This window comes from Paenibacillus psychroresistens, from assembly GCF_009728935.1.
Classification (GTDB): Bacteria; Bacillota; Bacilli; order Paenibacillales; family NBRC-103111; genus Paenibacillus_AC; species Paenibacillus_AC psychroresistens.
Genome location: NZ_CP034235.1, coordinates 4936226 through 4993614, shown reverse-complemented (window position 1 = coordinate 4993614; position 57389 = coordinate 4936226). Strand labels below are relative to the sequence as shown.

At 42.5% G+C, this 57389-nt stretch carries 62 protein-coding genes (2 of these 62 running past the window's edge); 44 read left to right on the top strand and 18 right to left on the bottom strand.

Annotated features, from left to right (window positions below; genetic code table 11):
• Positions 1 to 150 carry the 5' portion of a DeoR/GlpR family DNA-binding transcription regulator gene (locus EHS13_RS22950; protein WP_155702626.1) on the bottom strand. Its footprint begins 612 nt before the window's first position, so 150 of the gene's 762 nt are visible here — the first part of the coding sequence; it begins with the start codon at positions 148 to 150; its stop codon lies beyond the left edge, outside the window.
• Positions 151 to 381: 231 nt separating this feature from the next.
• On the opposite strand from EHS13_RS22950, the gene EHS13_RS22945 reads away from it, so the two are divergent.
• The 8 genes from EHS13_RS22945 (at position 382) to EHS13_RS22910 (ending at position 9776) form a co-directional block, all read left to right on the top strand.
• Complete coding sequence (locus EHS13_RS22945; RefSeq protein ID WP_155702625.1) at positions 382 to 714, top strand: SIS domain-containing protein; 333 nt, start codon at positions 382 to 384, stop codon at positions 712 to 714.
• 167 nt (positions 715 to 881) lie between these two features.
• Positions 882 to 2240: an ABC transporter substrate-binding protein gene (locus EHS13_RS22940; protein ID WP_155702624.1), complete on the top strand. Its 1359-nt coding sequence runs from the start codon at positions 882 to 884 to the stop codon at positions 2238 to 2240.
• Between the two features lie 111 nt (positions 2241 to 2351).
• Positions 2352 to 3314, top strand: a complete 963-nt coding sequence (locus EHS13_RS22935) for a carbohydrate ABC transporter permease (protein ID WP_155702623.1) — start codon at positions 2352 to 2354, stop codon at positions 3312 to 3314.
• Positions 3311 to 4141, top strand: a complete 831-nt coding sequence (locus tag EHS13_RS22930; RefSeq protein ID WP_155702622.1) for a carbohydrate ABC transporter permease — start codon at positions 3311 to 3313, stop codon at positions 4139 to 4141. Before EHS13_RS22935 ends, EHS13_RS22930 begins: the two co-directional genes overlap by 4 nt.
• Before the next feature lie 62 nt (positions 4142 to 4203).
• A complete protein-coding gene (locus EHS13_RS22925; protein ID WP_155702621.1) occupies positions 4204 to 6123 on the top strand; it encodes a hypothetical protein in 1920 nt (639 codons plus the stop codon).
• A gap of 33 nt (positions 6124 to 6156) precedes the next feature.
• The gene (locus EHS13_RS22920; RefSeq protein WP_227013484.1) at positions 6157 to 6858 is read left to right on the top strand and encodes an N-acetylmannosamine-6-phosphate 2-epimerase; all 702 of its coding nucleotides are present in this window, start codon (positions 6157 to 6159) and stop codon (positions 6856 to 6858) included.
• The gene (locus tag EHS13_RS22915) at positions 6858 to 7796 is read left to right on the top strand and encodes an ROK family protein (protein ID WP_155702620.1); all 939 of its coding nucleotides are present in this window, start codon (positions 6858 to 6860) and stop codon (positions 7794 to 7796) included. The genes EHS13_RS22920 and EHS13_RS22915 overlap by 1 nt, the downstream gene beginning before the upstream one ends.
• Positions 7797 to 7844: 48 nt before the next feature.
• The gene (locus tag EHS13_RS22910; protein WP_155702619.1) at positions 7845 to 9776 is read left to right on the top strand and encodes a family 20 glycosylhydrolase; all 1932 of its coding nucleotides are present in this window, start codon (positions 7845 to 7847) and stop codon (positions 9774 to 9776) included.
• A 78-nt stretch (positions 9777 to 9854) separates the two neighbouring features.
• Here EHS13_RS22910 and EHS13_RS22905 read toward each other — a convergent pair whose 3' ends face one another.
• Together EHS13_RS22905 and EHS13_RS22900 are read right to left on the bottom strand one after the other, a co-directional pair.
• Positions 9855 to 11009 carry a trans-sulfuration enzyme family protein gene (locus EHS13_RS22905; protein ID WP_227014058.1) on the bottom strand — a complete coding sequence of 385 codons (1155 nt, stop codon included), beginning with the start codon at positions 11007 to 11009 and terminating at the stop codon, positions 9855 to 9857.
• An 80-nt stretch (positions 11010 to 11089) separates the two neighbouring features.
• Positions 11090 to 11641, bottom strand: a complete 552-nt coding sequence (locus EHS13_RS22900) for a helix-turn-helix domain-containing protein (RefSeq protein WP_155702617.1) — start codon at positions 11639 to 11641, stop codon at positions 11090 to 11092.
• Positions 11642 to 11776: 135 nt separating this feature from the next.
• Between EHS13_RS22900 and EHS13_RS22895 the strand changes: the two genes are divergently transcribed.
• From EHS13_RS22895 to EHS13_RS22830, 14 genes are all read left to right on the top strand, one after another.
• A complete protein-coding gene (locus tag EHS13_RS22895) occupies positions 11777 to 12967 on the top strand; it encodes a glycine C-acetyltransferase (RefSeq protein ID WP_155702616.1) in 1191 nt (396 codons plus the stop codon).
• Between the two features lie 32 nt (positions 12968 to 12999).
• Positions 13000 to 13947, top strand: a complete 948-nt coding sequence (locus EHS13_RS22890) for an L-threonine 3-dehydrogenase (protein WP_155702615.1) — start codon at positions 13000 to 13002, stop codon at positions 13945 to 13947.
• 128 nt (positions 13948 to 14075) lie between these two features.
• Positions 14076 to 14558 (top strand): RrF2 family transcriptional regulator, encoded by a 483-nt coding sequence (locus tag EHS13_RS22885; protein ID WP_155702614.1) that lies wholly within the window; start codon positions 14076 to 14078, stop codon positions 14556 to 14558.
• Positions 14559 to 14671: 113 nt separating this feature from the next.
• Complete coding sequence (locus EHS13_RS22880; protein WP_155702613.1) at positions 14672 to 15397, top strand: DsbA family oxidoreductase; 726 nt, start codon at positions 14672 to 14674, stop codon at positions 15395 to 15397.
• The gene (locus tag EHS13_RS22875; protein WP_155702612.1) at positions 15394 to 16404 is read left to right on the top strand and encodes an LLM class flavin-dependent oxidoreductase; all 1011 of its coding nucleotides are present in this window, start codon (positions 15394 to 15396) and stop codon (positions 16402 to 16404) included. Before EHS13_RS22880 ends, EHS13_RS22875 begins: the two co-directional genes overlap by 4 nt.
• Positions 16405 to 16729: 325 nt before the next feature.
• On the top strand, positions 16730 to 17263 hold the full coding sequence (locus tag EHS13_RS22870) for an RNA polymerase sigma factor (protein WP_155702611.1): 534 nt from the start codon (positions 16730 to 16732) through the stop codon (positions 17261 to 17263).
• Positions 17260 to 18183, top strand: a complete 924-nt coding sequence (locus EHS13_RS22865) for a hypothetical protein (RefSeq protein WP_155702610.1) — start codon at positions 17260 to 17262, stop codon at positions 18181 to 18183. The genes EHS13_RS22870 and EHS13_RS22865 overlap by 4 nt, the downstream gene beginning before the upstream one ends.
• A 166-nt stretch (positions 18184 to 18349) precedes the next feature.
• A complete protein-coding gene (locus tag EHS13_RS22860; protein ID WP_155702609.1) occupies positions 18350 to 18694 on the top strand; it encodes a DUF4234 domain-containing protein in 345 nt (114 codons plus the stop codon).
• Positions 18695 to 18716: 22 nt separating this feature from the next.
• Positions 18717 to 19070, top strand: coding sequence for a DUF2752 domain-containing protein (locus EHS13_RS22855; protein WP_227013483.1), 354 nt, complete (start codon positions 18717 to 18719; stop codon positions 19068 to 19070).
• A gap of 235 nt (positions 19071 to 19305) precedes the next feature.
• Positions 19306 to 21156 (top strand): assimilatory sulfite reductase (NADPH) flavoprotein subunit, encoded by a 1851-nt coding sequence (locus tag EHS13_RS22850; RefSeq protein ID WP_155702607.1) that lies wholly within the window; start codon positions 19306 to 19308, stop codon positions 21154 to 21156.
• A 42-nt stretch (positions 21157 to 21198) separates the two neighbouring features.
• Complete coding sequence (gene cysI, locus EHS13_RS22845) at positions 21199 to 22923, top strand: assimilatory sulfite reductase (NADPH) hemoprotein subunit (RefSeq protein ID WP_155702606.1); 1725 nt, start codon at positions 21199 to 21201, stop codon at positions 22921 to 22923.
• A gap of 229 nt (positions 22924 to 23152) precedes the next feature.
• Positions 23153 to 24340 carry an acetyl-CoA C-acetyltransferase gene (locus tag EHS13_RS22840; RefSeq protein WP_155702605.1) on the top strand — a complete coding sequence of 396 codons (1188 nt, stop codon included), beginning with the start codon at positions 23153 to 23155 and terminating at the stop codon, positions 24338 to 24340.
• 28 nt (positions 24341 to 24368) lie between these two features.
• Positions 24369 to 25070 (top strand): CoA transferase subunit A, encoded by a 702-nt coding sequence (locus tag EHS13_RS22835; protein WP_155702604.1) that lies wholly within the window; start codon positions 24369 to 24371, stop codon positions 25068 to 25070.
• A gap of 36 nt (positions 25071 to 25106) precedes the next feature.
• The gene (locus EHS13_RS22830) at positions 25107 to 25778 is read left to right on the top strand and encodes a CoA transferase subunit B (protein WP_155702603.1); all 672 of its coding nucleotides are present in this window, start codon (positions 25107 to 25109) and stop codon (positions 25776 to 25778) included.
• A gap of 25 nt (positions 25779 to 25803) precedes the next feature.
• Here EHS13_RS22830 and EHS13_RS22825 read toward each other — a convergent pair whose 3' ends face one another.
• Positions 25804 to 26697, bottom strand: coding sequence for a LysR family transcriptional regulator (locus EHS13_RS22825; RefSeq protein ID WP_155702602.1), 894 nt, complete (start codon positions 26695 to 26697; stop codon positions 25804 to 25806).
• A 107-nt stretch (positions 26698 to 26804) separates the two neighbouring features.
• Here EHS13_RS22825 and EHS13_RS22820 point away from each other — a divergent pair, with 107 nt between their 5' ends.
• Positions 26805 to 27581 carry a 3-hydroxybutyrate dehydrogenase gene (locus EHS13_RS22820; RefSeq protein WP_155702601.1) on the top strand — a complete coding sequence of 259 codons (777 nt, stop codon included), beginning with the start codon at positions 26805 to 26807 and terminating at the stop codon, positions 27579 to 27581.
• Between the two features lie 129 nt (positions 27582 to 27710).
• Here the strand turns inward: EHS13_RS22820 and EHS13_RS22815 are convergent, their stop codons facing one another.
• Both EHS13_RS22815 and EHS13_RS22810 read right to left on the bottom strand, forming a co-directional pair.
• Positions 27711 to 28400 carry an LrgB family protein gene (locus EHS13_RS22815; RefSeq protein ID WP_155702600.1) on the bottom strand — a complete coding sequence of 230 codons (690 nt, stop codon included), beginning with the start codon at positions 28398 to 28400 and terminating at the stop codon, positions 27711 to 27713.
• The gene (locus tag EHS13_RS22810; protein ID WP_155702599.1) at positions 28390 to 28752 is read right to left on the bottom strand and encodes a CidA/LrgA family protein; all 363 of its coding nucleotides are present in this window, start codon (positions 28750 to 28752) and stop codon (positions 28390 to 28392) included. The genes EHS13_RS22815 and EHS13_RS22810 overlap by 11 nt, the downstream gene beginning before the upstream one ends.
• Positions 28753 to 28879: 127 nt before the next feature.
• Between EHS13_RS22810 and EHS13_RS22805 the strand changes: the two genes are divergently transcribed.
• From EHS13_RS22805 to EHS13_RS22795, 3 genes are all read left to right on the top strand, one after another.
• Complete coding sequence (locus EHS13_RS22805; protein ID WP_155702598.1) at positions 28880 to 29239, top strand: DUF1304 domain-containing protein; 360 nt, start codon at positions 28880 to 28882, stop codon at positions 29237 to 29239.
• A gap of 88 nt (positions 29240 to 29327) precedes the next feature.
• Entirely contained in the window at positions 29328 to 30734 is a 1407-nt protein-coding gene (locus EHS13_RS22800) for an NAD-dependent malic enzyme (RefSeq protein ID WP_155702597.1), read from the top strand.
• A 28-nt stretch (positions 30735 to 30762) separates the two neighbouring features.
• Positions 30763 to 31734 carry a Gfo/Idh/MocA family protein gene (locus tag EHS13_RS22795; protein WP_155702596.1) on the top strand — a complete coding sequence of 324 codons (972 nt, stop codon included), beginning with the start codon at positions 30763 to 30765 and terminating at the stop codon, positions 31732 to 31734.
• Positions 31735 to 32067: 333 nt separating this feature from the next.
• Here the strand turns inward: EHS13_RS22795 and EHS13_RS22790 are convergent, their stop codons facing one another.
• On the bottom strand, positions 32068 to 32289 hold the full coding sequence (locus tag EHS13_RS22790; RefSeq protein ID WP_227013482.1) for a hypothetical protein: 222 nt from the start codon (positions 32287 to 32289) through the stop codon (positions 32068 to 32070).
• A 210-nt stretch (positions 32290 to 32499) separates the two neighbouring features.
• Here EHS13_RS22790 and EHS13_RS22785 point away from each other — a divergent pair, with 210 nt between their 5' ends.
• From EHS13_RS22785 to EHS13_RS22775, 3 genes are all read left to right on the top strand, one after another.
• A complete protein-coding gene (locus tag EHS13_RS22785; RefSeq protein ID WP_155702595.1) occupies positions 32500 to 33747 on the top strand; it encodes a DUF445 domain-containing protein in 1248 nt (415 codons plus the stop codon).
• Positions 33748 to 33841: 94 nt separating this feature from the next.
• A complete protein-coding gene (ytaF, locus tag EHS13_RS22780) occupies positions 33842 to 34450 on the top strand; it encodes a sporulation membrane protein YtaF (RefSeq protein ID WP_155702594.1) in 609 nt (202 codons plus the stop codon).
• A gap of 72 nt (positions 34451 to 34522) precedes the next feature.
• A complete protein-coding gene (locus EHS13_RS22775; RefSeq protein WP_155702593.1) occupies positions 34523 to 34951 on the top strand; it encodes a hypothetical protein in 429 nt (142 codons plus the stop codon).
• A 7-nt stretch (positions 34952 to 34958) separates the two neighbouring features.
• On the opposite strand, the gene EHS13_RS22770 is transcribed toward EHS13_RS22775, so the two are convergent.
• Positions 34959 to 35222, bottom strand: a complete 264-nt coding sequence (locus tag EHS13_RS22770; protein ID WP_155702592.1) for a hypothetical protein — start codon at positions 35220 to 35222, stop codon at positions 34959 to 34961.
• A 119-nt stretch (positions 35223 to 35341) separates the two neighbouring features.
• On the opposite strand from EHS13_RS22770, the gene EHS13_RS22765 reads away from it, so the two are divergent.
• The 5 genes from EHS13_RS22765 (at position 35342) to EHS13_RS22745 (ending at position 38354) form a co-directional block, all read left to right on the top strand.
• A complete protein-coding gene (locus EHS13_RS22765; RefSeq protein ID WP_155702591.1) occupies positions 35342 to 36016 on the top strand; it encodes a tetratricopeptide repeat protein in 675 nt (224 codons plus the stop codon).
• Positions 36017 to 36263: 247 nt separating this feature from the next.
• On the top strand, positions 36264 to 36686 hold the full coding sequence (locus EHS13_RS22760; protein WP_155702590.1) for a DUF86 domain-containing protein: 423 nt from the start codon (positions 36264 to 36266) through the stop codon (positions 36684 to 36686).
• A gap of 33 nt (positions 36687 to 36719) precedes the next feature.
• The gene (locus EHS13_RS22755; protein WP_155702589.1) at positions 36720 to 37346 is read left to right on the top strand and encodes a helix-turn-helix transcriptional regulator; all 627 of its coding nucleotides are present in this window, start codon (positions 36720 to 36722) and stop codon (positions 37344 to 37346) included.
• Positions 37347 to 37490: 144 nt separating this feature from the next.
• Positions 37491 to 37952 (top strand): DUF948 domain-containing protein, encoded by a 462-nt coding sequence (locus EHS13_RS22750; RefSeq protein ID WP_155702588.1) that lies wholly within the window; start codon positions 37491 to 37493, stop codon positions 37950 to 37952.
• 6 nt (positions 37953 to 37958) lie between these two features.
• Positions 37959 to 38354, top strand: coding sequence for a YtxH domain-containing protein (locus EHS13_RS22745; protein WP_155702587.1), 396 nt, complete (start codon positions 37959 to 37961; stop codon positions 38352 to 38354).
• A gap of 62 nt (positions 38355 to 38416) precedes the next feature.
• Here the strand turns inward: EHS13_RS22745 and EHS13_RS22740 are convergent, their stop codons facing one another.
• Complete coding sequence (locus EHS13_RS22740) at positions 38417 to 39529, bottom strand: phosphodiester glycosidase family protein (RefSeq protein WP_155702586.1); 1113 nt, start codon at positions 39527 to 39529, stop codon at positions 38417 to 38419.
• Between the two features lie 219 nt (positions 39530 to 39748).
• Here EHS13_RS22740 and racE point away from each other — a divergent pair, with 219 nt between their 5' ends.
• The gene (gene racE / locus EHS13_RS22735; RefSeq protein ID WP_155702585.1) at positions 39749 to 40558 is read left to right on the top strand and encodes a glutamate racemase; all 810 of its coding nucleotides are present in this window, start codon (positions 39749 to 39751) and stop codon (positions 40556 to 40558) included.
• Between the two features lie 117 nt (positions 40559 to 40675).
• Positions 40676 to 41557, top strand: a complete 882-nt coding sequence (locus EHS13_RS22730) for a M14 family metallopeptidase (RefSeq protein ID WP_155702584.1) — start codon at positions 40676 to 40678, stop codon at positions 41555 to 41557.
• A 67-nt stretch (positions 41558 to 41624) separates the two neighbouring features.
• Here the strand turns inward: EHS13_RS22730 and EHS13_RS22725 are convergent, their stop codons facing one another.
• Complete coding sequence (locus tag EHS13_RS22725) at positions 41625 to 43208, bottom strand: MDR family MFS transporter (protein ID WP_155702583.1); 1584 nt, start codon at positions 43206 to 43208, stop codon at positions 41625 to 41627.
• 1 nt (position 43209) lies between these two features.
• Complete coding sequence (locus tag EHS13_RS22720) at positions 43210 to 43680, bottom strand: MarR family winged helix-turn-helix transcriptional regulator (protein ID WP_155702582.1); 471 nt, start codon at positions 43678 to 43680, stop codon at positions 43210 to 43212.
• Between the two features lie 188 nt (positions 43681 to 43868).
• Between EHS13_RS22720 and EHS13_RS22715 the strand changes: the two genes are divergently transcribed.
• Positions 43869 to 44303: a DUF6526 family protein gene (locus EHS13_RS22715; RefSeq protein WP_155702581.1), complete on the top strand. Its 435-nt coding sequence runs from the start codon at positions 43869 to 43871 to the stop codon at positions 44301 to 44303.
• A gap of 13 nt (positions 44304 to 44316) precedes the next feature.
• On the opposite strand, the gene EHS13_RS22710 is transcribed toward EHS13_RS22715, so the two are convergent.
• Both EHS13_RS22710 and ytvI read right to left on the bottom strand, forming a co-directional pair.
• Positions 44317 to 44583, bottom strand: coding sequence for a hypothetical protein (locus EHS13_RS22710; RefSeq protein ID WP_155702580.1), 267 nt, complete (start codon positions 44581 to 44583; stop codon positions 44317 to 44319).
• A gap of 27 nt (positions 44584 to 44610) precedes the next feature.
• On the bottom strand, positions 44611 to 45690 hold the full coding sequence (ytvI, locus tag EHS13_RS22705; protein WP_155702579.1) for a sporulation integral membrane protein YtvI: 1080 nt from the start codon (positions 45688 to 45690) through the stop codon (positions 44611 to 44613).
• Between the two features lie 131 nt (positions 45691 to 45821).
• On the opposite strand from ytvI, the gene EHS13_RS22700 reads away from it, so the two are divergent.
• The 3 genes from EHS13_RS22700 to EHS13_RS22690 all read left to right on the top strand — a co-directional run bounded on the left by EHS13_RS22700 (position 45822) and on the right by EHS13_RS22690 (position 49009).
• Positions 45822 to 46124 (top strand): iron-sulfur cluster assembly accessory protein, encoded by a 303-nt coding sequence (locus EHS13_RS22700; protein WP_155702578.1) that lies wholly within the window; start codon positions 45822 to 45824, stop codon positions 46122 to 46124.
• Positions 46125 to 46374: 250 nt separating this feature from the next.
• Complete coding sequence (locus tag EHS13_RS22695) at positions 46375 to 47877, top strand: FTR1 family iron permease (protein ID WP_155702577.1); 1503 nt, start codon at positions 46375 to 46377, stop codon at positions 47875 to 47877.
• A gap of 91 nt (positions 47878 to 47968) precedes the next feature.
• On the top strand, positions 47969 to 49009 hold the full coding sequence (locus EHS13_RS22690) for a glycine-rich domain-containing protein (protein ID WP_155702576.1): 1041 nt from the start codon (positions 47969 to 47971) through the stop codon (positions 49007 to 49009).
• Between the two features lie 5 nt (positions 49010 to 49014).
• Here the strand turns inward: EHS13_RS22690 and EHS13_RS22685 are convergent, their stop codons facing one another.
• Positions 49015 to 49899, bottom strand: a complete 885-nt coding sequence (locus tag EHS13_RS22685) for an alpha/beta hydrolase (RefSeq protein WP_162463208.1) — start codon at positions 49897 to 49899, stop codon at positions 49015 to 49017.
• 75 nt (positions 49900 to 49974) lie between these two features.
• Between EHS13_RS22685 and EHS13_RS22680 the strand changes: the two genes are divergently transcribed.
• A complete protein-coding gene (locus EHS13_RS22680; RefSeq protein ID WP_227013481.1) occupies positions 49975 to 50505 on the top strand; it encodes a 5' nucleotidase, NT5C type in 531 nt (176 codons plus the stop codon).
• Here EHS13_RS22680 and EHS13_RS22675 read toward each other — a convergent pair.
• Entirely contained in the window at positions 50502 to 51647 is a 1146-nt protein-coding gene (locus tag EHS13_RS22675) for a THUMP domain-containing class I SAM-dependent RNA methyltransferase (protein ID WP_155702574.1), read from the bottom strand. The two genes, EHS13_RS22680 and EHS13_RS22675, sit on opposite strands and share 4 nt — an antisense overlap.
• A 169-nt stretch (positions 51648 to 51816) precedes the next feature.
• Between EHS13_RS22675 and EHS13_RS22670 the strand changes: the two genes are divergently transcribed.
• Positions 51817 to 52455, top strand: coding sequence for an O-methyltransferase (locus EHS13_RS22670; RefSeq protein WP_155702573.1), 639 nt, complete (start codon positions 51817 to 51819; stop codon positions 52453 to 52455).
• A 140-nt stretch (positions 52456 to 52595) separates the two neighbouring features.
• Here EHS13_RS22670 and EHS13_RS22665 read toward each other — a convergent pair whose 3' ends face one another.
• Positions 52596 to 53819 (bottom strand): MFS transporter, encoded by a 1224-nt coding sequence (locus EHS13_RS22665; RefSeq protein WP_155702572.1) that lies wholly within the window; start codon positions 53817 to 53819, stop codon positions 52596 to 52598.
• Positions 53820 to 53991: 172 nt separating this feature from the next.
• Here EHS13_RS22665 and EHS13_RS22660 point away from each other — a divergent pair, with 172 nt between their 5' ends.
• Both EHS13_RS22660 and EHS13_RS22655 read left to right on the top strand, forming a co-directional pair.
• Entirely contained in the window at positions 53992 to 55233 is a 1242-nt protein-coding gene (locus EHS13_RS22660; RefSeq protein WP_227013480.1) for a CapA family protein, read from the top strand.
• A 25-nt stretch (positions 55234 to 55258) separates the two neighbouring features.
• Positions 55259 to 55885 (top strand): fumarylacetoacetate hydrolase family protein, encoded by a 627-nt coding sequence (locus EHS13_RS22655; protein WP_155702571.1) that lies wholly within the window; start codon positions 55259 to 55261, stop codon positions 55883 to 55885.
• A gap of 5 nt (positions 55886 to 55890) precedes the next feature.
• Here EHS13_RS22655 and EHS13_RS22650 read toward each other — a convergent pair whose 3' ends face one another.
• Both EHS13_RS22650 and trhO read right to left on the bottom strand, forming a co-directional pair.
• A complete protein-coding gene (locus EHS13_RS22650) occupies positions 55891 to 57054 on the bottom strand; it encodes an HD domain-containing phosphohydrolase (protein WP_227013479.1) in 1164 nt (387 codons plus the stop codon).
• 121 nt (positions 57055 to 57175) lie between these two features.
• Positions 57176 to 57389, bottom strand: the end of a protein-coding gene (gene trhO / locus EHS13_RS22645; RefSeq protein ID WP_155702570.1) for an oxygen-dependent tRNA uridine(34) hydroxylase TrhO. The gene runs 689 nt beyond the window's last position; the window shows 214 of its 903 coding nt (coding positions 690-903); its start codon lies beyond the right edge, outside the window — the gene reads right to left on this strand; the stop codon is at positions 57176 to 57178.

The following is a 57389-nucleotide window of genomic DNA, read 5'->3' as shown; positions in this document are numbered from 1 at the left end:
CTCGATTTCTCCTGCTGTTTCAAGATTGCGGAGGTCGGCACGGATCGTTACTTCCGATACATCAAACAATTTGTGCAATTCGGCAACCGAAATATAGTTGCGTTCTTTGGTTATTTTTAAAATCTCTTTGCGTCTTTGTGAGGCATACATAGAAGTCAGTGATCTCTCCTTTAACCGAAAGGTACCTTTCGAGTTTGAAAATAAACATAAGTGTTTTACTTCTCACTAGTATCCTACATGAAATCAGTTATTTATTCAATATTATTCTAATAAAATCTGATTGACACTTAACTTTTGGGGTGCTATAGTCATAAACATCGAAAGACAATGATTGAAATTGTTGCAAAACGAAACATTGTATTACGATATCTTATTTCACTTATGGAAATCGAAATGGAACTATCTATGCTTATCCACCGCTCAGGTGGAATGAACTGCTTCAAGCGTCTGGGATTTAATTTTACCTATGATAATGATGTGCGAAAGAGAACGAAAGATATGGATCAAAATCACAATCTCGAGGGACTTATCCCCTATCTATTGAACGCAAGTAACGTGCATTGGGGAGACGTACTCTTTATTGGCAGCGTTTCTGGGAAATCGGTGTTTCCGATCCACCTAGCGATTCATGCTAGAGAGCTTGGCAATAACAAGTCATGTGGGCAATTGCACAATGAAGCGGAGTTCCGGCGCTATGAGGAAACTGGCTACTGATAAGAGGTTTATAGATTGTTGTCCCCGTTGTGACCAACGTTCATCATATGCGTAGTGACAGGATTATTTGGACAAAATAAGTAGGAGGCGAGCTGGGGCAACGTTTCAAAATAGGTGCTGTTATGGAGCAAAATGATTAAATCTATTAAAAAAGGGAGAGGCTCAAAATGAAAAAAGCTAATCGTATGAAAATGGTTCTATCGTTATCATTAGCAAGTGTGTTGGTATTAAGTGCTTGCGGCAAGACAGCTGAAACAGTGGAAACGGAAACACCTGGCGCTTCAACGCAGCCTGTACAAACGGAAGCACCGGTCGAGAGCGCTAAAGCGTCGGCGGAGCCTGTAAAACTGCTATTCGCGGTGAACGGGGAGGGTCCAACTTACGAATTGTACAAGAAAATGATCCAATCCTATGAAGATAAACATCCGAATGTGACAATCGAAACACAAGCTATCACTCAGGATTACAGTACGGCGATCTTGACGCGCATTGCTGGCGGAAACGCACCGGACGTCTTCTGGATGAGCAACGAAAGCGTCATCTCTTATGCAGCAAGAAGCGCTTTGCTAGAATTGAACCCTTACGACGGCAAGTATTTCAAGAAAGATGATTTTATGGAAAATGCTCTTTCAGCCTATACGTTAAATGACAAAATATACGGATTGCCAGGAGATTCCGCAGGCAATTTACTTTTCTACAATAAGGAAATTTTCGATAAAGCAAAAGTACCTTATCCAACAGCGAATATTTCATGGGCTGATTTGGAAAAGCTTGCTAAGCAATTGACGATTAAAGAAGGCAATACAGTTTCCCAATTCGGATACGCAACGGATATTGACTGGTTTTACTGGATGCCGTTCCTAGCGATGGCGGGCGGAAGCATTCTTGACGAAACGGGCACCAAATCGGTTGTCAATTCGCCGGAAAATGCCAAAGCATTTAATTTTATTCGCGATCTAATGGTTAAAGATCACGTAGCGCCAACAATGGCTGAGTTGAAAACGACACCTGGCTCCCAATTGTTCCAAACGGGTAAAGCTGCGATGTATTTCGGCGGGGCATGGAATATTTCAAGCACTTTCCGTCAAGAAAACCTGAAATGGGATATGGTCAGCCCTCCGATGGACGTTAACAAAGGCAATGTACTTGGTTTAGGTGGTTTTGCCATTGCTAAGAACACGAAACATCCGGATGAAGCTGCAGAATTCCTTTCCTATTTCAGCGGTGAAGAGGCTCAAACGATTAAGATGGAAGGTGGTTTTGCTGGAAGTCCAACCGTAAAGTCACTTATCTCCTCGCCGGTAGCAACCAAGGGCTTCGAGAATCCATTTGATACTACGATTCATTTGTCAGAAATCGGAGAATCGCTCAAGGTAGCTGTGACGGCTCCGAAGTCGGCACACTGGTCAGAGGTTTCCACTGAAATGGCGAAGAATCTAGAGCTGTTCTGGCTGAATAAGCAAGATATCGGTACGACGCTGAAAATAGTTGACGAGAAAATCAGCGCTATTCTGCAAAACAAATAATCCCGATTTTCTGTGAATATTCATCACCCGACAGTTCAGTCTAGCTCTTTGCGGAGCAGGATGGCTGCCGGGTGTAATGTTTTAGGGAGTGGGTAATGGAGGAGTGTCGTTATGATTGGAAAATGGGTCAGATCGAAGAATGTTACGGGATACTTGTTCATATCGCCTTGGTTGATCGGGTTGTTTGTGTTCACCTTGTTTCCGTTGCTTTACTCGATTGTACTATCGTTTACCGACTGGAACTTACTAGAAAAGGCTAATTTCATTGGCCTAAGCAACTACGACAAGATGGCACACGATGATACTTTCTGGGCGGCAATCAAAGTCACTTTCATATATTCAGCCGTAAGTGTTCCTCTGGGTATTATCTTCGGCATTCTGTTAGCTGTGCTGTTAAATCAGAAACTACCAGGCATACGTCTATTTCGGACGATCTTTTACTTACCAGCCGTCGTGTCTGGCGTTGCGGTGGCCATGTTGTGGTTGTGGGTGTTTGATCCCAAATACGGCATTATCAATACGATCCTCTCGTGGTTCGGGATTACAGGTCCCGAATGGTTGTCCGATCCCAATACGGCGCTCACTTCGCTTATCATCATGAGCTTATGGGGTATCGGAGACGCTATGATTATCTATTTAGCTGGGTTGCAGGGTGTTCCACGCGAATTATACGAAGCGGCGGATGTGGATGGCGCTTCCGTGGTGCGGAAGTTTTGGAACATTACGATTCCGATGCTGACACCAACCATTTTTTTCAACCTGATCATGGGGATTATTAAATCATTTCAGGTGTTTACTCAAGCACTCGTTATGACGAAAGGCGGACCTGGTGATTCAACTATGTTTTACGTGCTTTATTTGTATCAGAACGCATTTAATTTCTTTAAGATGGGGTATGCTTCCGCACTAGGGTGGGTGCTTTTCCTCATTATCATGGTTCTTATTCTTGTGCTATTTAAAACGTCAGGCAGATGGGTTTATTACGGTGGAGATACACCAGATGAAGGAAAGAAGTCTAAGAAGCGTTCTAAACAAGCAGTTCGCCGCAGCGAGAAGGGGGGAGAAACGACATGAAACGACAAAAATGGATTATGAGAGGTATTAACTATTCACTGCTAGCGTTGATCTCTATCGTACTGCTTATCCCATATATGGTGATGCTGACGACGGCACTCAAAGATTCATCTGTGGTTTTATCGCTTCCACCCCAACTCATTCCAGCCAATCCACATTGGAGCAATTTTATCACGGCACTTCAGAGAATGGATTTCTTTTTACTGCTGCGCAATACGTTGATTCATACATTATCGGTCATTATTGGAACGCTAATATCCTGTTCGATTATCGCTTATGGGTTTGCGCGCCTGCAGTTTGCCGGAAAGGGCTTCTGGTTTCTTGTGCTGATTGTCACGATGATCATTCCAGGGCAAATCACAATGATTCCGATGTATATTATGATGCGTTGGGTTGGTTGGATTGATACTTTTTACCCGCTTATCGTACCGGCTTTCTTCGGAACGCCATTCTTCATTTTTCTAACCCGGCAATTTTTCATGACTATTCCACGCGAGCTGGATGATGCAGCTACAATCGATGGCTGCGGTCCGTTCCGGATCTTTTACAAGATTATGCTGCCTTTGGTGAAGCCGGTGCTAGCAACGATTACAATTTTTACGTTTATGGGTATTTGGAATGATTTTCTTGGACCGCTCATTTATTTGCAATCAGATAAGATGAAGACACTCAGTCTCGGTCTATATGTATTCCAAGACTCGCATTCCACGGAATGGAACTTACTGATGGCGGCTTCGCTAATCGTGATGTTGCCTTGCTTAATCGTCTTCTTTTTCTTTCAACGGTTTTTCATTGAAGGTGCGGTCGTTTCAGGGATCAAAGGATAATGGGATTAACACATCTATTACTAAAATAAAAAACATGGGATTTAACAGATAGGGGAACTATTATGACAAGAAGATTAGCGGTTATTACGGAAGCTGAATCGGATTTGCTAGGAATCCTGCGCGGACTCGTCCCGTCAATTGTCGTGCTAAAGCCGGGAGAGCTTACAGCCGAAGCACTGCAGGATTGTGATGCGATCGCCATATTGGGAGGGGCAACGGATCGACCGATCCAATTTAAGCCGGTCCAGAGGGTAATCATCGATCAGCATGTGCGTAAAGGTACGAGGATATTGGCCGAGTTTTGCACAAGTATCGGGAGTATGTTCACATACCAGCCAGAGAGCACGCGTTTCGAACGGATCGCGTTTGTTTCCTCTGAAACTAACATAGAAGGTATCGCAATTGGTGAATTGATAGACGACCAGAGCGGATTACGCATGAAACCGCACGTGGCTACGTGCTCCTCCCGAGTACCCATTCTGCAATATGCTAAACAGCATGCGCACGATCGTATCGAAGTGACAGCAAGCGATCTAGCTCAAATAGGTGAGCGTGCACTTTGGTTCGAACAGCCGGACAATGTGCTTGTCTGCTCATTCCGTCTGGCCAATTTTGTACGTGCACGGTTTTCACCGAAGGCACGGGTGCAGGCGGTTGTTGAATACATCGTTAGCTGGCTGCTTGACGAACCTGTGAAGCTTGGCGCATTGTCTCATCCATATGAGACAGGCCATTACAATTCGGAAGAACCACTTGCTCCGCAAGTGCAGCGAAGTGCTGGGATGGCAATGAAATGGTTTCGTGATGCGGGGATTTTGTTAGACGATGGTAAGGGTGGCGTCGAGGAAGGCGTTGCTTCAGAAGTTTACCATAACGGTGAGCAGCGGATGTTTCAATGGATTCGCTGCGACTGCATTGGTGAAACGGCAATGGCTTATACGATGGATTACCTGCTTACTGGCGAACAGAAAAGTCTGGACATCTCGAATTCGCTTGCTGGTGTTGTTTTTAATTCCATGCAGTGCAAGGATGAGGGGGATTTGTACGGCATGATCCGCTGGACGGACGAACAATGGGACATCTGTTACCAAGATGATGTGGCGAGAGCGATCGTTCCGGAAATGCTGAAGTACATCTTCGTCGGGCACAGCAATTATTTAAAGGAATGCATGGACGCACTCGACTTTCTGATCCGGACGACCGGAACCGACGGGACTCGTTTCTACTGTACTTATAACAGCCTACTGACACCCGCGGAAATCGCTAGACTTAAAGGTACGCCGGGTGAAATGCCGAGCGCTCATTTCAATGCTTACTATTATGCGGCACTATTGCTAGCTTTCAAGCTGACGGGAAAGACAGAGTATCGTGATGTGGCGGTCCAGGGTTTGACCACGATTATGGGAGTCTATCCTGAAACGTTCCGAGTGCTCAGCCAGACGCAGGAATACAGCAGGCTCATTTATCCGCTTAGCTGGCTGTATTGGATTACAGGCGAAAGCGAGCATAAGGAGTGGCTGTACCGGGTTGCGAATGACTTACAACAGTACAAGCATCCATCTGGCGCTTATCTGGAATGGGATGACGGTTACACATCGATGATGCGCAGAAAAATCGGCGAAGACGAAAACTCGATGCTGGCCGCGAATGGCGATTGCGTCGCTGATTTGCTTTACACGAATAATTGGCTGCCTTTCGCCTGGATGCAGGCTTATTGGGTGACGAAGGATCCGTACTTCCTGGAGCAGTGGAACGATACTGCGAAGTTTCTCGTTTCCGCCCAATTGCATAGTGAATATGCGAAGCTTAATGGCGGCTGGGCTAGAGCATTCGACCCGGATAAGATGGAAGTGTTTGGTTCGCCAGCCGATAATAGCTGGGGGCCTTGGGCGATCGAATCCGGTTGGACAGTCGCAGAAATTGCTTCAGGGCTCATGATGGGGCTGATGGATGAGCGTTTGTCGGCTTTTTTTAGCAAATAAATGAAATGATTTCCATAAAAGGAGTAGTTGAAGATGCATATAAAAATACCAAAAATGGATCGAGGATTGGTGGTATCATGCCAATCTTTTCCGGGCGAACCGTTGTACGGTCCAAACTATATGGCGTCAATGGCCAAAGCAGCAGTAATTGGTGGTGCAGTAGGAATTCGAGCTAATTCACCAGAGCAGATTGCCGAGATTAAGCAAGAAGTGCAGCTGCCGATCATTGGCTTGTGGAAACGAGAGTTTGCTGGTTTCGATGTCTATATTACGCCTAGATTTGAGGATGCGAAAGCCGTATTCGAAGCGGGCGCTGATGTTGTCGCGATTGATGCGACGCATCGTCCAAGGCCGGACGGCCTTACGTTGGAACAGACGATTCGCATGCTGCGAGAGCTGCAAATACCCGTGATGGCGGACATTTCCACTTATGAAGAAGGAATTGCCGCAGAAGCATATGGCGCGGATTTCATCTCTACCACGCTATCTGGCTATACATCGTACAGCCCGCAGCAGAAGGGTCCCGATTTACGGCTGCTTGCACGTTTGGCTGGTATTGTACGTGTCCCAGTCGTGGCCGAAGGCCGAATCTCCACACCACAGCATGCAGTACAGGCGCTAGAGCTGGGTGCAACCTTCGTAGTCGTAGGTGGGGCGATTACCAGACCGCATCAAATCGTGACTGGTTTTACGGATGCTCTTCGATCATTCGATGAAAGTGTGACCGTACGCTAATGAGCACGATCGGAATCGATTTGGGAGGGACGAAAATAAAGGCAGGCATCATTGGCAAGAATGGAGAAATCGGCCAAACGATCCAAGTGATGACGCCGATTGAGCTCGGCAGAGATGGGATTATGTCCGCTCTGAGCTTTGTAATTGATCGCTTGCTCGAGACTTTGCCTACAGCTGCGGATGGGAATGTATCAATACGGGCGATCGGTATTGGATCGGCTGGACGTGTTCATCGAGAAACGGGGACGATTACATTTGCGACCGACAACCTGCCTGGCTGGACGGGGACGAAGGTCAAGGAATTGTTGGAGCGGAAACATGGTTTTCCTGTTTTCGTCGAGAATGACGTGAAAGCAGCCGCATTAGGTGAAAGCTGGCTGGGAGCTGCACGTGAGTGGAGGCATTTCGCCTTCATTGCGCTGGGAACGGGCATCGGAGGCGCACTTGTATATGGCGGAAACGTAATATCGGGACCAAACGACGGGCCGGAAATCGGCCACATCATGCTTCATCCGGGAGGCGCAGCCTGCAACTGCGGGCAAAATGGATGCCTGGAGCAATATGTTTCAGGCAAGGCGTTGAACCGTGTGGCACGTGAGGTCGATGTGTTATGGGATAGCCGGAAGCTGATCAGGATGTTTGTGGAAAAAGATGCCAGGGCAACGAACGTCATGCGCAAATTTATTCATGACTTGTGCGCCGGTCTCATTACGATTCAGAATGCGTTCGATCCGCAAACGATCGTGTTGGGTGGTGGTGTGATGGACAGCTATCCGTTTTGGCAGGAGCATTTCATTACAGCTCTGCATGCTGCAACATCCGTCGACATCCGTGTTATTCCTGCCCTTCTCGGAAATGACGCAGGAATGCTTGGGGCTGCGAAATTGGCTTGGAACGAAATAGTAGCTAGAGACGGATCAAGCTTGGATGTATGGTGAATTGAACTCTGTATTGACACGAGATTTGTTAGGTTTGGGAGGATATATATGAACGTAAATAAGTTGATGCTGGTTCCGCATCCAAAAAGCTTAACTGTTTTTGAGGGAAAGTATGTTATGAAGAGGGCTGCTATCATCGGTATACCCGCCGAGAAGAAAGACGAGCTGTTTTTCACTGCAAGAAGGCTTCAGTCGGCAATACTGGATTATACGCAAATACGTGCTGATATCGTCCTAGTCCGACTAGGTAAACAAGCTGCCAGCGTTACATTTGAAGATGAGAAGACAGAAACCCTTTCAACAGAAGGATATACGCTTAACATAGATGAGAATGGGATTCGAATCGGCTACAGCACGCTGTCAGGGGCATTTCATGCAGTCAGTACGCTGAAGCAGCTGCTGCATCAATTCGGCAAAGTGCTGCCGTGTCTTACGATTGAGGATGAGCCGGATTTTGCAGCCAGAGGGTTGTTATTCGACATCAGTCGCAATAAAATTCCAACAATGGAAACGTTGTTCAAGCTTGTCGACGAGATGGCCGATTTGAAAATGAATCAGCTCCAGCTTTATATGGAAGGATTCTCGTTTGCGTATCCATCATTTCCGGAAGTCTGGGAAACAGGAACTCCGATGACCGGAGAGGATATACTCATTCTCAATCGATACTGCCTTGAACGTTTTATTGATCTTGTTCCGAATCAGAACAGCTTTGGGCATATGGATGCATGGCTTGCGCGCAAAGAATTTGCCGATTTGGCAGAGTGTCCCGGCGGATATTGGTACAATGAGAGCCTGTTTCTAACTGCAGGCACATTAAATCCAGCGGATCCGCGTTCGATTGAGCTGGTGGAAACGATGCAGGACGATCTGCTGCCGTATTTTTCGTCGGAAATGTACAACGTTGGTTTTGATGAAACCTATGAGCTCGGTAAAGGAAAGAACAAAGAAGCTGCGGAGCAAGTCGGAGCGGGGCGAATATATCTTGATTTTCTGCACCAGGTTTCTGAGACGGTGAAAAGGCGCGGCAAAAGGATGATGTTCTGGGGTGATATTATCATCAAAGATCCTGAACTAATCACTGAGCTGCCGCAAGATGCAATCGCTCTAGAATGGGGCTATGAAGCAGAGCATCCGTTTGCTGAGCATGGACGGAAATTCCGCGAAGCCGGAGTTCCCTTCTATGTTTGTCCAGGAACAAGCTGCTGGAATTCCATCGTCGGACGCACTGACAACATGAAGGAGAATTTGCTTCAAGCAGCGATACACGGCAAAGCTAATGGAGCGGCTGGTTTTTTGAACACGCATTGGTACGACATTATTAGCCTGCATCACTTTCCGTTTATCTATCCAGGCCTAGCTTATGGAGCAGCCTTGAGCTGGCGGGTGGACAATAACCGTGATATGGACATCGCCAAATTTCTCAATGTCTTCGTATTCGAGGATCGCAATGAAACAATTGGTGGCTTGCTGCTCGATCTCGGCAACTCCTATTTATTGGAGCAGCATCGTATTCAAGATGGCAGCATATTGGGTCGGATCTTCCACAAAGGCTTGGACGACCGTGATGTATTAAAAGATCGGACCATCAGTGATTTTCAGCGAGTTGCTTCCTATGTAAGCGAACAGGAGCGCTGTATGAAGAGCGTTGATATGCGTTGCCACGATGCTTCATTGCTGGATGCAGAGTTTCACAATGGGATCGGCTTGATTCTCCTTGCGTGTAAACTAGGGGAGCTCAAATGCATGTTGTTCGAGGACGAATCTGAGCCTAAAGTTCTATTAATGCTGGAAGGCTGGATTCGGGACGCCGAACTTATTCTGAGCGACTTCAAACAGCTATGGCTGAAACGTAATCGCTGGAGCAACGGATACGTGAATTGCACATCAAGTGGACTGGATGAAAGCGCTGGATTTATTGAGAAAATCAGGCTGCAATGCAAAGAGAAGCTAAATAGCTTAGGTGTGGAGCGCTCATTATAAAACATAAGTGACAGGGAAAGGGTAGTCGAATAGAAACATTCGTCTGCCCTTACTCGTGTTAAGCGCATTTAACAAAATTCAATCCACTATAGTCACACCGATCCGTTCGAAGGCATGCCGGATATCGAGGATCAGGTCTTCCAGATCCTCAAGCCCAATATACAAGCGAACGAGGACTATAGATTGTGAGGTAGCTGCTATTGAATCAATTTCTTGCTTTAAATTATGTACCGTCACTAGACTTTCATAGCCGCCCCAACTGACACCGATCCGAAAATATTCCAGATTGCCTGCCCATGTCCGCATTTCATGTAGGGGGATATCCGTTTCGAAAGAAAACAAACTGCTGAATCCTTCCATTTGGCGAACGGCCAACTCGTGCTGGGGATGGGAAGATAGTCCTGGGTGATTTACTTTGCGCACAAATGGGAGAGTCTGCAAAAATTCGGCAATCTTTACACCGTTCTTGTGATGCCGTTCCAGTCGTAGCGGCAGCGTCCGCAGTCCTCGTGATACCAAAGTCGCTGTATGGGGGGTCATTATACCGCCGATCAGCATAAACTCATTTTGGTTCAAGCGTTCCAATTTTTCATGTGAACCGACAATGGCACCTCCGGTTATATCGCTGTGCCCGCCAATATATTTGGAAATCGAATGTACAACCAGATCGACGCCATACTTGAGTGGGTTCTGAAAGAATGGAGTTGCCCATGTATTATCGATAATTGTGGTAGCGCCAGCTTGCCGGGCTAATTCCACACAAGCTTCTAAATCCTGCAAGCAGAAAACCAGCGAAGTCGGGCTTTCTAAATACAGCAGTGATGTATTTGGACGAATGGCGGCTGCAACGGCATCGATTGACGTTCCGTCGACAAAAGAGCACGCAACGCCGAACTTTTGCAAATACGTGCCCATCATTACCCGTGCCGGACCATACGCCTGATCAACACAAACGATGTGATCGCCCTGTTTGACGACAGACATTACGGCAGCAGATATGGCCGCCATACCTGAGGCGAAGCATCGTGCTTCCTCGCCTCCTTCAAGTCCAGCCAGCCGTTTCTCGAGCTGCTGTACGGTCGGATTATTCCCTCTAGAATAGACGAAATGATCGAAAAAATGGCTCGACGCTGCATCAAAATCGTCGTAGTTGGCAAATGTAAACAAGCTATTCTGATAAATAGGAAACGTTGCCGCACCCTGATGCCGTTCATCATGATGGTCATGTACCACATAAGTTTGTTTTTTCAATCAGCATCTCTCCCTGATAGTGCATATATGAATACTCTATTATATACCGTGGAAATGAAATACTAAGGGTAATAAATAAGCACATGGAATTGTACCATACTGTCCGTGTTGTTCAGATAGCTATGGGGTTGATCAGCGATAAATCGAAGAGATTCATTTGGCTTGATGGAATGGCTGCTACCGCTAAAAGCAATTTCCAGCCCCCCTTGTAAAAGCATGATGTATTCTTCCACTCCGGCGCTGTGTGCCTCAGATTCGAAATAACAATTTGGATCCATTTCAACTAAATAAATCTCGAATTGCTTGTGCGGGCTAAATGGGAATAGGGGATAAGAGCGAAACGCTCCTTCTTCTTCTAATAGGGGTTCTATATCGGCACTGTTGACTATCGAAATAGAAGGACTTTGCTCTTCGATTAATGTAGTGAATGACAAATGTAATCCATTGGCAATTTTCCAAATAATCGAAATAGATGGACTGGATTCGCCGCGCTCGACTTGTGCAAGCATGGCTTTGCTAACTCCGGTTAATTCAGCCACTTTATCAAGGCTTAGACCTCTGCTATTACGGATTGCTTTTAAGTTTTTGCCCAATTTAATATGTATTGGCTCCATAAGATCTCTCCCCGCGGTCTTCATTTTTTAACAATGGTAACGTAAATAAACTCAAAAGTCGACTATTTCAAAATAATATATTGTGCGTTATTAAATACATGTGTATAGTATAACGTATATAGAGGAGGCGGAATTATGTCCAGCAAACAGTTAACTGATTTTTTATCCGAAAATTTGAATGAGCTAAAAAGTAAAGGGCTTTACAATGTAATCGACCCTTTACAGGGGGCCAACGGCCCGGTAATTACAATTGCAGGCAAAGAGTACATCAATTTATCCTCGAATAATTATCTGGGATTAGCAACCGATGCAAGATTAATTCAGGCAGCCGTTGAGGCTGTGAATGTATATGGTGCAGGGGCGGGAGCCGTCCGCACAATTAATGGAACACTAGATGTTCATGTGCAGCTAGAAGAAAAGCTAGCTGAATTCAAGAAAACAGAAGCTGTTGTCGTTTATCAATCCGGATTTAATTGTAATATGGCAGCTATCTCGGCAGTAATGGATCAGAACGATGCGATTCTGTCCGATGAATTGAATCATGCTTCAATCATCGAAGGATGCAGATTATCCAAGGCCAAGATTATCCGTTACAGTCACTCCGACATGGATGATTTACGAATCAAAGCGAAGGCAGCTAAAGAATCCGGCTTATATAAGAAGCTCATGGTGATTACGGATGGAGTTTTTTCTATGGATGGAGACATTGCCAAGCTTCCAGAAATCATTGATATTGCAGCTGAATATGACCTCATAACCTATGTGGATGATGCTCATGGCTCTGGAGTTCTAGGAAGTGGTGCCGGTACAGTTAAGCACTTTGGACTTTCGGATCAAGTGGACTTTCAAATTGGTACACTCTCCAAAGCTATCGGAGTTGTAGGTGGATACGTAGCCGGTAAAAGGGAATTAATTGATTGGCTCAAAGCCAGAAGCAAGCCGTTTCTATTCTCAACTTCATTGCCCGCAGCTGCTGTTGCACCATGTATTGTGGCAATAGACATCATTAAGACCAGTCCAGACCTCATGGGTCGATTATGGGGGAACGGTAATTTGTTGAAAAAGGGACTTCAAGATCTAGGCTTTGATATAGGGAAAAGTGAAACTCCAATCACTCCATGCATTATTGCGGATGAAAAGATGACACAGCTTTTTAGCAAAAGGCTTTATGAAGAAGGAGTTTATGCCAAAGCGATCGTCTTCCCAACGGTTCCAAAAGGAGGCGGAAGAATCAGAAATATGCCAACTGCAGCGCACACTCCTCTTATGCTTGAAAAAGCATTATCTGTCTACGAAAAAGTAGGGAAAGAGCTGAAGCTGATTTAGAAAAGAACTAAACAACAGTGAGGGGGATTCAGATGAAAAAAATAATGGTTACAGGAGCATCGGGTCAAATCGGTACGGAGCTTGTCTCTAGATTACGGCAAATTTATAATACAGACCAAGTAATTGCTACGGATATAAAAAAAGCTTCTACACAAGGAGCATCAGGTCCTTTTGAAATTCTAGACGTCACCAATTCTCAAGCCATGTATGAAATCGCCAATAAATATCAAGTGGATACAATCATTCATCTAGCTGCGTTATTGTCTGCAACCTCGGAAGCAAAACCATTGTTAGCCTGGGAATTGAATATGGGTGGGCTACTAAACGCGTTAGAGGTTTCTAAAACATTGAATTGCCAACTCTTTACTCCAAGCTCTATTGGGGCATTTGGACCAACAACACCTAATAATAATACTCCACAGGAAACCATTCAAAGACCAACTTCCATGTATGGTGTCAGTAAAGTATCGGGAGAATTATTGTGTGATTATTACTATAACAAATTCGGTGTAGACACACGGGGGCTGCGTTTTCCCGGAATCATCTCCTATATAACTCCTCCGGGCGGAGGAACTACAGATTATGCGGTAGAAATTTATTATGATGCCATTGCGAAAGGCAGTTATACTTCTTATATTTCACAGGGTACTTTCATGGATATGATTTATATGCCGGATGCTCTTGAAGCCATCATCACACTAATGGAGGCAGACTCATCCAAGCTCAAGCATCGCAATGCTTTTAATGTATCTGCAATGAGTATCGAACCCGAAATGATTGCTGCAGAAATAAGAAAGCACATTCCTCATTTTAAGCTCGCTTATCAGGTGGATCCGGTCAGGCAGGCGATTGCGGATAGCTGGCCTAATGCAATTGACAGCACCGCAGCCAAAGAAGAGTGGGGATTTAACGCAGAATATAATCTCGAGAAAATGACTAAAGAAATGCTCGCGCATTTGTCCATTAAGTTTGCGGGCTAACGAAGCTTTTTACAAAGATAAAGGTTTTTACAGAGTTGTTTCTGTGAAAGCCTTTTTTTTCAGTCAATGATTCCTGCTTGCTCTCCAACATGGATTTGGATACAATTCTAACAGGGAGGCGATTAAGAATGAACATGGATAAATGCATAGGCTCACACCACCCTAAATGGTTCGGATTAGCAGTGCAAGCACTTGTAATTCTAGCCAAGGATGACATAATAACTTGCCCGAGCGCAGAGCTCGCTGTTTATTTGCAATCTGAGCCTACTCTGCTGCGGCGGATTTTATCGAGTTTGACTAAGGGCGGAATTCTGGAAACGCGCGAAGGCCGAGATGGCGGATATAAATTAAGAAGGTCACCGGAGACTATTACACTGGCAGAGGTCTATACTATCCTGCAGGTAAGCGCACCGCTGATTTATGGTATTAAGGATACTGCAGGAACGGGTACTTTTGGTTTGAAAATGAATACTTTGTTTGGTGAGCTGACAGATGAAATGGATCGTTCTCTGCTAGAGGTGCTTGGAAACTATACGATTGGTGATTGGGTAAAACGGTTGAATGAAACTCAATCGGGAGGGAATGTTAACTCAGTCCATTCTAATGTTTGACAGCGAATAAATCTGATCGTATACTGTGCAATATATGCAACAGTTTAATGGCTTTTTATTTATCTGCAACTGTGCTAAATAACACACAGATAAGAACAAGGAGGCGGCAGCAAATGAAGGTGGAAATTTGGTCAGACTATGTATGTCCATTCTGTTATATTGGCAAACGCAAATTCGAGGCAGCATTGCAGCAGTTTACGCATAAATCAGCAGTAGAGGTCATTTATAAAAGCTTTGAGCTGGATCCCCAAGCCAAGCGGGATGGGAATCCCGGTGTTCATGATATGCTTGTGGCTAAGTATGGCTTGAGCCGCGAACAAGCTGTTCAGAATACACTTCAGATTACCCAGCAAGCCAAAGTCGTAGGTGTTGACTTCCACTTCGATCGCACTATTCAAACAAATACTTTCGACGCTCATCGGCTAACCCATTATGCAGCATCTCAAGGCAAGCATTTGGAATTGACGGAACGTTTGCTGAAAGCCTATTTTACGGATGCTCTGCATATTGGTGATCCTGAACAGCTAGCGGATTTGGCAGCAGAAATTGGTTTGGATCGGTTGGAGGCACTTCGCGTGTTAACTAGTAATGAATATACTGCCCAAGTGCGTGCTGATGAGCAGGAAGCCAGCCAGCTTGGGGCAAGAGGCGTTCCATTTTTTGTAATTAATCGCAAATACGCTATTTCAGGAGCGCAGCCAAGTGACGTGTTTCTTGAAGCGTTGCAAAAGGCATGGAATGAAGATCATCCGCTTGTTGAGTTTAAAGGTTCTGAAGAAGGTGCATTGTGTATTGATGACAGCTGCTTGATCCCTGACAAAAAAGAGGAATCCTTATGATTAAACTGGGGGTTTTGGATCAGGTTTTTATAAGTGAGGGTCGGAGTGCTACGGCTGGACTTCAGGAATCAACATGTCTTGCTCAAGCAGTTGAGGTGTTTGGCTATGGACGTTACTGGGTATCTGAGCATCATTCTATGCGTGCGCTTGCCTTTTCAAGCCCAGAGGTACTGATTGCCCATCTGGCTGCTGCAACCTCGCGAATTCGTGTCGGATCAGGAGGCATTATGCTTCCTCATTATAGTGCTTATAAAGTTGCCGAGAATTTCCGCCTATTGGAGGCTCTTCATCCAGGTCGAATTGATCTTGGCCTTGGCCGTGCTCCAGGAGGTATGCCGCTTGCCACGCGTGCACTTCAGCAGGATAAATATGTGGACGTAGCCAAATACCCGCAGCAAGTACAAGACATTGTCGGGTACTTCTACGATGATTTGCCCAAAGGCCATTCCTTTGAAAAACTAGTAGCTGCTCCTTCCATTCCAACAGCACCGGAAATATGGCTGCTTGGCTCAAGCGGTGAAAGCGCGAGAATTGCAGCGTCCTTAGGTACCTCTTACGCTTTTGCAGAATTTTTCAGCACACCAGGCGGTGAAGAAGCAACGCAATACTACAATGAGCATTTTGAGCAAAAACCGCATTTGGAAGATCATCCTCGTTCAATGATTGCGACACTTGCAATCTGCGCCGAGACAGAAGAGGAAGCTAACCAACTAGCGATGAGCAGTGATTTATTGTTTTTGGGTATCCGAACAGGAATCGAGATGCCATTTCTTCCATCTGTTCAGACAGCGCGCGATTACCCTTATAGAGAAAGCGATCTATTGCATATTCAGCAATCCCGCGAGCGTCGTGTAGTTGGTACACCAGCTCAAGTAAAGGAACGGCTGCTGCAAATGGGCTCCGATTTCAATATCAGTGAAATTTTGATCAATAGTCCTATTCACGATCCACAAGCACGAATTCGTTCCTATGAGCTCATTGCAGAGGCTTTTGGTATGAAGGAGTAAAATATTTTATTAATTAAGACTGTCGGTACTATCCGGCAGTCTTTTGTCTTGCTCCTGTTCTATTTATTTCTTTGAGCACTTGCATACATGCTTACTGATAAGTCCTGGTCTTTTAGCAGGCTTTTGTTTTTTGAGAACTTTCGATTTAACTGAGTGTTTTGTACAAGAACAAGCCATATAATTACCGCCTCCAATATTATTCAATTCAAAGTAGATTACGGTATATTTGTATGAGTTAGCTTTGGTTAATGATTGGGTAGATGGATAGTAAATTTTAGGGAACCAAGTGCTTTCCGTTCTTGTCTAATAGGTTGGAGGTGAATATATGGAATCGGAATATCTTAAATATATTGAATTTGTTGATAATACAGAGATGTATAATCTTATGAATCAATATGGGGATGATGTATGGAAATACGCCTATTGGATAACCAATAACCGAGAGCAGGCTAAGGATATTGCTCAGGAGGTTTTCATTAAGGCGCATTATAAGATGCATACATTTAAAGGACAATCTTCCTTCAAAACCTGGTTATTAGCCATCACAAGAAACATTGCAATTAATGAAATGAGGTCCAGTTATTTTCGCAGGGTATTGTTGATTGGCCATGTTATAAAGGGAAAACCGGAGAGCTCAGCAGAGGCAGTTTACATAGGCAAACAATCCGTTGAAGAAATTTGGAGCATTATTATGAAGCTTTCGAGCAAGCTGCGTGAAGTTCTAGTGCTTGATCTGGAGCATGAGCTGAGCATTCGCGAAATATCCTGTTTACTTAACATTTCAGAAGGAACAGTGAAATCAAGGTTGTTTCGCGCCCGTAAAAAAGTGGAGAGTAAATTAAAGGGGATGATAGAGTGAAGAACACTAAGCCATATTGGTATGAGGTTGCTAAGGGAGGATCGTTTGAAAAAACTGTATTTACCGAAGAAATGAAGCATGAAGTAATTCGCCGAATTAATATTAGCCCAAGCAGGCAAATCAAGAAATATTTTATTACGGCTTCAGTTGCTATGTTGTTAGGAATTATTCTCATAATGATTCTCCAAGATAGCAGCCTCACCAATATTAGTGTAACAAAATCAACTACTAATAGAGCAGCAACGGCAGTAATAGAAGAAAGAACACTGAATTACCAATATTCGCTTAAATCACCATTGGATTTATCTGATAGTGGTTACAAACGGACGCAATTGGGGCAGGTAGACAAATCAACAGTTACTATTAAAGAAGAGACTGAATTTAAGGGGATTGGGAAGTTTCTAGTTTATTTAAAAGCAGGAGTAGGTCCGTATTTTGGGATTGAGCTTACGGATCTGCCTAATGCACTGCCAAATGAATTATTTGAATTTGGACCTGGCAGTATGACGGAAGTCGAATTTGTTAAAAGTAATGCTTTTGGAGAATCGTATCTTAGATTATCTGGCTCATGCGGTCCGCAAGTAGTGTGCAGCTTCTGGTTATCCTATGAAAATAGTATTCCTGTGGAGGAATTCCGTATAGATTCAGCCGTATCTGAGACGGATTTAGATGGGGATGGAGTTATCGATGTTGTCGCAAAAAATAAAAATTTACATTTCAACGAAGTTTTTATTTTCAAAAAAATAGGCGAAAGAATTGAATATGTAAACGTTTATGAAGCTCTTCGAGAACATCCAGACGATGATGTATTTTATGACCCTATTACGCGGATATTCCAAATTAAAATTAATTCAAACGGGGAGCTTAAAAACTATAAGTATGCAGCTGGTGAAGATAAACTTGTTCTAGTTGATAATTAAAATAATACGGGAAATAGGCCTTATTACATGGGTAAGTATAATTTATTGTTCATAAGATCAACAAATCCTATGCATAACTTCCTATAGTTGGTATAATCTATCAGTTGGGTCTATGTGAAATGATAAATTTTACTAGATTTATAACTAATTTATAGGATGGTGTATCGTGATTAGACAAAAGAGTCTTGCGACAGAAATTGTATTAACGTTGATTACATGCGGTATTTATGGGATATTCTGGTTCATTGCTTTGACGAATGATGTCGGTGAGCTAAGTGGAGATCCAGAATTCACTGGAGGGAAGCATTTTCTTCTAACTATTGTTACTTGTGGAATATGGGGCTTTATATGGGCTTATCAGGTTGGTAAACATATTGCGGAAGCCCAACATAGACGTGGTCAGTTTGTAACTGATAATTCGGTGCTTTATCTTGTTCTAAATTTCGTAGGCTTGAGTATCGTAGTTTATGCTTTGGTACAGTCAGATGTTAATAAACTGGCACAAGCTTAGTCCGACATGGAAGTCTAGATGGTTGTGGGGGACTTCTTTAACTGCTGGTGGTGTGCTTTATTTAAAAGTATTGGCACCTGTTTTCAACCTTAGTATTCCTTGTCCGTTTCATGCTTTGACTGGTTTATATTGTCCAGGATGTGGGATCACAAGAGTGATTACCTCCTTAATGGACTTTAATTTAGCTCAAGCATTTAGATTCAACTCCCTTTTATTCCTATTGTTACCGATTTATGTTTTGTATTCCGTTCTTAGATTAAAAGGTTATAAGAAATTTAGTGATTATGTCATGTTTGTAATGTTGGTCTTGACTGTATCATTTGGGATATTAAGAAATATCCCTATGTTTTCTTGGTTGGCACCTGTACAGCTTTAACATTTAGTAAGCGTAGAATTCTCCTCATCAACCTGGGGAATAATTTTACGCTTGTTTTTTTGCTCAATGCAAGTTTTTTTTATTTTTTTAGGCTTTTTTAGATGCGCTGCTCAAAGTTTCTTGAACATTAATTGTCCAATTAGCGAATATTCGACAAAAGGAATAGTTTTTCTGTGAAAATGTGGTATCATCTTAATGATGATTTAAAACAGATGAAGGCATGAGGTGGATATCGTTGCAACTCCAAGTTACTAATAGTCCCTTTAATCAAGAGCAAGTTGAGCTACTCAATCGTCTCCTGCCCCAACTTACGGAGACACAACAAAACTGGCTGAGCGGTTATATTACTGCTTTGCAAAGCGTAGCAATACCAGCAGCATCTAATACGGCTGTACCGGCTTCACTAACAGCGGCTGCAACCTTACCTGCTATCGAAACTCCTGTTATCTCTAAAGAGGTGACTGTACTTTTCGGATCACAGACTGGCAATGCTCAACGATTGGCTAAAGGCCTGTCGCAACAACTAGAAGGACGTGGGTTTCAAGTGACCTTGTCATCTATGAGTGATTTTAAACCAGCCAATTTAAAGAAAATTAGTAATTTACTAATTCTGGCGAGCACTCATGGTGAAGGAGATCCACCGGATAATGCCATTCAATTTCTTGAATTTCTCAAAAGTAAGCGTGCTCCTCAGTTAGATGGGCTGCAGTTCTCTGTACTCTCACTGGGAGATAGCTCCTATGAATTTTATTGCCAAACCGGTAAGGATTTTGACTTGCGCCTTGAAGAATTGGGAGGCAAGCGTTTCTGTCCGCGTACGGATTGTGATTTGGATTACGATGAGCCTGCTGCACAATGGGTGGAAAGCGTCTTAAGTACACTTAGCGCAGCTTTTGAAGCACCAACTTCATCAGCACCAGCTGTAGTCACTTCTAACGGTTTAGTTACGGAGCAATCGACCTTTTCAAGAAAGAATCCGTTTAAAGCGGAGGTACTTGAGAATTTGAATCTGAATGGTCGTGGATCACAGCGAGAAACTCGCCATCTTGAGATCTCACTTGAGGGTTCCAACCTGCAATATGAACCTGGTGATTGTTTAGGGATTTATCCTGAAAACCATCCAGAGCTTGTTAGCACATTAATTAATACTTTGGCTTTTAAATCGGATGAGCCCGTTACAGTTAATAAAGACGGAGAAGTACGACCATTAAAAGAAGCTTTGCTATATAATTTTGAGATTACTGTACTTACAAAACCATTGGTGGAGCAAGCGGCTAAGTTCTCATCCAATCCTAAGCTTCATGAGCTGCTAAAGCCGGAGCATGAGCAAGAGCTTAGAGCTTATATCAAGGAACGCGATTTGCTTGATTTAGTTGAGGATTTCTCACCATGGGAAGCTTCAGCAGCTGAGTTTGTATCGATTCTACGGAAAATGCCAGCACGTCTTTATTCCATTGCCAGCAGCTCCAAGGCTAGTCCGGATGAAGTTCACGTTACCATCCGTGCGGTGCGTTATGAAGCTCATGGTCGTGAACGTTATGGTGTCTGTTCAGTACAGAGCTCAGAACGTATTAAGCCAGGCGATAGCTTGCCTGTTTATATTCATGATAATCCGAATTTTAAGCTCCCAACCAATCCAGAGCTGCCTATCATTATGATCGGACCTGGGACAGGCGTTGCTCCTTTCCGTGCTTTTCTACAAGAGCGCGAAGAAACAGGTGCAGACGGAAAAACATGGTTATTCTACGGTGATCAGCATTTCCTTACGGACTTCTTATACCAGATTGAATGGCAAAAGTGGTTGAAAAAAGGTGTTTTGACACAAATGGATGTTGCATTTTCACGTGATACGAATAAAAAGGTATATGTGCAGCATCGTATGCTGGAAAAAGGCGCAGAGCTCTTCCAATGGCTAGAAGCGGGTGCTTATGTATACGTATGTGGTGATGAGAAGCATATGGCTCATGATGTTCATGCCGCATTGGGAGCTATTCTCGAACGTGAAGGCGGAATGAGTCCAGAGCAAGCAGCTGCCTATTTGGTAGCTATGCAGCAGCAGAAGCGATATTTACGTGATGTTTACTAAAAGGTCTAATAATCATAAATGATAGTGTGAGGAGATAGCACAATGAATCCAGATCCATTAGCATCGGCGAAGAAAGGCCCACCTAGCGAAGTAGAGCACATCAAGAGCTCGAGCCGATACCTGCGTGGGAATTTAACTGAAACTCTCGAAGGTTTAATTACAGGTTCCATACCTGAGGATGATAATCGCTTATTGAAGCATCATGGAAGCTACATGCAGGATGATCGGGATTTGCGTAATGAGCGCCAAAAGCAGAAGCTTGAGCCTTCTTATCAATTCATGGTACGTATCCGTGCGGCTGGTGGAATTATCACACCGGAGCAGTGGTTGGCTATGGACAAGATTGCCCATGAATATGCGAATGGTACATTGCGTTTAACCACACGGCAGTCTTTTCAAATGCATGGTGTTCTCAAATGGAATATGAAGAAAACCATTCGCAAAATTAATGATTCACTCTTAACCACATTAGCTGCTTGCGGTGACGTTAATCGGAATGTTATGTGTAATCCAAACCCTTATCAATCTGAGGTTCATGCAGAGGTTTATAAATGGGCGGAGCGGCTTAGTCAGCATTTGGATCCAAGAACTAGAGCTTACCACGAGATTTGGCTTGATGGTGAGAAGGTACTTGATAGTCAAGATGAAGCTATAGAACAAGAGCCGATTTATGGCCCTGTCTATCTGCCGCGTAAATTTAAAATCGGCGTGACTGTGCCACCTTCCAATGATGTGGATGTATTCTCACAGGATCTCGGGCTAATTGCTATAGTTGAAAATGGACGGCTTTTAGGCTTTAATATTGCAGTTGGCGGTGGTATGGGGATGTCCTACGGCGATGTAAACACTTATCCTCAACTTGCAAAAATAATTGGGTTTTGCACACCGGAGCAGGTTGTCGATGTGGCCGAGAAAACAGTTATGATTCAGCGAGATTATGGGGATCGTTCCGTTCGGAAGCATGCACGCTTTAAATATACGATAGATGATCGCGGACTTGAATGGTTTGTTAATGAACTGCAAGATCGGCTTGGTTGGAATCTTGAAGCGGCTCGTGCTTATCACTTTGATAGTAATGGTGATCGTTATGGCTGGGTTAAAGGCAGCAACAACAAATGGCATTTGACTTTATTTATTGAGAATGGTCGAGTTCAGGATCTTGAGAATTATCCGTTAATGACTGGATTGCGTGAAATCGCCAAAATCCATACAGGAGATTATCGTCTATCGCCTAACCAAAATATCATTATCGGGAATGTAACAACTCAGAAAAAACGTAAAATTGAGGAAATGGTTAAGTTATACAATCTCAACGACGGTTTGCAAAATTCTGCTCTACGTAGAAGCTCCATGGCCTGTGTATCCCTGCCTACCTGCGGAATGGCAATGGCTGAATCTGAGCGTTACATGCCGATTTTATTGGATAAGATCGAGTTGATCTTGGCAGAAGTGGGTCTACGTGAAGAGGAAATCGTTATTCGGATGACTGGTTGTCCTAATGGATGTGCTCGGCCTGCACTAGGTGAAATTGCCTTTATGGGTAAAGCTCCGGGTAAATATAATATGTATCTGGGCGCTGGCTTTGCTGGGCAACGTCTGAACAAGTTATACCGTGAGAATATCGGTGAGGAAGAAATCCTCGGAACCTTGAAACCGATTATTCATCGATATGCTCAGGAAAGAATTGAAGGCGAGCATTTTGGTGATTTTACCATTCGTGCTGGTTATGTTAAAGAAGTTCTTTCGGGAACAGATTTTCACGCTTAATTTTGGGATGAACCTATATTTTGTACAAAATAGACATTGGCTAGTGGATTCGTATTCCACATAGCTGATGTCTGTTTTAGTTTTTCAATTTACAGGATAGTGTATGAGGATATCGTGAGTCACAGTTAATTTATATGCCAAATTCATATAAATACTATGCCTTATATGAATTTTACATATAAATAATCGAGAAGTAAGATAGGAGTAAGACGGAAGGAGGGATATTATTGTGAATGATAACGATGTTTATATAGTATCTGCAGCACGTACACCTATTGGGAGCTTTAGCGGTTCTTTAAAGGATATCTCAGCGGTAAAGCTTGGAGCTTTGGTAATCGAGGCAGCAATTCAACGGGCAGGTATCCAGACCGAAGCGGTTGAGGAAGTCATTATGGGCAATGTGCTTCAGGCTGGTTTGGGGCAGAATCCGGCAAGACAATCCGCTTTGTTAGCTGGAATTCCAGTGGAAATTCCTGCGGTAACCGTGAATCAAGTATGCGGCTCAGGCTTAAAGGCGATTCAATTAGCCTGGCAAGCAATTCGCAGCGGTGAAAGTGAAATTGTGGTTGCAGGCGGTATGGAGAGTATGAGTCAAGCACCGTATCTACTTCAGGGAGCTCGATCTGGCTTGCGTTTTGGTGATCAGACCTTGGTGGATAGTATGATCAGAGATGGTTTATGGTGTGCCAATGGCGACTATCACATGGGGATAACGGCTGAGAATTTATGTGATCGCTATGCATTAACACGCGAACAACTGGATCAGTTTGCTTTTGAAAGTCATATGAAGGCGGTTACAGCAATTTCTGAAGGTAGATTCAAGGAAGAAATCGTTGCTGTTGAAATTCCACAGCGCAAAGGTGATTCCATCTGGGTAGATACCGATGAATTCCCGCGCGCAGATACAAGCTTAAAGCGTTTAGCAGCTTTGCGACCCGCTTTTAAGAACGATGGCATGGTTACTGCGGGCAACTCATCTGGAATTAACGATGGAGCCTCAGCCTTAGTGGTGATGAGTGGCAGAAAAGTAAAAGAGCTCGGCCTTATGCCGTTAGCCGTTATCCGAGCTAACGCCTCTGTGGGAGTGGAACCGGCTTATATGGGCTTAGGTCCAATTCCAGCGACAAAGCTAGCCTTGTTGAAAGCAGGATTGGCGATAACCGATATCGACCTAATCGAAGCAAATGAAGCTTTTGCTGCACAATCACTAACCTTCACAGATCAATTTGAGTTTGATCAAGCTAGGTTGAACGTCAATGGTGGTGCGATAGCTTTGGGCCATCCGATTGGAGCAAGCGGTGCAAGAATTATGACTACATTGCTCTATGAAATGCAGAGAAGACAATCGACTTATGGGCTGGCAACACTGTGTATTGGCGGCGGGCAAGGTGTAGCTGTCATCATCGAAAGATGCTGATAAATTTCAGAAAAAGAAGGTGATTGAGTTGATTCAGATTTTGGAGACATTCGAAGAAGCCGTTCAAGATATTCCAGATGGCGCAACCTTAATGGTAGGCGGGTTCGGTTTGGTGGGCATTCCAGAAAATCTTATCTTGGCATTGGTCAATAAAGGTGTTAAGCGGCTCACAGTCATTTCAAACAACTGCGGAGTGGATGATTGGGGATTGGGCTTACTGCTGCGCAATAAACAAATCAAGAAGGTCATTGCTTCTTATGTAGGTGAAAACAAAGAATTCGAGCGCCAAATTCTAGCAGGTGAGATCGAGATGGAACTCCTGCCCCAAGGCACGCTGGCTGAGAAAATTAGAGCAGGTGGCGCGGGGATTCCAGCTTTTTATACTCCTGCGGGAGTGGGTACTTTAATAGCGGAAGGCAAGGAAACGCGTATATTCAATGGCAAAGCTTATTTGCTGGAAGAAGCGTTAACAGCAGATTTCAGCTTGATTCGTGCGGCCAAGGCCGATGGGGTTGGGAATTTGGTCTATAACAAAACAGCGAGAAATTTCAATCCGATGATGGCTGCTGCGGGGAGAGTCACCATTGCAGAAACAGAGCAAATTGTGCAAACAGGAGCAATAGATCCAGAGCATATTCATACACCGGGCATCTTCGTGCAGAAACTAATCGTTGGCGAACAACAAAAACGGATTGAAAAGCTAACGATTCACAGCGAAAGCTTGAACTAAATCTCGTGTGAAAAATGAGTGAGAGGAGGAAATGTTATGTCAGAAACCGTAAAAACGATCCGTGAAATCATTGCCATTCGTGCGGAGCAAGAAATCCAAGACGGCAACTATGTGAATTTAGGAATTGGAATCCCGACGCTGGTAGCGAACTATATCCCTCCTAACAAACAGGTTGTGCTGCAATCGGAGAACGGCTTATTAGGAATTGGTCCATTTCCAAGCAAAGCCAATGTCGACCCCGATTTAATCAATGCCGGCAAAGAAACAGTAACTGCCTTGCTTGGAGCTTCTTACTTCAATAGCGCTGATTCGTTCGGTATGATTCGTGGCGGCCATATTGATCTGGCGATTCTCGGCTGCATGGAGGTTTCGGAGCAAGGGGACTTGGCTAACTGGATGATTCCCGGCAAAATGATCAAGGGTATGGGCGGGGCAATGGATTTGGTGCATGGTGCCAAGCGCGTGATTATCATTATGGAGCACGTTAGCAAAGAGGGAAGTCCGAAGATCCTCAAGGAATGCAGTCTACCGCTAACGGGCAAGCAGGTTGTAAACCGCATCATCACAGATCGAGCGGTCATTGATGTTACAGCCGATGGACTGAGACTTGTTGAGGTAGCAAAGGGATATACAATTGAGCATATTCGCAGCATAACCGAGCCTAATCTCATTGTGGATGATAAAGTCTTGCTTGAAGCCTACGGATGATTAGACGGTAGAAATGCTAGACCACTCAAGTTATATTTTGCTGAAAAATAGGTCGAACGAATTCAATCCAAGCCTTAGCCGCATGTGAAACATACTGATCCTTTTTCCAAATGACCGCCAAATCCCAAGGGATGCTTGGTTGAATATCTTTAATGACTCTTAATCTTTTGTGATCCAGGTTTCCGCAGACCGTTTCCGGTAAAAAAGAAATGCCTTGATTCGCGGCAACCATCTCACAGATAAAATCCCATTGTGTGCTTTCATAGGTAATGTGGGGTTCAAATCCCTCGGTAATACAGGCTGAGCGAACACGGTCATATAAATTAAATTCTTGACGGAATAAGATGAATGGATCGTTTTTTAAATCCTTAAGGTAAACCTTGCGTTTACGCGACATGGGATGCTGAACAGGCAGTACTAAGCAAAGGTTTCGTTGGATTAGCGGGATTAGCTCAAATTGCTGCTCATTGACTGGCAGTACAACAATACCGAGATCAATCAAACCTTCCATAATGCTTTGTTCCACACGTTTACCGCCTTCTTCAATTAAGCTGATTTCAATTTCTGGATATTGTTTATGAAAAGATGCCAGCACATTTGGAAAAAAACTTGAGCCAATTACAGGAGGTAGACCTAATGTTAGCTTACCCTTCTTCAGCTTGGTCATATCGGAGACAGCGTTTGTGAGATTCTGAAAATCATTGCTGATGATCTGAGCATGCTCACGCACAATTCGTCCCTCTTCAGTGAGCTGAATGCGTCTAGTTGAGCGGTCAAAGAGAACTATGCCAAGCTCGTCCTCCAAGCCTTTAATCATTTTACTTAGGGAGGGCTGCGAGATGTGAAGTATTTGGCTGGCTTTAGAGAAATTATTCTGATTGGCAATCTCGAGAAAAGCCGTAAGCTGGCGGATATCCATGGTTAACCCCACTCCCTTTAACAAGACATTCACATTAATAGATTGCTATCTATGTATTTTAATTATAAATGAACGATTTGTACATTCTCACCAATGGAGGGGTTTAAATGTTTACTAATAAGGTTGTGCTAATCACGGGAGCTGCTCGAGGCATCGGATTTGAAATTGGCAAGCAGTTTGCTGAACAAGGTGCAGAAGTGATTTTAACAGATCGGGATGCCGATGCGGTTGAGAATGCGGCGGAGTCGTTAAGGAAACTGGGCTTCAAAGCAAGCGGGTTTAAGCTGGATGTAACTTCAGAAGAGCAAATAATCGCTGTAATTAAAGAAACAGAAAAAACCTTTGGCAGATTAGATATTCTGATTAACAATGCGGGGCTGCAATATGTCTCTTTTATCGAGGATTTTCCTACCGATGTTTTTGAAAAGATGATCCGGATCATGCTGACAGCGCCGTTTATGGCAATTAAACATGTGCTTCCATTGATGAAAAAGCAAGGAGGCGGTCGTATTATCAATATTGCATCTATGTATGGTGTGGTTGGATTTGCGGGTAAAGCAGCCTATAGCAGTGCTAAACATGGGGTTATTGGTCTGACGAAGGCCGCGGCTCTGGAAGCTGCTCCGTTTGGAATTACTGTGAATGCCCTATGTCCCGGATATGTGGATACGGCTTTATTGAGAGAGCAATTAGCTGAATTAGCAGTGATGCGCAATATCTCGAAGGATGCCGTATTAGAGGAAGTTCTCTACCCATTAATTCCACAGCGGCGATTGCTGGAGATAGGCGAGGTTGCGGCTTACGCCATGTATTTAGCTGGGGAACAAGCAAAAGGGATCACAGGGCAGGCTGTTGTGATTGATGGCGGATATACAGCTCAATAAGAAATTATAGTTTACCTGATTCAAACTTAATAAATCGGTTTATACTACTAATACCCCCCTTTTTTTATATAAATAAGGCTTACATCGATTAACGATGTAGGCCTTATTTTTTGTTGTAAAGCATGTTAATTACTGCAGCCACCATACTATCGGAATGAAGAAGATACTCGTGACAATACCGGATAAAGCCATTGCAAAAGCGCTATAGCTTCCCTCAATTTCAGAGCTATACATTAGTTTGGCCGTGCCAATACCATGTGCAGCAGTTCCAGTTGCAATGCCAATTATCCATGATTCTCGTAAGCCTAATCGTTGTAAAAAACTCCTGCCGAGCATGCTCCCAATTAAACCTGTAAGGACGGTGAGTACTGCGCTTAATTCGGGAATGCCGCCTACAAGCTTTGAGAGCTCAATGGCAATAGGTGAACTGACTGACTTAGGCAGCATGGTAAGTATAAGTGGTTTGGAGCCACCTAACAGCCAAATAAATGAACCAGCTGAGACGATACCCATTAAAGAGCCGACAACTACACCTGTTAAAATAGCAGAAAGCTGTTTCTTGATGAGATTTCGATATTTATATAAGGGTACACCAAGTGCAACCGTAGCAGGCCCTAGCAAGAAGGAAAGCCAATTACCGCCGATTTTGTAGGTTTCATAGGGGATATCAGTTGCTAGGAGAAATAGAACGATACTTAAAGAGCTAACAAATAACGGATGAATCCGCGGATATTTCTGTGATAACCGGATACCCAACGCATATGCGCCAACACTTAAGGTCACACCAAATAGCGGCTGATTTAATATTTCATAGTTCATGATGCTCTTCCCCTCCAATATCTTTCTTGGACAAACGAGAGGTTATCCATCCGGTTACAGCCAAAACGATAAATGTGCTGGCGAATAAACTGACTATTATTGAGAAAAAGTGAGCGCCTATATAAGGAAAAAAAGTCATCGTACCAACCAGAAAAGGAATAAAGAATAACATCATATGCTTAGTTAAGAATTGGGCTGAGCTTTCCACCCATTCCAGTTTAATCAGCTTTGCATAGAGTGCAGCTGTAAACAATATTAAGCCAATTACATTAGCTGGCAGAGGGAGCTGTGTTAATTCTTTTACCAGAACGCCTAGTAAATTGAAGACAAGTAAGATTGCAATGCCGAGCATAATTGGGAGCCTCCTCTAGATGATTGAACAAAATAGTCATTCTCATTATGAAGAAGCTCGAAGAAAAAGGGAAGAGTTTAGGCAAATAAAAGTGTATAATAATCTGAAACAGAGAGGAGTTGACTGGATGGTTATTGCTATATTAGTAGGGATTGTTGCTCTGGAGCATTTGTATATTATGTACTTGGAGATGTTCCTATGGACAAAGCCTAAGGGCCTTAAGAGCTTTGGAATGACTCAAGAGGCTGCAAATGCATCCAAATCACTAGCAGCAAATCAAGGGCTTTATAATGGCTTTCTAGCAGCAGGTTTAGTTTGGAGTTTATTATATCCGGTAGAAACAATAGGGCATGAAATTCAAATTTTCTTCCTGATTTGTGTGCTTGTCGCAGCTATCTATGGGGGACTTACAGCTAAACGCTCAATATTAGTTGTGCAAGGATTACCTGCTTTGATCACATTAATTGCAGTTCTGTTTCTAAATTAATACATACAATACCTAATTCTAGGTTCATTAAACTTTGCGTGGGGTATAATTAATAGGTATTACATTTAAGAAATGGATGTGAAAATACATGGCAGCGAACACAAGCATAATAATGCGTATTGAATTGGATAAAACGACGGGTTCTTTTGCCCAAATAGCTGGGATTATTGCACAAGCTGGCGGTGATATAGTTGCGGTTGACGTGATCCGTTCAGGTAAGAATTCGACTATTCGTGATATTACGGTGGATTTACAAGGGCTCAAAGCGACTGATATAAGCGATGCAGTCAAAGCCGCACCTGGTATCCAATTGATTAATGTATCGGATCCGACATTTCTCGCACATCTAGGCGGGAAAATCGAGGTAACTCCGAAAATGTCGATCAAAACCCGTGATGATCTTTCCAAGGTTTATACACCTGGGGTAGCCCGAGTTTGTATGGCAATTCACGAGAATCCTCAAAAGGCGTATTCATTGACTATCAAACGCAATACAGTCGCTGTAGTCTCGGACGGCACGGCAGTATTAGGTTTAGGGGATATCGGTCCTGAGGCAGCCATGCCTGTGATGGAAGGTAAAGCTATGTTATTCAAGCAGTTTGCTAATGTAGATGCATTTCCTATCTGTTTAGCAACTAAGGATACGGAGGAAATCATACGGACGATTAAGTTGATCTCACCTGCATTTGGCGGGATTAATCTCGAGGATATCTCTTCACCGCGTTGCTTCGAGATTGAAGCTAGACTGAAGCAAGAGCTCGATATTCCTGTTTTCCATGATGACCAACATGGTACTGCAATTGTGTTGCTGGCTGGATTAATCAATGCCCTTAAAATTGTTGAAAAATCATTTTCAGAAATAAAAGTGGTTATTATTGGTATTGGGGCTGCAGGCGTTTCGATTATTAAAATGCTGCAGACAGCAGGCGTGAAAAACATAATTGCGGTAGATCGCGAAGGTGCAATCTGCAGCACGAATACGTATACCAACCCTGTATGGACTTGGGTATCTGAGAATACAAACGCAGGGTCCGTTGAGGGAAGCTTGTCTGATGTAATAGAAGGGGCAGATGTGTTCATTGGTGTTTCGGGTAAGGATGTGCTGAAGGTGAGCGATATTAAGCTCATGGCTCAGGAGCCTATCGTATTCGCCATGGCAAATCCTGATCCGGAGATAGAGCCAGATCTAGCAGAACCATATGTAAGAGTGCTTGCTACAGGTAGAAGTGATTACCCGAATCAAATCAACAACGTGCTTTGCTTCCCGGGCATTTTTCGAGGGGCGCTTGATTGCCGAGCAAAGACGATTAATGAAGAAATGAAGCTAGCTGCAGCGCAAGCTATCGCATCTTCGGTAAATGACGAGGAATTGAATGAGCAATACATTATTCCTAGTGTATTCAATGATCAGGTTGTACCCCTAGTTCGTAAAGCAGTTATTGCTGCTGCAATCGAAACAGGTGTAGCAAGAAGAATACCACCGGAATTCCGCTGAATTATACATTATAAGGAGAGATTTTATTATGACAGTGCAAGTAGGCATTATAGGTACAGGGTGGTTTAGCAAGGTGCATGCCGAAATTTTGACTAATATGGAAGGTGTAAAGCTTCAGGCTGTTTGCGGAACTTCTCAGGAAAAAGCTGCAGCTCTTGCTGCCGAATTTAATATTCCGACTAGCTTTGATAATGTTAAAGACATGCTGGATGCTGGGAAATTGGATGCCGTATATATTCTAGTCCCACCTATGTCTCATGGAGATATGGAGCTTCAGCTGATAGAACGGGGTATCCCTTTTTTCATTGAAAAACCAATTGGCTTAGATGTTGCTACACCGAATCAAATTCTTAATGAAATTCGCAAAAAATCTTTGATCACCTCTGTAGGCTATCATTTCCGTTATACAGAACCTATTCAGCACATGCTGCAGCAATTGAAAGACCAAGAGATCGGAATGATTACTGGGCAATGGATGGGCAGTATGCCTCAGGTTGCTTGGTGGAGAGATCAAGCTAGATCCGGTGGCCAATTTATTGAACAAACCACACATTTGGTCGATGTATTGCGTTATTGCATAGGAGAAATTGACGAGGTTTATGCGGCTTTTGCTTCTAGGAGTATGCATAAACAATATGAAGGGGTAACCGTTGCAGATGTTGGAGCAGTGACGTTAAAGTTCAAAAACGGGGCTGTAGCCAATGTTTCGAATACCTGCATTCTTCCAGATGGCATAAACAAAGTAGGGCTAACCGTATTTACCCAAGCAGGTACGATGGATTGGGATATGGAAAGATTGGAAATTGTTGAAGTAAGTGGCAAGTCTGAAGTTAAGAAAACATTAGATGCTTATAAACTAGAAAATGAAGCCTTTATCCACGCAGTTAGAACAGGGGATACTAGCCGAATTCTATCCAATTACGAAGACGGACTAAAAACACAGCAGGTCACCTATGCTGCGCTTGAATCGGCAAATTCGGGATTGCCAGTTAAGCTTTAAAAGTCATATTGACCAACTTGCTTTAATGTGGTAAATTGGTTAAGCGTCAAAGTGAGTTGGTACATAGAAGCTAGCTGTTTTACTTAACCTTGGATACACCGAATTATTAGATAAATGCCACGACCTCCCTATGGGCGCCTATTCTACATTTCCTCTGCGAGGGCAAACGCAAAGGTTGGCTGCCTCTCCAAATGTAAGTGATCGGAACTGCTTATAAGGTTATGGATCCCGAGCGCGTGCCGATGAGCGTGAAAATCATCGGCAAAATACTTCTATAATTAGCGTAAGCTATTTAAGCAAACACCTTTCGAGGTGTTTTTACTTTTTATAGGCTTAAGAAACCTCGAGATACAGTTTAGTTCCATCATTGTAAATGAAGATAGCTACATCGTTTATTAGCTCAACAGACGATATTTTCTTTAGTTTTTTGCGGAAATCTAAATTTAATTCCATTTCAGTCAGCTTATTCTTCAGTTGATTTAGGTTTTGCGGAGTACTTAAAATATATAGCACGCGGATAGGTTTGTTTTTAAACGAGATTATTGACATTGCCATACCTTTCGCCTCCGTTCGATATTGTCATTATAATACATAAACTTTAGGAAACCATGAGCAGAATATTTGATTTATGTTAGTTTTCTTTCATAGTTTGCTAACATTTTGTAATTTCGATACAGGGAATGACAAAATTAGGTTTAAGCTTGGATTTTGCGTATAATATAGGATAATATCAAAACCTAATCGAATAAAAGAGGGCTGTCGCATATGGGAAATAAGAGTAGATATATAGCAGGTACTTCACTGGGAGTTATGTCCGTTGGATTTCTGGCAACATTGCCATTTGATAGCAGTAATGGCATGACACTTCTCCAAAATGGATTTGAAGCGGGATTAGTCGGCGGATTAGCGGATTGGTTTGCAGTTACTGCACTTTTTCGACATCCTCTAGGCATACCTATTCCTCATACGGCTTTATTGCCAAAAAATCGTGAAAAGGTTACCTTAGCTTTAATTTCAGTCATTGAAAAAGAATTATTAAACAAAGAAAGCATCATTGGGAAAATAAAACAAATTCAAATCAGTGAAAGCCTGCTGCTTTTTGCGGAAAATCAATTGTCACAGCCACATGTCCAAAAAGGAATCTTATCCTTTGCAGAGCAGCTAATCCAATCTTTCGATCCAAGTAAAATAACACCTTTTGTTGAACAGGAAATCCAAGCTTTTCTGAGGAATATCGATCTATCCCCATTGATTGGCAATGTTATGGATCAGATGCTTTCTAAAGCTTATGATGAAAAAGCGTTTGATTATTTGCTGGAGAAGGTTGAGTTCTGGGCGGCACAGCCAGAAACAAGGGATGGTATTGGGCGGATGGCTTTGGCGGCTTTAGGGCGTCTTGAGGTGAGTGGCTTGATGCAATTTGCTTTAAATGCTTTTATTGGATTCATGAATGAGGAAAAGCTCGGTACGATGATACAGAAATTGGTTATGTCTACCTTGTATGATTTGAGACAAAGTGACGATGAACGTCGAATTAAAATCATGGAAACCATTCGCGAAGAGCTGCAGAAATTAAAATCCAATAAGACTTTATTGAAAGAGCTCGAGGTCTGGAAGCAGCAATGGGTCAATCAATATGATTTTGCAGGAAGCTTGAATAAACTATTTGCTGGCTTGCAAGACAAGCTTGTTGAGGGAATTCGCAAGGAAGGCTTTGCTGAGATCTATATGCAGCCTTTTATTGCTGGTCTATTGGCTAAGCTTAAGTCAGATCATGAGCGCATTGAACAATTTGAGCACTGGATTCATTTGCAGGTAGCGCAATTGCTGGAGAAGCATCATTTGCAGATAGGCAAGCTTGTTCGCGATAATTTAGAAAAGCTAGATAATGCAACCTTAACGGAAATGCTGGAAGACAAAATCGGCCAGGATTTACAGTGGATTAGGGTTAATGGAGCTTTTTGCGGCTTTTTGATCGGCATTGTTCTGGGTGCAATTAAGCTTTGGATCTAATGATGTAGCTGTTTATCCTTGAGATGAGAAACATAGACAGACCTTCTTTCATACCTTAAAGAGGAAACTCGATTAGGGAAAGAAGGTTTTTTGTATGATGTTGAATCATCTCATGCAAGTCATACTCATTGGAATTGCTTCGAATCTAGACAATGCCGGCGTAGGCATAGCTTACGGAGTAAGGGGAATTCGTATTTCAAAAAGTGCTAATTTCATGATTGCGATGATTTCTTTGCTCATGACATTGCTGTCAGGAATTGTTGGAGCCTGGCTTTCGATGTATATTTCGACTTTTGTGAGTCATTTAATCGGTTCTATTATGATTGTAGCTGTCGGCATATATGTTTTATATCAACCCTTCCGGAGACGAAAAACAGTGGATGAGCTTACTAATCACAATCTAATTCAACGGATTCTGCAACAGCCGGAAGAAGCAGATTTGGATCAATCCAATACAATTAGCTTTAAAGAATCACTGATTCTTGGAAGTGCTTTAGGGATTAATGCTTTGGCTGGAGGGTTTGATGCGGGAGTTACTCATCTAGACGTATTAAGTACCTCTGTTGCAGTTGGTTTTTTTAGCTTCGCCGTATTGGGGTTAACCGATTTTGTCGGACGTAAATATATTGCTGTTAAATTTGATACGCTGGCTACTATTCTGTCAGGAGTTTTATTGATTCTAATAGGGCTATATCAAATTTAAAGGATTAACTTTTATTTTTCGACAAATTTATGCTATGATTATAGGCAGTATGAACCAAAAGGGGAAATTATTATGGCAACTTTAGAATATGATGTTCAGAACTGTCCCAATTGTGGGAATATATTCCGTAAAACGACTTGGCCGGTATGCCAGGATTGCAAGAATGAAATGGAAAACGAATTAAGCAAATGCACAGAGTTCATTCGTCGCAATCGTCAAACCACAATGTCACAATTAGTTGAGCAAACCGGTGTCTCGGAGATCAATATTACGAAATATATTCGCGATGGCAAAATAAATATTAGTGATGTTCCCAATTTATCTTATCCCTGTGATCTTTGTGAATCAAGCATTCGTAAAGGAAATTTATGTGTTAAATGCCGGATGAAAATCAACACAGATATTGATAAAATGAAGCGCAATGAACAAGAAGATCGTGAGAAATTGGCTAAAGAAAATCGTGCAAGCTTTATAATTCAAGACCGATTTAATAAGAAATAAGTTAATTTTACTTCTTCTGCTCTTGAAATTCTGCGTATTTTCTTTCTTGATTAGTCCATTTAACATTACCAATTAGAGATCCAATAATCGGAAAAACCAAGATGCGGATAAACACCCATGAGGCGTTTATTCTTTTTTCCGTTGACCATTCGAATAGTGTTAGTGCGGCAGCAAGTCCCAATCCAAAACCAATCGCCCAATAATACAAAACATATTTGCTTTTGCCGATTTTTCTTCTTGCTCCCCATTTTAAGCTTGTAGATTGCTCCATATGTGTATCCCCTTTGTCGATCTAATTATACTGATATTGTAGCTTGATTTTATTAGACAAAGCAACTTTGTATATAACACCTTCCATATGTTAAAATTAGGGTATTAGGGGGAGTTATTTTGGCAAAAATATTTTTATTTTTTTTACTTTGGCGTTTGACGGGGAATCCGATCCTGTCTGTATTGGTAATATTGGTTATTTTATATTTTATTGATCGTCGGTTTATCGGCTTGACTCCAAACTTAGCGCGTCCTTTCAAAAGAAATCGTAGACTGAAACAAATAAAGTTCGAGCTGTTAACACATCCCCATAATACTAGCGGTAAGCTGGAAGCAGCCTGGCTGCTGATCGAGAAAAAGAAATATACCGAAGCGTTGGTTTATCTGGAGGATGTTCATCGCATTCAAGATGATTCTGCTGAAGCAACATATGCAATTGGGCTTAGTTATCTAAAGCTCGGCAATTTAGAGCTGGGTGAGAAATGGGTACTGCAAAGCTTGAACATCAACCCGCGGGTTCGTTATGGGGAGCCTTATTTACGCTTAGGAGAAGCTCTAGTAGTATCTCAGCCTGCGAAAGCATTAGGTTATTTACAGCAATTTCGCGAGGTGCATTCTTCCTCCTGTGAGGCTTATTATCGTTTAGGTCAGGTATACGAGAGTATCGGACAAAAGGACGAAGCTCGGTTAACTTATAAAGAAACGTTAGTTATTTATCGAGGGCTGCCTAAATATAAAAGAAGATCTGAACGTCGATGGGCACTAATGGCTTGGTTGAAAAAAACGCAATCCTGAATATCAGAAAGTATAAAATCTTGACGCTTGACTTGGAGCGCGATACACTTGAGATATACGGTTAACGGGCAACTTGTTAATTGTTGCCCGTTACCAGTACAATTCGAATTTAATTGAAAAGAGCTGACATCATGGAATTAGAATATCCAATGCAGGCGTTAACACTTGTTTTTGTAATGGCACTGACTTTTATAGCATTAATCGCTTGGTCTAAGTATAAAAAGTGGAAAAGAAGGTAGTTGATTCAATGTATTACGTGGATCGTAAACAAATAGAGGATAGACTTGGTTTTGTTCCCTATATTGTTGAAGCGAGCGAAAGACTTTGCCAAACCTGGGATGCCTCTGACCCCTTACATGTCTTTGCACAGGAGCGGATCTTACATTTAGCTATTGAAGTTATTACGGATGTGGGTAGCTTACTAATAGATGGCTTTCTGATGCGTGATGCGAGCAGCTATGAAGATATTATTCAAGTACTCATAGTCGAAAAGGTTTTTTCAGCAGATTTAGAAGTGCCGCTTATAGAGTTGGTTAAGCTGCGTAAACCATTGGTGCAGGAATATATGCATTTGGATCGCTTAACTCTCCAAGCTATGACAACACGCTTATCTTCTCTACTCCGAATCTGGGAAGCTTCCGTACTCTTATTTATGAAACAAGAATTATAGACTGTGCGGGTTTTATAGAAGGAGGTGATTCTTTTGAGTATTGAAAACGATACTTCCACTAGGAAAGTTTTGTTGACCTTAATGAAGACAAAGGGGTCATTGAGTGTGAATGAAATGGCTAAAGAGCTGGGGATAACCGAAATGGCTATTCGTCGGCATCTTAATACATTGGAACGTGATGGCTTAATAGAAGCTAAGCTGATACGCCAAGCAATGGGACGACCCATGCACTTATATTCCTTGACCCTGCTTGCGGACGATTTATTCCCGAAAAACTATCATCAGCTAACTTTAGAATTACTGGGCGAATTGGAAACCGAGGAAAACTTTAATCCAGTTGGCCAGTTGTTCGAAGGCAGAAAGCAGAAGCTGCTTCAGAAATATAGCGGTCGGATGGAAGGTAAGAGTTTAGCTGGCCGTGTTGCGGAGCTAGCTGAAATCCAGAATAATAATGGTTATATGGCGAAGTGGGAAACCGCTGAAGAGGGGCACTATGTATTTACTGAATACAATTGTCCAATTGCTCAAGTAGCTAAACAATACAATGAAGCCTGTCATTGTGAGCTTTCTTTATTTCAGAATCTATTAGGTGCAGAGGTTGAACGTACAGAATGCTTGACTAAAGGCGGAAACAAATGTACTTATCATATAAAAGCATAAATTTTGGTATCTTTCTGTTTAACTTGTGTCAAAAGCGGGTAGTAGATACTATAATAAATTATTCATCTAGGCGCTTACCTAGTTCCAGTGGTAATGCATCCGAAACCAGTATCAGAATGAAGCTTTTGAAAGGAAGGCATGTGAATGGTAATAGAGATTAGTGTTGCAGTCATTGCAGTGGTATTCGTAGTACTCGTTGTGTATATGGTAAGTCTGATGAAGACCGCTAAGCAAACGATGCTGCAAGCCAATCAGTCGTTAGCACAAATGCAGCAGGATTTAGTAGCTGTGAGCAAAGAGGCAACAAATGTTATGCACGATGCAAACCTATTGATCAAAGATGTGCAAACCAAGATGCATGCATTCGATCCGTTACTTGCCTCTGTAAGCCAAACAGGTGAAGTACTTGCTCAATTAACAGGCTCAGCCAAACAAGTTTCTGCGGCGGTTTCACAGGTTACAGCAGGTGTACAGAACAAAGTATCGGATAACAAAAGCCGGATTTCTGATGTAGTAGAAATAGCAAAAGCTGGGTTCAAGCTATGGCAAAAGCTGCAAAGTGTTCGACAATCATATTCAAAAAATGAAAATACGAAGAAGGAGTGAAGTAGAATGGGTAACAATGTAGACGGTAAGGATTTTATTATAGGAGCGGTTGTAGGGGGATTACTAGGAGCAATGGCAGCTTTATTATTGGCTCCTAAATCAGGTCGTGAGCTTCGCCAAGATCTTACGGAGCAATATGGCACCATTAGTGAAAAGACGCAGCAAATCGCTAGTACAGTAAGTGAAAAGACACAGCAAATCGCTAGCACGGTTGGTGAGAAGACGGCAAGCATCGCAAAATCAGCAACTACACATACAAATGAATGGGTTGATAAAGCTAAGGATGTTGCTGGTACTGTTATTGACGAGGTTAAAATTTGGAGTGAAAAACGCAAGCAAGCCGGAGAGAATGCTGAATCTTCGGATGAGGTTGTAGCCGAAAGCGAACAAGAAGCCAAATAATAGCAGCATAAAAAAGGACTTTCGTTCCCGCATAAACTGCGGTGAGCGAAGGTCCTTTTACTTTACCATGTAGAAGCGTCAATTTTGTTAGGATCTAGACCTTCCCAAGGGTTTCGGATATAAACAGAATCTGGATTATCAAACACTAGCCAAGCTGTAGGTAAGAATCTCTCGCCCCACTTGCTTGAAGGCCGATTAATAATTTCATTATCTTTAACCAATACGGATGAAGCTCCACCGTCCAAATTAGCAGCAATAACAGCGTCATGTTCAAGCAATACCTGTTGAACATCATAGAGTGAAGCACCTATACTATAACCTGGCTGTCTGCCATCAATAACGATGAACATGATACTGCCGTCTCTTTTTTGAGCCATGCAGGTACGAGGTGCAATTCCCCAGCCATCGGATTGACCCTTAATTTGGCCAACACCGTTTACAATAAAACGAGGGGCAAAGGAAGCGGCTTCCATGACATGCATATTCAATAACTCAGTTGGTGAATATTTGCCTGCAATCATTTGTCCGGATTGATCAATGCCCATGACATGTAAGGATGTATTCATCCCTACGTCTTTATACAATATTTTACCTCCCGAAATGACAATTCCCTCAGGCTGGAAGCCATTGCCTTCCCAATTGGGATCGATAAAGCCCCCTCCATTAACGCCAGCAATTGCTCCTGTTCGTTGAACCATGGTAGAAACCTTTTCGCCTTTTTTTGTTGATTCTGTAACTGCAAGCCTTACCTTTTTGGGGTCGGAAATGGTTAACAAGTACCCCTTAAAGCCTGTTCCACTAATAGGTTCAATCTCAACTAAGTCTTTCTGGATGGGGATAATTTCTGGGATAATTGCCTTTTCAGTAATAGGTTTTTCAGCATATTCATCAAACCGCTGTGAGTAGGCATCTACTCGTTCCTGCAGCTCACCAGATCCAATTAAATATTTGGCCCAAGCTCTATGCTGCGTTGAGATAATGGTATCTGCAATAACATCTCTTTTCTGTGTACCAGAGGGAGTGAAGAAAAACCAGATGAGGAATATGATAGCCAGCAATACAGCTGTTAAAAAAGCATAACCAAGGAGTTTCCAGATTAATTTAGGTTTTTTACGGTTTTTTTTATTATGGCGAGTTAACAACTCAGATGATAAATTAATTTCAGGAAGACTCATATATAATTCCCTTCATAATAATAGAATGAATGATTTAATAATACAGACGAAAAAAACAGAATAAAGTTTCAGGTAGATGGAAGGATCACCGAATATTAAAATAACACAATTTTGTTAAATAATCGAATCTTTGCCTTGGTACCTTTGTAGATTCCTCATCATATTCTAAACATGAAGATTTTACTGATCCTACTTTAAAGGCAAAGGAAGCGAGCATTAGTGCAACAAGCCATAGCTATTCTAGATTCAGGTGTCGGTGGGCTTACCGTTGTTAAAGAAGTTATGCGCCAGCTTCCGCAAGAGAAGATCATTTATTTTGGTGATACGGCTAGAACTCCTTATGGTCCTCGTTCTGCTAATGAAGTTCGCTTGTTCACTAAACAAATTGTTGATTATTTAACGCAATTCCAACCAAAGCTGCTCGTAATAGCTTGTAATACAGCAACGGCTGCAGCCTTGGATTATATTCGTTCAGCTGTTCATATTCCTGTTGTTGGTGTCATCCATCCTGGCGCTCGAGCTGCCGTCAAAACAACAAAAATCAGTATTGTTGGGGTCATAGGAACGGAAGGAACGATTAAAAGTGAAGCTTATGTACATGCATTAAAGCAGCTTTCTCCACATATTCAAGTGATTCAGTTAGCATGCCCTAGCTTTGTGCCGCTCGTGGAGAAGGGTTTATTCCATACTAAAGAAACAAAGCTGGAGATTGAGAAATCACTTGCTCCACTTCATAAAGAAAAAATGGATTGTTTAATATTAGGCTGTACGCATTATCCATTCCTACGGAATACCATTTCAAGTGTAATGGGGAATGAAGTTAGTTTGATCAGCTCTGCAGATGAAACAGCACGAGAAATCAGTACAGTTTTATACCATCATGACAAGCTGGCTACATCGAATGCGATTCCGATTCATCAGTTTTTCTGCAGTGGGGATTCCAAGCTATTTCAGCAAATTGCCCAAGAATGGCTTGGTGAACAAATCAAGGTTAGTCCAGTAGTTTGGCAAGTGCCGCGGATTATCTAATTGAATAGGTGTGGTTGAGGAGGAGATTAGGTTTCCTCCTTTTTCTTTGGTAATGGTTATTTCAAGTGATGAATATATTTGTAATGAAGCTTAGTTTATTCAAGGAGGAGCCAATGGATGAACAACTCCTATAGTTACCATGACTTGTGTAATGAATTGCAGCTAATGAAGCTTCCCAATCCATATTTAAGCTATGAGGTAATTGGTTATAGTGTTATGGGGAAAGAGATTATGGCCCTAAGATTAGGCCAAGGCAAGCGCAAGATCCATTATAACGCAGCTATTCATGCCAATGAGTGGATAACGGCCGTATTACTTATTAAATTTATTAACGATTGCGTTCGATGCTTGGAGGAAGAGGATTACATATGGCAGGGAGTCCATATTCATCAATTGCTGCAAGAAATAACAATATGGTTCGTACCTTTGCTTAATCCGGATGGTGTAGAGCTTGTATTGGACGGAATCGGAGCGGAGCATGAGTTTAAACAACAGCTCCTAGCATGGAATAACAATTCTGTAGATTTTACTGGCTGGAAAGCGAATATCCATGGTGTCGATTTAAACGATCAATTCCCTGCATACTGGGAGGAAGAGCGGGTCAGACGGCAGCAATCTAAGCCAGGACCGATGAATTATTCGGGTATTGCTCCATTAAGCGAGCCTGAAGCTAGGGCAATTGCTAATTTTACTTTGAAGCATGCTTTCGATCTAGTTCTTTCCTTACATACACAGGGAGAGGAAATCTATTGGAACTACCGTGGATTTGAACCCGAAAAAGCAGAAGGCCTTGCAGACAAATTAGCATCAGTAAGTGGGTATTGTGCCGTGTATCTGACAGATAGTGATGCAGGGTATAAGGATTGGTTTATACAGCAATTTCGTCGTCCTGGCTTCACTATTGAGGCAGGTTACGGCATAAATCCATTGCCTATCGAGCAATTGGATCAAATATACGAAAAAGTTAGTAAGATTTTATTGCTTGGCTTAACATGCTAAAAAAATTAAATAACACAGAAAAAACGCGCTCTCTATTAGAGGCGCGTTCTCATTCATTCCCATTCAATTACATCATATCAACTTCAACCTCAAATTTTTCGTTTTTACCATTAGCTGCTCCGCTATCTGATTTCTGTAATCTTGATTTTCCCAAGAAAATAGCGGCAATTACACCAACAGCTACGAAGATAACACCTGTTACGAAAATACCGTCTACTGCGTTAGCCAAGACTTCTCTGACAGCAGTAAAGATTTGTGGCGGCATAGAAGCGCGAGTTTCTTCGGATAATAAGGATTGTGGATTAGAGTATTTAAGCAGCTCTTCTGGTGAAAAATCGGTTAATTTTTTGGATGCATCACTTAATCCTGACGCCATCTTGGAGGCCATGATAGCTCCCATAATACTTACACCCATAGTACCGCCAATGGAGCGAAAAAACTGGGAGGATGAAGTGGCAACACCACGCATCTCTGGACCTACTGCACTCTGTACAGCAATCGTAAACGTCGGCATCAAGGAACCCATGCCCAAGCCAGTAACAATCATGTATAAGATTACCGTAAGATTAGTTGTATCTACAGTCATCGTAGACATTAAGTAGAAACCAAGGCCCATAATCGCCATGCTCGTCATAATAATGGTACGATAGGTTAATTTAGAAATGATTCGCCCGCCGATAATACTGGCAAGAATAAGAGATAGCATTAGTGGTGTAAGGATATATCCTGCTGTAGCAGCTTTGGTCCCAACAACACCTTGAACAAATAGAGGGATATAAGTAATCGCTCCAAACATCCCAGTACCCATGAAAAAACCAGCAATGCTTACAACAGTGATAACTCTATTTTTAAACAAGGTCAATGGAATGATCGGTTCTTTAGCTCTAGCTTCAATCAATAGGAAAGCACCAATCAAAATGGCTCCAATACTAAACAAACCAATAATTTGGGGAGAAGCCCACGCATAATGAGTACCTGGTTGATCTGTGTTGCCTGCTAACACCAATCCAAGCAGAATAGCTACAATAGCACCTGTAAGGGTAAGCGCGCCAAACCAATCAATCGAACGCTTTTCTTTACTTCGCGTTTCTTTCAATGCAATACCTAGAATAATTGCAGCAATAATACCAAATGGTAAGTTTACATAGAATATCCACTGCCAGTCCCAATGATCCACAATGAACCCGCCTGCACCAGGCCCTAGAATACTGGATAAGCCGAATACGGCTCCGAAAATACCTTGCATTTTACCTCTTTTATCAGGAGGGTAGATATCGCCAATAATGGTCATCGCAAGCGGCATTAATGCTCCAGCCCCGATACCTTGAATACCGCGGAAAATAATCAATTCGACCATATTATGTGAAAGACCGCATAAGGCTGATCCGAGAATGAAAAATCCCATACCTACTAAATATACGGGTCTTCTTCCATAAAGATCCGCTAACTTACCGAAGATAGGTACAGCAGCAGTTGAAGTAAGCATATAAATCGAGAAGACCCAGCTATATAAATTGAAGCCATGAAGTTTATTAATTACGGTTGGCATTGCTGTAGATACAATGGTTTGATCCAAAGCAGATAACAGCAAGCCAATCATCAGGCCGATGACGATAAGCCTCGTATTTCTAGAATCAGATGTGTTTGTCATTTTAGTCTCTCCTAATGTTTTTTCCGTTTTCTAGCAGGCTGGTAATTTTATCGAAAACGTTGATAGTTGTTTCTAATTCTGAGTTATTAATTTGGCGGAAAAGCTCTGTAATACGCTTAAACCTTCGATCACGAATCCGTTTAATGGTTTCGTTCCCTCTATCAGTAATGCTGAATAATACAACTCGTCGATCCGTTTCAGAACGTTCTCGTGTGATTAATCCCATACTGACTAACTTATCTGTCATTCCGGTCACAGCCCCAGAAGTAATCCCAATCATATTAGCTACTTCAGAAGCATTGATGGTGCCTTTTTGAGATAAATTATGAAGCAAGTAAAATTGACCTCCTGCTAAATTATCAGGTTCATTCATTTGTTGAATCTCCTGTTTAATCTGCATGCTGAGGGTTTCGAGACTGCTTTGCATCTGTATAAGAAGCTGATCTTTATAGGCTTCATCATGGGAAGACAAGTCTCTCGCCTCCTTTCTTAATTACTAATAATCTTTGCTGCTAATTATCTTAGTTACCATAATAATTACTTGTTAAGAATATAATCAATTAAAAGATATTAGTCAAGGCAAAGTTTATTGGGAAATGTACTTGAAATCGGTACAAAGTGATATAATGTCAAAGAAATCTAATAGAGGAGAGTGAAAGCATGAAAGAACAGAATTACGCCAATCACAAAAGATATGATTCTAATTATCACTTCATTTTTTTGGCATTGATCCTGATTGTCTTGGTTTGTGCAATTATTAATTTAGTCCAAGTAATCCAAAAAGAAGTAAATCCGTTAAGCGCAGTTATTCTATTGTTATTTTCTATATTGTTTACACTCCTAACTGGGATCATCCGGCCTTATCCGCTTAAAGCACAAGACCGTGCCATACTTGCAGAAGAAGGCTTAAGGCATTTTATTCTGACTGGCCAAAGATTAAATATGAATTTAACTCGCTCACAAGTTTTTGCACTACGGTTTGCAAGTGATGCCGAGCTTCCGACACTAGCCGAAAGAGCAGTCAATGAGAAACTTTCCAATGACGCAATAAAAAAAGCAATCGTCTCATGGAGAGCCGATTGCTTTAGAATTTAACTACTGTCCTTATTTAACTGAAATACTCAGATACATAACCTTCCGATTCCCGTACATCGAACCCCAACGGCCGATTCCCATTAGTAACCGTGATGTGTAAGTAGATTTCATCTGTACCCGTTCGCGGATTAAAGGATGGAATCGGCTCGCTTACTTCGATAACCTGCACCGTTGATCCAACGGTGTAGCCTTGTCGTTCCATAAACAGCTTCACATTCTTATCTAGTGGTTGAACCTGCAGCAGGTCGCCATTTTTAATTTGACTGAAATTGATCGCCATCGTTTTTGCTCCTCGCAAGTATTATCTTTAGTAATCCTCTGGAAGTCTAATCCAACGTTTTAAATAACCTTGTTCATGTAAGGCTTTTAATAGAATAATCAGAATAGGAGATAATATTAAACCTGAGATCCCAAATAGGGATAAAGAAATGATCATCGCAGACAACATGGTAAAAGCAGAAACGCCAAGCGAATCACCAGTGATTTTGGGCTCAAGAATTTGACGTACAAGGATGACAACAACAAGCAATATGCTTAATTCAATGGCTAATGTGGATTGACCTACAGCAAATAAGTAGATTATCCAAGGTATGAATACGGTGGAAACGCCTAATAGTGGCAATAAATCAAAAACACCAGCCAATAAGGCAATGGAAAAGGCGCTGTTAACCCCAAAAATAAACAAACAAATCAATATCACCAGAAAAGTAATGGTTACCATTTTCATCTGAGCCTTTAGATAGCCAACAATACCGATAAATACATTTTCTTTTAAGAACGCGAAAGCTGTTTTGAAGGTCTGTGGAGTATTGGTCTTAGCCAATCTCTTCCAATTCTCAATTTCTGTACTAAGAAAATAGGCCAGAATAATTCCAATAACAAAGTTGATCATGAAAGAGGTAAAGGAGGTTAGCTTGCCCGTTACCCATAACAGAAAGTCTGCAGCGACGTCTCCACCAAATTTAGTAATGGTTGCCGCATAATCTGTGCTTTTTGAGGTAACACCTGTAGGTAAGGCAGCCCATTTGCTCTGTAAATAATCTGCATTTACAGCGATTTGATGTTGCAGTATAATAACATAGCTTGGAATTCTATCTGCTAGATTGAGGATCTGAGTCGTGAAGACAATGCCAAGCAACGCCATTACCCCTAGGATCACAAGGATGAAGAGTAAGATGGAAATAGCGGAAGCAATGGATTTTTTCATTCCTCTGCGATGAAAAAACTTTGCCAATGGCTCAATCGCTGCGAAGATAATAAAGGCCAGAAAAATCGGTGTTGCGATTTTGTACAAGTAACTAAAGAGAAACATGAATATGTAGATAGTTAGTGCGATTAAAGCTATGTCGAAGACTGTTTTGTAATACTTTTTATAGAAGGAAAGCATGGTTCACCTCTGACATCTGGAGTTTGACTTGTCAAAATCACTCTGATTTTGAAATCACTACTTTCCACAATACTGAATTATCGCTACAATGGCAATAGAGCTATATATAAATTTGCACAGGAGTGGACAAAATGAATTGCAAAATCACAAGAAATGCAGCAAAGGTTATTCAAAAAGAACTAGACAAAGAAGAAAACAAGGATTTAAAGCTGCGCGTATTAATTACTCATAGCCATGGAGACCATGCACATTATGGATTGGATATGGACAAGCTTACCGATAAGGACGAGCTAGTTGTAACCGATAAAGAAATTGAAGTGATTATGGTTAAGGATGAGCCGTTATTGGATGGTGTAAGAATTGACTATCTATACTTTCCAAAAGAAGGATTTGTCATTACGAATCCAAGCAAAGGGAATTCCGGGGATCATTAATCTCAATGGCCGTTACATTACAGGAGCAACACAAGCAGAAGCCATTGTAAAACCGCAGAAATATGTGAAATAGTTACAAAATAACAAAAGGTTATCCTTTAATGTCTGAAAAGACGGAGGGATAGCCTTTTTGAGTTTGACTTTTCAGTCTATCCTGCTTTAATATTATTAATGCAAACGGTCATTGATAATGATTATCAACAAAGACAAACGACTACGTCGTTTCTCTGAAAGAGTAGGTGGGCGGCAAATGAGAAAGCCAACAAGTATTTTAATAATGATAATATTAGCAATGTTTCTTTTACCAACTATCTCTTTCGCAAAAGACGCAGAAGGTGACTTGAAACAATTAAATATGAATATTACCAAAGCCATTGCCTTTGTAGAGAAGGATGACTTGAAAAGTGGAGAAGCTGCTTTTACAGAATTTCGTACTAAATGGTTTGATATTGAGGATGGCATCAAGGAAAAATCTACAGATGCATATCGAGATATCGAGGCAACAATGGGTGAAATCCAGTTTGCTTTTCTTAAGGAAACTAAGGATAAAATAACAATCTTAAATGCGATGAAGAAACTGGATCAACAAAACAATAGCTTTATCCAAGGTGATTTATCGAGCTTTAAGCCAGCTGTTGTTTCTAATAACAATGAAAAGCCGACAGTGGTCAGCTTAATAGCATTATTGGAGCAAGCAATCGCGGATATTAAGAATAATCAAGCACAAGCAGCGAAAGATAAGGTCCAGCAATTTCGTGAGTCCTGGTTAGATGTTGAGGGTGTGATCGTTACACAATCTTCTAAGGTTTACACAGCTGCTGAGAGTGACATGGTTATTTCCTATTCTCAGTTGTCAGAGAATCCTGTCGACATGGCAGGCGCAGAGGAAACATTAACAAAAATGCGTGATTATTTAATTCCGCTTTCCACAAAAACCAGCTATACCATGATTGATGCAGTAACGATAATCCTCCGTGAAGGCTTAGAAGCATTACTGGTCATTGTTGCATTGTTGGGCTTTTTGAAGAAATCAGGCCATCAGAATAAAGAGAAATGGATTTGGTCAGGTGTTGGATTCGGAGTTATAGTAAGTATGATTCTTGGTGTTGTCGTTCAGATGTTATTTTCCTCCGGCGCATTTGGCAGCAATAACTTTCTAATTGCTGGCTTTACAGGTTTATTCGCTGCAGTGATGTTGGTTTATATGAGCTATTGGCTGCATAGTAAATCAAGCCTGGCGCAGTGGAGCCAATATATAAGCAACAAAAGCACAAAAGCCTTGGCTTCTGGGAGCTTATGGTCATTAGCTGTATTAGCTTTTCTAGCTGTGTTTAGAGAAGGCACAGAGATGGTATTGTTCTTTATCGGCATGGCTTCTTCTATTTCATTAACAAGCTTATTAACGGGCATCGGACTCGGGATTCTGATTTTAGCTGTTATTTCCTACTTGATTCTAAAAGTCGGTTTAAAAATTCCAATGCGTCCATTTTTCTTGATTTCAAGTATTTTCGTGTTCTATCTTTGCTTTAAGTTTTTGGGTATGGGTGTGCATGGCTTGCAATTGGCAGGGGTTCTACAAGCGACACGAGTGGCCTCGATGCCAACGATTGAATTCTTCGCACTATATGCTACTTGGGAGAATGTCGTCCCGCAGGCTTTTTTGTTAGTCTTAGCAGCGGTGATTGTAATTTGGAGTAAGCAGAAGGATTTAAAGCTTCGAAGGCAAATGCTGGTTCAGCAAAAATCCAACTAATCCATTCATAGTTAAATTTTAAGAAGCCTAAGGGCTTCTTTTTTGTATTTCCTTGTTATAATAAGGGATATAGATGAAGGAGGTTACATAAATGCCTAATGTTCTGATAATTTTATTCTTCATATTGGTGATGGTTATCATTATTTCTGCGATAACAAAAGCAACTGGAAACAGTAAAGCACCACGGAATCAGAGGATTAAAAAGATTGCTTTTTCTGAAGATAACCTGCCTACTGGGTTGAATTTCCGTCAGGAAATGCCCTTACAGGATTTGGAGCTGCGTTTGGATAAAGGGCTATCTGCTTTATTTCTTACCCAATTGAAGCAGCGTGTTCTGGGAGCGCATCCAAATGTTAGCTCAGCTGAGTATGAATGGAAGCTACTAGAGCTTAAAAGATATTTGGCGATGAATGCTATCCTGCGTCAAACTCCTATGTTCAGTGAAGCTGTGGATGAAATTTGGCATGAGATGATTATGTTTACAAGAGAATATCAGCAATTATGCGAACGATTAACAGGTGGAATGATTCATCATACCCCGCATGTGCAGAAGATGAGTATGCCTGATGAAAGAGCTTGGTTTGATTGGGTCTATGGGCATTTGTTTGAGTTTACACCGTATAGCAACCTGATTTGGAACCCCTTTTATAAGTTTCCATTAAGCAAACAACGGATGCAACAGCTAAGGGAGTCCAATGAACAAGAAATCATGGAAGCTCTGTTTAATGTAGGTGCAGCAGAAAGATTTCCAGAGGTTAGAGCTGCAATTGTAAGCTTGATTCAACAATTGAAAGCACAAATCGATACAGCGGATGATCCCAATCAATCTTATAACCGAGGCTCGGGCATGCAATCTTCAGATATGATGGGATATGCAGCAAGTGCAATGATTTTCTATTCTCTGATGGATAATGGAAGCTATGCGGACAGTATGCAAGAAATTCTTCCTGAAGAAATACAGAGTGAGAACGAAGGAGCCGACTCCGGGGGCTCTTCATGCGGAACGGGGGATAATGGTTCTTCGGATGGTGGAGGCAGTGGGGGAAGTGACGGAGGAAGCGATAGTGGCAGCAGCAGTTCATCCTCTAGCTGCAGCAGCAGTAGTTGCGGTGGCGGAGGCGGCGGAGATTAAGTTGATTATAAATGTTTTCTGAGAAAAGGCAGAGCGGTGGCAAAAAATGCTGGGTCGGTTTCCGAGCTGCGATGTCCCTCACTATGGATAAATAGGTGCTCAACTCGGCCTGCAGGTACATGCGCAATAACATAATCTAAATCTGCTGAAGAGATATAATCATCTAATCTAGAGTGAATGAGCAGCATTGGCGTTTTTGTGCGCTTAATAGTGCTAACGATGTCGAGTTTTTTTGCTGCTTTTGCGGTGATTCCAAGGCGATAGTACCATATTCTTGGGATGAAATAGGCTAGTGGGAATATGGGCAGCTTATGCCTCCGCAATTCGGAAGTAATCATTGTTTCCATGCGGCTCGGCATAGAGTCGGTGACGATAACCTTGATTCTCTGATCCTGCCCCATAGCTAACGTGCTGCCAAATGCACCTAAGGAATAGGCGAAGATAGCTATTCGATTGGGATCAATCTCGGAGCGGGTTTGAGCATAATCCAGAGCTGCGACAACATCATCACGAAACATTATGCCGGATGGAGTTGGGTAAGGGTCGCTTTCGCCATGAGCGCGGGCATCAAATAACATTAGGGAGTAACCTTCGCCATAAAGAGGCTCTACATAACGAAGCACGCGAGTACGGTTTGAGCCCCAGCCGTGGACAATGATTACTAATGGTGAGGTGGGTGTTGTAGCCTCTTTAGCAGGTATGAACCAACCTTTAATCGTCAATCCTTCGCTAATGAATGTAATGTCTTCATAGGGCATGGAAGGTAAAGCATGAATGGCTTTGTTGATGGGAGGTGATTGACTTTTCACACCTAAAATCCAGATCAAAGCTGCAGCAATAATCAATAAGCCCAATAGAATGAGAATGCTATATAATACCCAAGCTTCCATATTAGCACTACCTTTACGATTGAAATTTGTAGAATGAAAATATAAGAGATCGAAAGAAAATTTGGAGGAAACTACGTGCAGCAAAAGCAACGAATTGCTATCGATATGGATGGAGTCATCGCAGATCATCTTAACAAACATTTAACGCTCTACAATCGAGATTATGAGGATCAGCTTACCTTCGCGGACTTGCAAGGAAAGAAGCTTCGTGAAATGGCTAAATGCGGAATAGCGGTACAAAAGTATTATCAGGATCCTACTTTTTTCCGAGATTTGGTTGTGATGGAGGGAAGTCAGTCCGTTGTTAAGCAATTACAAGAGAACTACGAAATCTTTATTGCGACGGCAGCAATGGAATTTCCATTGTCCTTTCAAGCTAAGTATGAATGGTTGACCGAGCACTTTGATTCTATTCCTAAATCTAATATTGTGTTTTGCGGGGATAAAGGTATCCTTCATGCGGATTATTTAATAGATGATAATTCCTATAATTTTAAAAACTTTAAAGGGAAAGGTATATTATTCACCTCCCCCCATAATGTATATGAAACGGAATATGCTCGAGTGAACAATTGGCAGGAAGTCGCTGCTATGTTCCTGGGTTAATGTTTTTTGGGGAATAGTCCACCTTGTCCAAAATATTGATAATACGCGCATTCGATTCGTCCGTTGAAGAGCTTGCGTTTTTTGCTTGCGGGTCTACCCATGTAATGTTCGAGATGAGTGTCTGGGTTGAGGACGAAAACGGACCAAGTGGGTAATGGCTTGGTAATTACGCCGAGCTGGCGCAATGCCAAAGCGGCTTCCTGCTCGTCGCCCAAGCGCTCTCCGTAGGGCGGGTTGGTGATAATGCAGCCGAAATCGCCCTCGGGGCGTACCTGGGCAATTGGAGCGACGCTGAAGCGCAGCTCCTTGGCTAGCCCCGCAGCCTTGGCTGCAGCTTGTGCGACTTCGATCGCGCTAGGGTCGATGTCCGAGCCGCTGATGTTCAGCGGCACATCGTCGCGCAGCAGATCGAAGGCTTCTTCGCGGGCGGCGTGCCAGAGCTCCGCTGGCACGATCGGCCAAGCTTCGGCTGCGAAGGTGCGACGCAGCCCTGGGGCTATGTTCCAGGCGATCATTGCCGCCTCGATGGGGATTGTGCCCGACCCGCAGAAAGGGTCGAGCAGCGGGCGCTCAGCGTTCCAGCGGCTGAGCAAGACAAGTGCTGCCGCCATCGTCTCCTTGAGCGGCGCTTCAGTCGCAAGCTTGCGGTAGCCGCGCTTGTGCAATCCATAGCCTGACGTGTCCAGCGTCAGGGTCGCAACATCCTGCAGCAGGGAGACTTCGATCGTGTACTTCGGCCCCGATTCCGCGAACCACTCCGTGTGATACTGCTGCTTCATTTTCTCGACGATCGCCTTCTTGACGATCGCTTGGCAAGCGGGAACGCTCGATAGCTGCGATTTATGCGATCGCCCATTCACAGGAAATTCCGCATCGCCGGGAATCCAGTCCGGCCAAGGCAAGGCTTTAGTCTGTTCGAATAAATCCTCGAACGTTGTTGCAGAAAACTCGCCCATTTTGACTAAGATCCGGTCGGCGGTTCGCAACCAAAGATTAGCGCGACAAATAGCAGATTCATCGCCCCAGAAAGTGACTCGTCCGTTTTCGACTTGCATATCCTCATAACCAAGCTCTTTAATTTCACGAGCAACCACCGCTTCCAGTCCCATAGGCGTTGTGGCAATAAGCTGTATTTTTGACATGGATAAATCCTCTTTTCGTAATAAAATGTACATGCAGTTGAATTGGATTTATATTAACTTTACAATGGATGTATGGGATAATGGAACATGCTTTAATAGTCAGTTACCCGTGTTAAGTATAGGATAAATTAGATTAGGTTACAAACTTTGTTTGAATGGGGATGTTACAATGAGCGTTATGTCTAATGAAGAATATGTGGAATCATTATTTGCTGCTGATGTGGATTTAAATCGAGCCATAGAAGGAATTCGCGCTAAAGGCATGCCTGAAATTTCTATTGCTCCAGGCTATGGAAGATTACTAACCTTGCTAGTCCAAGCGAGTGGGGCTCAGAACATTCTTGAAATTGGCGCTTTAGGCGGATATAGCGGGATTTGTTTAGCTCGTGGCTTACAGGAATCAGGGAAGCTGCTTTCGTTGGAGCTGCAGCAGGATTATGCAGATGTTGCCTTCGCACATTTACAGCAGGCTGGTCTAGGAGATAAAGTGGCTTACCGAATTGGGGATGCTATGGTTACACTACCAGAGCTGGTTAAGGAAGGAGCTCGCTTTGACTTTTTCTTCATCGATGCAGACAAAGGCAGCTACCCGGAATACTTGGATTATGCAATTAAGCTAGCAAATCCAGGAGCTATTATCGTAGGTGACAACTCATTTATGCATGGACGCACCAAGGATCCAGCTGAGAATGGCAATTCCGTGAAAGCCGTCCGCCGCTTTAATGAACGCATGGCTACAGATCCTCAGCTAGAGAGCACTATACTCCCTGCATACGATGGATTAGCTATTGCTCGCGTTAAAGGTTAATTTTCCGAATTTACGAAAAGATTGCCCAAAGACTCTGGTTTGCTGCAAATGGGGAACTGACCTCATTACAGCAAGTTCCCAGAGTCTTTTATTTGACCTTCCCTTTCCCTAAGTTGACAATACCCTATTTTCAAGCACCCCTAATCTAAAGGTTTCTCCAAAACCTCCATTTTGTCTGCTGTCACTAAAGATCTCCTCACCCAGAATGAGTTAGTTATCATGAGAATAGCAGAGAGCAGAAAAATTCCGCGAATGGTAACCAAGCCCGACAATAGTCCACCTACAACAGGACCTAACATATTGCCTAAGCTAAGCGTGCTGCTGTTAAAGCTATAAGCGCGGCTTTCCATCCCATTGGGAGTGAATTTACGAATGAGTGAATAAACGGACGGCAACAAACCTCCTATAAAAATCCCAAGGAAAAAGCGTGAGATCATTAGCTGCCAAATATTATGCACAAAAACTTGAGGGATAAAAGTAACTGCCGCTCCGATTAAACAAAACTGCAGTATACGCTCGGAGCCGATTCTATCCCCAAATTTGCCAAGCAATGGTGAAGCGACTATGCTCGAGAAGCCTGTCGCAGAACCGACTAGAGCGGCGAAGAGAGCAAGATATTCGGTTTGGCCATGTAACTTTTGGACGAATAATGGAATCAGCGGCATTGGGCTTAACAACGCAAACTGAATTAAAAAAGTGACAGCAAATAAAGCAGGCAGCTGCGGGATTTTGCTAAGCTGCTTAAAGCCTTGTACTAATGAAACCTTAGGCTGCTTTTTGACTTCCTGCGCATCAAAGCTTTCTTTCACCAAAAAGAAAGCAACCAAGGAGGCAATGAACAGCAGCGTACCTGTAATATAGAAGATCGGACGATAGCCGCCAAAGCCAACCGCCAATAAACCGCCGATAACGGGTCCTAATATTGTGCCAGCTACGGCTCCAGACTGCAGGGTGCCCATGGCAAAGCCGATTTTCTCCTTAGGTGTATTCGTTGAGATAAGTGCTACTGCTGCAGGCTGGAAGCCAGAAATGACTCCGTTAAGCATGCGTAGAAGTAATAAGTGCCACGCTGTATGGGCAAAGCCCATTAATGTCATGACTACAGCCATCCCGAAGCCTGAACGAAGCAGCATAACCTTGCGGCCAAACCGATCGGAGAGTCCTCCCCATATAGGTTGAAATAAAAAAGCTGTCACAAAATTAGCGGCAAAAATCCAACTCGCCCATAAAGCTACACTTCGCGGATCCTTGAGCCCTAATTCCTGCAAGTAAAAAGGCAGAAACGGAATAATCATGGTCATGCCGCCCATAACTAAAAATTGTCCAATCCATAAGACAATTAAATTTATTTTCCATCGTGCCATATGTCACCTTCAATCTGCTGTAGTTTATGGCATGTCCTGTTTTTGATCATATAGAATGCAGCTTGGTTGTGCAACTAGACCCCTATATTTGACAAACCAATGGTAATGTGGAAAATGAAATAGGTACAGAATTCCTTATTTAGGCTAAGCAATTCAGGAGGTTGGTTATCAAGTGCGTTCCCGCAGAGAAGATAAAACAGCAAAACGATTAATTAGAAGTCGAAATTTGATTCGAAGAGGACTTATTACATTAGCCATTATATTATTAGCAGTGAGCGCTATCCTAACCTTTCAAAAGTATTCAAACAAGCTTGATGCAACTGGAAAACCTGCAGCTGAAATCCAATCACCTGCTGCCACGATGGCTCCATCAGTATCACCCACTGATGCAGTTCAAGCTACAGTTATTCCTTCCAGTGAGCCATCACCTTCACCAACATCCAGTCCAAATGCAGTAACAGCCGAAGACCCTAATCTAATACATATGGCATTTGTAGGTGATATTTTGCTGGCAAGCGGCGTTGAGACCTTAATGAAACAAAATGGATTCGATTATCCATATAAAGACGTTAAAGAACTATTGCTGAAGCCAGATCTAACTATTGGAAACTTAGAAACGCCTGTTACAGATCGCGGGGAGCTTCAATTAAAAGAATACAATTATCGCTCATCTCCGCTTGCACTGCCAGCGTTGAAAGAAGCAGGACTAGATTTGGTTAACCTTGCAAACAATCATATTATGGATTATGGATCGGAAGGCATGCTGGATACCATGGACCACCTGGATAATGTTGGGATCAAGCGTGTGGGAGCTGGACATGATGCCAAGGAAGCTTTCGAATCAGTCATTATCGAGAAGAATGGAATGAAGATCGCTTTTTTAGGCTTTAGCCGCGTGGTTCCAGAAGCCTCATGGAAAGCTGGGGTCAAGCATCCAGGCGTTGCAGATACATATGATTATCGAGCTCCCGTCCTTGCGATTGAAAAGGCAAGAGCAGAAGCTGACTTAGTTGTAGTGATTACACATTGGGGGGTAGAACGCACGGATACACCAGTGGCTTATCAAACAGAGTTAGCTCATTTATTCATTGATGCAGGTGCGGATTTAGTCGTAGGCGGACATCCCCATGTATTACAAGGTGTTGAAGCTTATAAAGGCAAATGGATCGCCTATAGCTTGGGTAATTTTATTTTTACAACAAACAGTGTTAAAGAAACCTTAGAAACCTTTGTGTTGAATGCAACTTGTTCTAAAGAGCGCCAATGCACGCTTAATGTAGTCCCTATCAAGACGGTTTATGCTAAACCAGCGATAATGGATGTTGAGACGGGACAAGCCCTGTTTGAACGCATTTCAGCGGTCTCCTATCATGCTGAAATCCAGCCCGACGGGCAGATTATAGAGAAGCCGTAATAAAATCCAATAAGGACGTGATCCGATGTTTGAGAATATCCGTAATGTTTATTGTGTAGGAAGAAATTACGCGTTGCATGCTGCTGAGCTAGGTAATGATGTACCCGAATACCCGATGATTTTTACGAAACCAACTCATGCGCTTGTTGAAATGAACGGTCAATCTATTCTTTTACCCAGCAGCCAAGGTGGCGTTCATTATGAAGCAGAGCTTGTTCTACATATCGGCAAGGCATATGAAAAAGGGATGCATGTCGATGAGTTAGTCGATTCTTGTGCGCTTGGAGTGGATTTAACTTTACGCGAGGTTCAGAATGAGTTGAAAAAAAAGGGACATCCATGGCTCGCTGCAAAAGGATTTTTGCGATCGGCACCAATTGGTCCATTTTTTCCGTTCATGGGGGAGCAAGCTATGCAACAAACCGATTTTAGCTTATTCATCAATGACATTGAAGTTCAGCGTGGGAATACAAGTGCAATGATCTTTAATCTTCAAACGATTGTTGATTATATTGCAGAGACATTTGGCCTTGGACCTGATGATTTAATTTACACAGGAACACCAGCTGGAGTAGGGGCTTTAGCCCACAATGATGTATTGCGTCTTCAATGGGGCAACGAGCAAGCAGGTTTATGTACGATTCAACTATAATTCGTTTAAATATCTGTGTAATTATCACGAACTTTAAGTATTTTTGGCAGCTGCTCCATGAAAACGTCAACGATCTGTGGATCAAAATGATGCCCGCGTTCTTCTTTGAATAAATTAAGAATTCGATCCAGCTCCCAGGCTGCTTTATAAACTCGTTCGCTTCCTAATGCGTCAAATACGTCGGCAATAGCTGTAATTCGGCCATAAATATGTATATCTTCACCCTTAAGCCCTTGAGGATAACCTTTGCCATTCCATTTTTCATGATGCTCATGTGCTAGTATCGCTGCTGTCTTGAGAATTTTACGTGATGAATTTTTCAACAAACCAAAGCCGATTGTTGTATGAGATTGCATGACTTTAAATTCTTCTTCATCCAGCTTGCCAGGTTTCTTGAGGACAGAGTCAGGTATCGCTACTTTTCCAATATCATGCATAGGTGATGCCATCTTAATTAAATCACATTCATCCTGATCCATTCCTAAGCCTTTGGCGATTAGATAAGAATATTCGGCAACACGCTTAACGTGATTGCCGGTCTCTTTGGAGCGGCTTTCACCAATTTCACCCATTGTAAAAATAATCTCACGCTGCGTTTCTTCAATTTCATGATGCAGCTGCACAGATTCAAGTGACTTTCCAGCGTAAGACGCGGCAAGCGTTAAATATTTTAAATCTTTATCTGTAAAATTTTCAGCTTCAGTAAGCTTATTAACAGCCTGATAAGCCCCGATAATATCTCCATCATTGTTGCGAAAAGGCACGACCATCATCGCTTTGGAATGATAGCCGGTTCGTTTATCAACTGCAAGAGCACCGTTCTCAAGCACTTCTTTAAATTCAACATTCTGATAAGCATCATCAATAAAAATTGGTTCGCCTGAGCTAATGGAATGACCAACTAAACCAGCGGTCAACGGAATGCGAATGCCGCTTACTCCGTGTGCGACCGTGGTATAAAGCTCATTCTTGGCACGATCAACCAGCCAAACACTGCAGCGATCCGCTACTATCATCTCGCGCCCCATGTTTGCCATTAAAAGCAGTACATCGTCTAGGTTGCGTTCATTGGCTATTTTACCTGTGTACTCAAAAATCACTCCAAGCATATCCTCTGGCTGCAAATCTACTTTTATCTTTTTTTCTTCAAAAGCGTGATCGTACGACACTAATTAGCCTCCCCCGATGAATACTATTAAATCTATCTTCCTATTATTCATCATAGAGTAGGGAACTTCCTGCAAAAATTCGTGTTAAACCGACAAATTTCGCAATTTATTTAAAAATTGCTTATCCCTCGTAACGGCTCAATTCAAATTGCTCACAAACGTCGGAACAAAAGCTTTTATGTGCTTCCTCACAGCTAGGGCAGCAGATGTGCTGCAGGTGGCAATAATCATTGGCACAATTAATAAAGCGATCTTCAGGTTTGTCGCAGTGATGACATTTGCCTACGATAATATCTTCGTCGGTTTGATTAATAGATACGGTTTTTCTTTCATCG

Bases quoted from the DNA above. Each gene is read 5' to 3' on its own strand.
- EHS13_RS22945 (WP_155702625.1), top strand. From the start codon at position 382: ATGGAAATCGAAATGGAACTATCTATGCTTATCCACCGCTCAGGTGGA.
- EHS13_RS22940 (WP_155702624.1), top strand. From the start codon at position 882: ATGAAAAAAGCTAATCGTATGAAAATGGTTCTATCGTTATCATTAGCA.
- EHS13_RS22935 (WP_155702623.1), top strand. From the start codon at position 2,352: ATGATTGGAAAATGGGTCAGATCGAAGAATGTTACGGGATACTTGTTC.
- EHS13_RS22930 (WP_155702622.1), top strand. From the start codon at position 3,311: ATGAAACGACAAAAATGGATTATGAGAGGTATTAACTATTCACTGCTA.
- EHS13_RS22925 (WP_155702621.1), top strand. From the start codon at position 4,204: ATGACAAGAAGATTAGCGGTTATTACGGAAGCTGAATCGGATTTGCTA.
- EHS13_RS22920 (WP_227013484.1), top strand. From the start codon at position 6,157: ATGCATATAAAAATACCAAAAATGGATCGAGGATTGGTGGTATCATGC.
- EHS13_RS22915 (WP_155702620.1), top strand. From the start codon at position 6,858: ATGAGCACGATCGGAATCGATTTGGGAGGGACGAAAATAAAGGCAGGC.
- EHS13_RS22910 (WP_155702619.1), top strand. From the start codon at position 7,845: ATGAACGTAAATAAGTTGATGCTGGTTCCGCATCCAAAAAGCTTAACT.
- EHS13_RS22900 (WP_155702617.1), bottom strand. From the start codon at position 11,641: ATGGAGCCAATACATATTAAATTGGGCAAAAACTTAAAAGCAATCCGT.
- EHS13_RS22895 (WP_155702616.1), top strand. From the start codon at position 11,777: ATGTCCAGCAAACAGTTAACTGATTTTTTATCCGAAAATTTGAATGAG.
- EHS13_RS22890 (WP_155702615.1), top strand. From the start codon at position 13,000: ATGAAAAAAATAATGGTTACAGGAGCATCGGGTCAAATCGGTACGGAG.
- EHS13_RS22885 (WP_155702614.1), top strand. From the start codon at position 14,076: ATGAACATGGATAAATGCATAGGCTCACACCACCCTAAATGGTTCGGA.
- EHS13_RS22880 (WP_155702613.1), top strand. From the start codon at position 14,672: ATGAAGGTGGAAATTTGGTCAGACTATGTATGTCCATTCTGTTATATT.
- EHS13_RS22875 (WP_155702612.1), top strand. From the start codon at position 15,394: ATGATTAAACTGGGGGTTTTGGATCAGGTTTTTATAAGTGAGGGTCGG.
- EHS13_RS22870 (WP_155702611.1), top strand. From the start codon at position 16,730: ATGGAATCGGAATATCTTAAATATATTGAATTTGTTGATAATACAGAG.
- cysI (WP_155702606.1), top strand. From the start codon at position 21,199: ATGAATCCAGATCCATTAGCATCGGCGAAGAAAGGCCCACCTAGCGAA.
- EHS13_RS22830 (WP_155702603.1), top strand. From the start codon at position 25,107: ATGTCAGAAACCGTAAAAACGATCCGTGAAATCATTGCCATTCGTGCG.
- EHS13_RS22825 (WP_155702602.1), bottom strand. From the start codon at position 26,697: ATGGATATCCGCCAGCTTACGGCTTTTCTCGAGATTGCCAATCAGAAT.
- EHS13_RS22820 (WP_155702601.1), top strand. From the start codon at position 26,805: ATGTTTACTAATAAGGTTGTGCTAATCACGGGAGCTGCTCGAGGCATC.
- EHS13_RS22815 (WP_155702600.1), bottom strand. From the start codon at position 28,400: ATGAACTATGAAATATTAAATCAGCCGCTATTTGGTGTGACCTTAAGT.
- EHS13_RS22810 (WP_155702599.1), bottom strand. From the start codon at position 28,752: ATGCTCGGCATTGCAATCTTACTTGTCTTCAATTTACTAGGCGTTCTG.
- EHS13_RS22805 (WP_155702598.1), top strand. From the start codon at position 28,880: ATGGTTATTGCTATATTAGTAGGGATTGTTGCTCTGGAGCATTTGTAT.
- EHS13_RS22800 (WP_155702597.1), top strand. From the start codon at position 29,328: ATGGCAGCGAACACAAGCATAATAATGCGTATTGAATTGGATAAAACG.
- EHS13_RS22795 (WP_155702596.1), top strand. From the start codon at position 30,763: ATGACAGTGCAAGTAGGCATTATAGGTACAGGGTGGTTTAGCAAGGTG.
- EHS13_RS22790 (WP_227013482.1), bottom strand. From the start codon at position 32,289: ATGGCAATGTCAATAATCTCGTTTAAAAACAAACCTATCCGCGTGCTA.
- EHS13_RS22785 (WP_155702595.1), top strand. From the start codon at position 32,500: ATGGGAAATAAGAGTAGATATATAGCAGGTACTTCACTGGGAGTTATG.
- ytaF (WP_155702594.1), top strand. From the start codon at position 33,842: ATGATGTTGAATCATCTCATGCAAGTCATACTCATTGGAATTGCTTCG.
- EHS13_RS22775 (WP_155702593.1), top strand. From the start codon at position 34,523: ATGGCAACTTTAGAATATGATGTTCAGAACTGTCCCAATTGTGGGAAT.
- EHS13_RS22770 (WP_155702592.1), bottom strand. From the start codon at position 35,222: ATGGAGCAATCTACAAGCTTAAAATGGGGAGCAAGAAGAAAAATCGGC.
- EHS13_RS22760 (WP_155702590.1), top strand. From the start codon at position 36,264: ATGTATTACGTGGATCGTAAACAAATAGAGGATAGACTTGGTTTTGTT.
- EHS13_RS22750 (WP_155702588.1), top strand. From the start codon at position 37,491: ATGGTAATAGAGATTAGTGTTGCAGTCATTGCAGTGGTATTCGTAGTA.
- EHS13_RS22745 (WP_155702587.1), top strand. From the start codon at position 37,959: ATGGGTAACAATGTAGACGGTAAGGATTTTATTATAGGAGCGGTTGTA.
- EHS13_RS22740 (WP_155702586.1), bottom strand. From the start codon at position 39,529: ATGAGTCTTCCTGAAATTAATTTATCATCTGAGTTGTTAACTCGCCAT.
- EHS13_RS22730 (WP_155702584.1), top strand. From the start codon at position 40,676: ATGAACAACTCCTATAGTTACCATGACTTGTGTAATGAATTGCAGCTA.
- EHS13_RS22725 (WP_155702583.1), bottom strand. From the start codon at position 43,208: ATGACAAACACATCTGATTCTAGAAATACGAGGCTTATCGTCATCGGC.
- EHS13_RS22715 (WP_155702581.1), top strand. From the start codon at position 43,869: ATGAAAGAACAGAATTACGCCAATCACAAAAGATATGATTCTAATTAT.
- EHS13_RS22710 (WP_155702580.1), bottom strand. From the start codon at position 44,583: ATGGCGATCAATTTCAGTCAAATTAAAAATGGCGACCTGCTGCAGGTT.
- ytvI (WP_155702579.1), bottom strand. From the start codon at position 45,690: ATGCTTTCCTTCTATAAAAAGTATTACAAAACAGTCTTCGACATAGCT.
- EHS13_RS22700 (WP_155702578.1), top strand. From the start codon at position 45,822: ATGAATTGCAAAATCACAAGAAATGCAGCAAAGGTTATTCAAAAAGAA.
- EHS13_RS22695 (WP_155702577.1), top strand. From the start codon at position 46,375: ATGAGAAAGCCAACAAGTATTTTAATAATGATAATATTAGCAATGTTT.
- EHS13_RS22690 (WP_155702576.1), top strand. From the start codon at position 47,969: ATGCCTAATGTTCTGATAATTTTATTCTTCATATTGGTGATGGTTATC.
- EHS13_RS22685 (WP_162463208.1), bottom strand. From the start codon at position 49,899: ATGGAAGCTTGGGTATTATATAGCATTCTCATTCTATTGGGCTTATTG.
- EHS13_RS22675 (WP_155702574.1), bottom strand. From the start codon at position 51,647: ATGTCAAAAATACAGCTTATTGCCACAACGCCTATGGGACTGGAAGCG.
- EHS13_RS22670 (WP_155702573.1), top strand. From the start codon at position 51,817: ATGAGCGTTATGTCTAATGAAGAATATGTGGAATCATTATTTGCTGCT.
- EHS13_RS22665 (WP_155702572.1), bottom strand. From the start codon at position 53,819: ATGGCACGATGGAAAATAAATTTAATTGTCTTATGGATTGGACAATTT.
- EHS13_RS22655 (WP_155702571.1), top strand. From the start codon at position 55,259: ATGTTTGAGAATATCCGTAATGTTTATTGTGTAGGAAGAAATTACGCG.